We start from the raw sequence: 55,359 nt of genomic DNA, 5'->3' as shown, positions 1-55,359 counted from the left end.
GCCAACGCGAAGCTGTCCCCTTCGCCATCGATGTTCTCCGGATAGCGGTCGTAATCCGTCAGCGCAACGCGCTTATAGTCAGAGGAGGAGAAAATATTGATCGAGGGCCAGCCGATTTTCAGAAAGGTACCGTCACTAAAGATCTTATCGTGGACGTTGTTGTCGTTGCGTATCGGGCTGAGGCGGCGTCTGACTGCCAGGCTATGGTGGAAGATACGCGCCAAGCGAGTCTTAGAGTGTTCGCGGGCCTTTCCCTCCGTCATCTGCACCACCAGCATATCGCCCGGATCGCAGACAATACCGTAAACAATCCAGCCATCCAGTAACCCCAGCGTTTTCCCCGTTCGCGAGGGCCCGGCGAAGATCACCGCGTCAAACTCACGCAGGGATAGGCAATTCATTGGCTCCAGCATGTAAGGCGTCAGCTCTGCCTCCCACGGCAACGAGCTGCCCGCGCCTACCGGAACGCGGAGATAACGCTTTACCGCCTCCGCCACCGCCATCCGACGAGGGGGACGGAACAGCGCGGAGATATCCTGCCCAATCCGCCGAGCGGAAGCCTGTTCAGTTCCCCTCCTCCTCATCATCGTCATCGCCATCGTCAACCTCCTCCTCTTGTTCATAGAGCGCGCTACAGGATTGATAGGTTTGCTGCTCTAACTCATCACGCAGCGCATCGATGATCGTCTGAGCCTGCGCCACCGCGAGCGCTGGCAAGGCGGCATCACGCTCTAACCGATCCGGCAGGGTTTCCAGCATCTGCACCACCGCCTTTACCATGCCGGCATACACGCTGATCACCTCATGAGCCGGGATCAGGTTACGCAGCTCCTTCTCCAGCCAGACCCGCGACTTCTCGGAGTCATACCAGTCCTTACGCTCTCGAGGCGTCATCAATTTAGGGTTCTGTTCAGCGGGGACGGACGGGGTTGTTTTGATTAGCTCAGCGATCACATCGGTCAGGTAATACAGCTTGTTCTTAGCATGACTACCCGGTGCTAGCGGAACGTGATGAAGACGGGAGACGATGGTTTGACGATGAGTCTGAGAGATAGCCGCCAGCTGATTGATGTTGAGCTTGAGGTTCTTCAGCTCATTATCCACCGCGCCTCCTATTGTAAATTCGTGTAAATGCTCTCCTGAATGGAATAAGTAAAGGGACAAACCGACATCATTTGACGATCGGCCTATTAAAAATCAGTAGGTTAACCCTATGATGATGATGACTATGGGATCGAAAAAATGCGCCGTTTCCCGCGCCCCCCGCCCCGTGGGGAGCAATTTTGGGGGGAAAGGACCCATATACATAATATGAATGAGAACCTATTAATCATTCATTTCTTAAATATTTATATATAATTATCTATGGCTCAAATTAATTAAGAAAGGAATTCATTTTGATTCGACACCCTGTTTCATCATCAAACATTCAATCTATAGGCTATGACCAGCTCAATATGGTTCTTGAAGTAGCTTTTCATAGTGGTGGGATTTATCAATACATGAGGATTCCATCAATGGTATATCAAAATCTAATGCAATCCGGCTCAAAAGGGGAATACTTCCATCGGCACATAAAAGACAGATACCGCTGGAGTAAGATACGCTAAGTTAATAAATTAAATTTCAATATCAGGCAAATACATCTGTATCTCACTCACCATCTTATCCCGGGCCGTATTCAATAACTGTTTGCGGCCACCCGATCCCCATCTGGCCATTTTGCTGGCACAGCGGCTTATCTCCCGAGTCTCCGCTTGGATAGCATGATCGAGTCTATTCAAATGGGACATAGAGTGAATGCCAAAACGCAGCATTGCCCTGAACACCTCATAGACCTCAATCTCAAACTCTGGCTTAATCCACGCAGCATAGCGAATTGCCAGTAACTCAATACCCCATACGCCAGGCTCATCACCACCACTGATTACTCTAATTGGTTGATTTTGTTCCAGAGTGCTTTTTTGCACTCTGGCTTTAAGCGCTTTGACAAAGCGCTTGATCTGCGCACTACGTAAAAACTGACTTGGCCTTTGCTGTTCGGTTGCCTCGCCATTCACCACCGCGGCGGCATGAAGATCATTCAGCGAGTAGCGTCCCCCCTCATCCACACGGACGGCGATGCCATTGACTAAAACAGTTGGGTATCTCATGGTCAGCTCCTTGTCATCATGAGTCTAAGCAAAAGGGCCACACTCCCTTTCACGGCGCCCGCGACTGCGTCACGGCATCATAGAGCCGCTCACAGGCAAGACCGGCGGCTCTAGCCCGGTCAGCATAGGCTGCCAACGCTGCATTGCGTTGGAGAGATTCACCGAGCACGTCGGCAAACAGAAATCCGGCAGCGGCGCTTGCCGGGCTGGCTCCATCAGCGGTGGAAACTCGGCAGGGGGAACGGTCTGCCAACTGCTGCCGCAATTGAGAAAGCGTACGCCGCAGGCGCTCAGCATCAGCGGTAGAGCGAGCAGCATCGGCTTTAATCTGTTCCAGTTGTTGATCCGCATTCTGTTTCACCTTAATCATGGCCTGCCAGCGACGTTGCTCTTCAGCCCGTTCGCCCCGCTCCCGATTTGCCCTGGCGCTCTCCTCATCCCGGTTGCGCGTCTCCCACTTAATCTGCCACGCCTGCTCAGCCAGGCGCTTACCGGCGGCATAACCGGCCGCATAGCGCCAGGTCGAGACGCCCCATAAAAGCAAAGCCACCAGCGAGATGATCGCCAGTGGCTTCCAGATATTGCTTAACATAATGAACTATCTCGAATTTATACGAGATCTCCGTCAGGGAAGTCGCCCAAGTCAGGGATAGTCAACTGAGTCAATTTCAATGCCAGAGCAGTGGCCTCTTTGACTCGCTTGATATCCCGCTTACGCTGCGCCATCAAACCACTGCCCTTTTGTACGGGACATCATACCAATGAGATGAGTACCTCTTGGTGGAAAAAGCCGTAACCTGACATGCTCCAATTCGTTGTTTTTATTGCTAACCGTCACTTTGGACAACGTCATCATGCTACCTTTTAGCCATTTTTCGAATGGCGCCCTCGGATATAAAGTACTGAGATCCGATAGCACGCAGGGAGATCTCACCGCCCTGGAGCGCCACTGCAATCACCTCCCAGTCCGGTTTTGTCATGATAGTTACCCTTAAATACTGCTATGCTAACAACCTAATATGTTTGGAGGTGTTAAGGAGCAAAACAATGTCAATTGAAATATTTAACTCAAAGAACAATACAAATAGTGAACAAGAGTATTTAGATTGGCTAGAAAGAAATCCTGGTGGATACGTTGTTAACCTAGAACAATATAGTGGTAACTCTACTCAGGGGAATTCGTACAGCGGCATGTGTATTCACCATGCAAATGGTCACACAATTAATTCATCTGGTAGCAATGAAAACTTTACCGTTAACTCATACCAAAAAATCTGCACATCCTCACTGGTTGAAGCTGAAGAAGAGGCAAGAAAAATATCAGGACGTGATGAAATCAAACATTGCACAAAATGCATGACTGAGAAAAACATATCGACCAAAGAGAAACGTTCAGCCAAGAATGCCGGAGATGCTGGTGAATATTACATCGCCTATATGTTGTCACGCCTCGGGATCAGTGCAGCCTTAACAACTAGTGGAACTAGTGCTGTTGATATACTTGCTACAGTTAATGGCGTTAAAAGTATTAGTATTCAAGTAAAAAGCTCATGGGCAAGAAGTCAACCACGGCAATGGATGGTTGGGAGCAAGCGCCCTCATGTTTCAGACTCTTTAATTTATATTTTTTGCAATATGTTTGAAGATATCGATATCGATAAAGCACCTGAAGTATTCATCGTTCCCAGTACAGATGTAGATGCTTCATCCACATGGCATCACAAAGCTCCACTGTTCAAAATAACGCCCGACACAGCACCGGGTTACCTGAATAACTGGAAGTTAATTTTAAACAAACTAATATAATTATAAGCCTAGCTATTTCTATAGTTAGGCTAACGTCAAAAGCACTATCGAGAAATATTTAAACCTACCACTTTCCTTTATGGGCATGGGCATGATCAAGTCTTAATGGCATAGCATCAGCATGCCCAAATGCACGTTCAAAAGCAGAAAGGTGACATGGCGTACATAAATAAACCTTCCCATAATTACTATCCGCGTATGCTCTAATAGGACTAATATAACAACCACACTCTGCGCAGTAATGTTTTTCGCTCACTATTTTCCCACGACGGACCTTCAAAATCAAAGGCCCATACTTACCAGTCACAAGGTTGTCATACTCTCCTGTTATACTATTATAACGCAATGGAATTATTGACCTTTTCACTTTTGAATCAGTTTTTTTCTGATGTTCGCCTAATGCTCTAAGGATTTTTCTCTGTGAGTATGGAGATAAGACAAAACCTTGAGTATCAACTTTTTTCATCAAGAGTCACCTTTACGATAAAAATAGCATAATAAATAAATACAACACCACTTGCAAACTCACTAATTAAACATTGTTCACAAATAAATTAGAAAAATATCGGTATGATTGATAATATTTGACTATTATCACTATATATTTTTAAATTAATTATCATTCTACTGATGTTATAGGACTACCCGCTCCCGCACCCAGCCATACAGAAACGACTCGTTCTGCACCCGCTGCTCGGCCAACGCCAGATAACGCTCACCCTGGCTACAATTGAGCGCCCGTAACAGCACCTGCTCACCCTCTTCTCCTCGGGCATCCAGGTAGGCACGCAGCGCCGACAATGTCCGTGGCCCAATCACCCCATCGGCACTGATATCTGGATACAAGCGTTCGCCATCGTTAAAGGCGGTCAGCCAGCGCTGTAGCCACTTACTGGGCACCGACGGCCCCATGTTGACGCCGGTATCGCACAGTTCGGCAGCCACCCGCGCAGAGAGCTCCGCCACCTGGTCAAAACGGGGTCCCGACCAGTAGTCGCTTTCATAGATTTTCAGCGCCTGCGCCCGCGTTAAATTGCGCATATCGCCGATATAGCCGTGGGCCCGAGCGACTTTTTCCGTGATCCCCCACTTGGTCGGCCCACCCTTGTCGTGAGGGTGATCGACGTACCCCCCTTCACGCCCCAGTAAGGCATCAAAAATTTGATCCTTGGTGAGTGCCATAATTACCGCTCCTTGTCTGTCGCTAGTCCCAGCTTGCGGTGCAAGATGTACAAGGCAAAATGCTGTACCTGCTGCACACCGATAAAACCAATGGCACCGCCGATCGCCGGGGTCAGCGACTTGGGGAGGTTAAAATAGTCCAGCGTCGCCACCACGGTCAGCGTCAGGGCACCACATAACACTCCCTCTAACGCCGTTTGCTTCCAGCCGCCGCCCAGGTAGGTCACCCGGACAGCCGCCGTCAGAATGGCCAGTAATACGCCGCCTACCGGGGTCTCCCCTTGCCACCAGCCCCACAACAACTCCTTCCACTCCAACCAACTTCCTGGGTTATGGTGCATATGCCATCTCATTACCCCGCGCTGGGGAAATTTGGATAGAAAAAACCCCGGCATTTGCCAGGGGTCGCCAGGATTCGCAGTATTACATTACAATGCAAATAATATTCATGCTGTACATGTGGCCCAAATAGCCCAAAACTCGACAACAGGTATACAAGCACATAGCTGTCGGAGTGCTCCACCAGCCACCCACTTCACAGCAAGATTTCGTCAGCATGTTGGCGGAGCTTAAATCTCACGCTCTTTCCGCCGTTATCATCAGCCAACCCCGCTATCGTGCCAGTATCAACTGGCATCTTGCCTCAGTCATCCCCGTAATCCGCATCATCTCAAACAATGACATCCACCCCTCAGAACCCGTAAAAAGGCGGATTTCGATGATTAAGTGATGTGACGTAGCAACCACTCTTAACACACTACACAACAAAATGCGGCCCGCGTTAGTGATTTTTTTGTGCTTATCCGGTACGTTCTACATATTGGGAAAAGGAGATTCTATCAATGATTAAGGCCATCACTAAACGCGCCATTTCTGCAGGCCATATAAAAGTATCTGACCACCTTCGCTTCAGCCTGAAAGCTGATGCAGTCAACTGCTTCGGCCGTGAAATAAAATCGCTGCAATGTGGGGGAACATTTACCGGACGACATGATTTCTGGGTATGGTTTCCAGACACGGATAACCAAGAGTGGTCAAATGAAATTAGCAGATGTGGCACAAAAATATACGAGCGAAAAAAAGGTGATGCGGCGGAAGCTGAAGCTTATCTGAAAAAACAAATTTCAGACAATAAAAAGCATCATGTATTTTTAAGAAGTAAAGTAGGAAACTCAACATACTATACCTATCGAGGCACCTTCCAATTATCAATAGAATGCTCTCTCGCTGAAAAGCGCGCTGTATGGACTCGCTATGATACTCAAGCAGAAACGTACGCCGTATAACTGATAACCACAAGCCAGCCCCCCAGCCCAACGGGGGGCAGTTTTAAATATTTTATACCTTCCCCTCCATTTCTAAACAGATATCCAGCATAGACAAACACCCCTCAATGAATCCCTCTGCAAGCAACATTTCTACACGTATCTGCTTTTCGCATTTCTTCCGATGTTTGGCAATCTTCCGTTTTGAAATGCCATAGAGGTAATGAGCTACCAGCAGAGAGTGCTCATCTGGCTTTCGTTTCTTTAACTGGGCCAGACACCCCTCAATGATAAGGCCATCATCATCCGTACATGACAGCCTCATTTTACCCTTTTGGGGCAATAGTCCTTTGAATCCGGCGGCAATGTGAGAATAGTCTACCCCTGCGTGATCAGAAGCAGCCCATCCTCCCCAACACTCCAATACTTTCGAAATATCACGCATCCACACGCTCCACACATTACGCCTTCACTATGGCTCCTATCCCCAACGCCCTATTCAGAAATTGCACCAACAACACCAACTGGCTGCCGTTCCTCTGCTCCCAGCCACCCACATCACGATGTAACTCGTCATGGCACCGCCGGCACAGCGGGATCACGAACAAATCATGCGTCTTAGTTCCTATGCCCCCCAACCCCAATCCCGCATTGATGATGTGATGTGGGTCATCGGCAGGGTTTCCGCAGGCACTACATGGCTGTGTCTTCACCCAGCGCAAATATGTCGTACTCTCCCAACGCTGTAGCTTAGGACGTAACATAAACCCGGCAAGAGGCGCTTCGTCACCCACCAGCGTAATGATTCCCTTAACCATATTAACCTCGATAAATGTCACTTATGTTTTTTACACATAAGCCTTTCACCTCATATCAATAACATGTAATAATAAAGAATCATTCACCCAAACAAACCAATATAATGTTTTCAGAAAAATATAGCTTTTCAGCATGGCCAAATCGTGACATCCCTGATGTTGCCGCTGGTGTATATATCATTTGGGAAAAAGATGTCCTTATTTACTGTGGAATGTCAGGGCGAGAGATAGAGAAGAATCTACATAAGAAAAAATATGGGTTAATCACCAGGCTCAATAGCCATGCATCTGGACGGCTAAGTGGTGATCAATTTTGTGTCTATATCGCAAATCGCTTTGTCATACCCAGCCTAACACTGGAGGAGTTGAACCAGTTTTCTTCTGGAAAGATCACACTTGATATGAAAACAAAACAATATATACACACGCATCTTGATTATCAGTTCACGCTTACAAGCTCAAGCGCAGAGGCGTATGCTATAGAAATTGAGGCCCGTAGTGGCGCACTTCTAGGGGAAAAACCCTTTCTCAACCCACTCTAAACAAATGCTGAATTTAAAATACAACGTCGGGAGGTATCACTCAGAAGGATAAACTAAGATATCACTACGCATTAGCATCAGGAGGATATCGTACGATCCTTGCTTATCGTTATAGCCTAAATGATCTCCTAATTTTTTCGCATCACACTCAACATTCTCAAGCAAATATTTCGCACCATCAATCGCTCGATCATGCAAAACACCTACCCGCCACAAATATGGATGACTGGCTATCCCCTTCAAATATCCACCATAGACTAGTGCCAAAAATGTGACTCTCGGACAGCCTTTTCGCTGCACAGACACATTCTCTGTAACTTCCTCCATGGCACTTTGCCAAGCGGCTAAAGGCTCTATGCTGTATGAGCATAAGCTATCATATGCTATTAATGCTGCCTTGGCGTATAGCCCCATAATTAGTCACCAAATAATACGCTGTCATTTCAAACCGCTTATCAATCATGAACGACTTAGTTTAGGTATACATGCTACTGCCTAAATCATCTCGCTTACGTGCAATCGCTCAAGTTATGGGAAAAAGACTGAAGGTGTGGGCTTTCCCACGCCCACACCTTATCACTATCTCGTAAAGCCTCGTTCCCGAAAGCCACCAAACAGACGGCCCTTATTTGGCCCGGCAAAGCAGACATTCAAGCCACGCTCCTCACTGCGCCCTTTAAGCATATCGTTCAGCGTTGAGAGATAGCTGCGTACCGTAGCCAACTCTTTCTGCATCGCCACAAACTGTCCTGTGATGTCATACATGGCATGGATGCGGATCTTGGCGCCGGTAATGTCATGGCCATCCCGCTCCAGTGCCTCAAGCAGCTCTAGTTCCGGAGCTCGATTACGAATATCCAGAATAACGCGCGGCGTCATCCAAGCATTGGCCAAGCCACGATCATGTGGGTCGGCGCACTCCAGAGGGAAATGGTAGCGGGAGCGATTGGTGAGCGGCACCAGCGCCTCCCCATCCAACGTTAGTCGAGCAACCAGAGAGAGCGCATCGGTGAACTGATCAGCAGCGATCGCCTTGTAGCTTACACCGAAGTGCGACTTGAGCGCCGACCACAGACTGATGGCCGCCTTAGCGCGTTTACTCTGTGGCAAGGCATCGATCCGAGATTTGACCAACGCCTTGATCGCGCCCTGCTGCTCGATAGTCAGATGGACAGTAGGGAGCGAATGAGGCTGACGGAGCATCGCCTCCATGCGGTTGAACTCGGCGATGTACGCCTCTTTGAACGCGGCGGCACGCTTACCGGTAAAGCCCATGACCAGAAAGACGAAACCATCTTTGGTCATCTCGTAGTAGACCACTTGGCGCTCAGCACCACTGCCTATCGATTTATTTTTAACCATCCGCGAAAAGTTGCGGATGGTGAAATCTTTTGAGCAATCAAGGGATTCTACTTTTTGCACGACGTGATGAGCTTGCTTACCAAAATAGGCAGCGACGTCATCGGTAGTTGTCACCGCCTTGCCATCGTGGATCGACACTTTGGGAGGGCGGGTAATGTTTGAGGCGTGAGAGATGGTCATAGCTTGTATCCTTTTCTAGAGGATACCCGAATGGCTCGGGTGGCCGAGTGCTAGAAACTTGTACAAGCGGCAAGCGGGCTTATTCCCATTGCTGGTATTGTATTCGCCCACACTCGGCCATATCCGAAATATGACCATAAAAAATCCGCATGTCTGACAGGTGCGGGTTCCGGCTTGCAGGTGTTTCTAGCACCTGAACGGACTATACCCCCGACATCGCGGATAAAACTAATTCCAATTTATGATACTTTAATTACAAATCATATAATTGCAATACGCCCCCTCTATGCCTCATCCTGCAAAGGCTCGTCGCACCGGTTAGCCGCCACCATTCGTGGATCGATGCTTGCGCTCCTGAACGCCCCCATCTGTGCGCAGTAATTACGCTGCTGGACAGCGTGCTCCACCAGCACGTCATCGGTGCAATGCTCGATAACCTGCATCCACTCATGGCCAGCGCGACGCCATAAGCCTCGCTGCTCGCACCGTTCGGCATTGAGCATATGCTCCTGGATCTGGCGCAAGTTGTGGTGACGCCATACGGTGGACTTACCCCTCATGCTCACCTCCCCGTAACCGCTGGCGGATCTGCTCCAGAAACGCCACACCGACCTGATAAAATCCGGCCCCCCCGGTGGAATCAAGCTGATCGGCTATCGCGGGTGGACGCTGCACATGCACCAGCTGCTTCACCGGTGTCGGGATACGCTGGCCAGCACGGATATTCCGTTCCCAACGTTGCATCTGCGCCTTGATGGCCCGCAGTACCTCGGCCTCGGTGTAGTTGTAACGGTACATGCGCTGGCGCACATCCAGCACCACCCAGTACATCACCGGGTGTACCCAGTCGAACGCCTCCGGAGAGGCGAAGCGGGCCTTATCGCGAGCATAACGGTGGAACTCAGCCAGCACCTCATCGTCAGAGGGCAATCCACCTGCACCTCGCCCCCCCTCACGACACCACTCCATGAAGCGCCCGCAGGAGGGCCAGAAATCCCCACCGTGCTGGCGGGCCATGCTGACACCGGCCTTGACCTGCTCCAGCGTCGTAATCCCCCCTTCCGCGAACGCCGTGATCCACTGGCGCTTCATCGCCGCCACCTCATCCGGTGCGGCAAACACCGTATTACGCGACGCCGGGAACAGCAGCAGCAGATTTTCAAACAGCACATCCACCAGCTTTTCAGCGTTACCGTTCACCACCCGCTCCTGAAGGGGCTGACCCGCCAGGCGGGACAGTGCGACTGCATCCCGGCGCTGTACGGCAGAAACCAGATTTTTCATAGCACGTTCTCCCATCCCTGCTCCGTGTTCCAGTCTGCCCCCAGCAGGGTTTTCAGTGAGCGATCCTGCACACCCGCTCCCGGTGCCCCCAGGCGGATCACCAGCTCATCCCATTTTTCGCGCAGCTTCGCCGGGCTCAGTACGTTGCGACACCAGAACGGATCACGGTTTACTCGGCCAAACAGCTCGCAAATCTGGCGGTGAGTACGCCCATCCTGATGGCACATCAGGCGCACCTCGTTGGCCCAAACCGTCCAGTTGGGCGCCTTCGGCCTGACGACCTCCCCGTCATCCTCGGCGGCCAGCTCGTACAGCCGGACGATACGCCCCCAAATCCACTCGGCGCAGGTCAGATCCTCCTGCCGGCCCCACAGGCGCTTCTTGGCACTGAACACCACCGCCTCTGGATGACGAGACAAAAAATCATGATCGCTATCAGGCTCGTCCGGTTGCGCAGCGTCCGGACAAGAAGGTTTTTTATTCTCTTGTGTATTCTCTGTGTAATCTCCTGTATGAAAGTTTGCGGGATCCCCGCAGACTTGTTGGGGGGATTGCACCGATCTAGATTGTGGGGTTTCCAGATTGTGGGAATGCACCGATCTAGATTGCGGGGTTTCCACATTCTGGGATTGCACCATTCTGGATTGCTCGGAGTGTGCCTGGCCGGGTTGCGAGGGTTCGCTATTTTGAATATCCCTCGTTCTGGTTTTAGCTGTCGGCGCAGGCGTTGCCCCGGGTGTGGCCGCCTCCAATAGCAACGCCTCAAGGCGTGCTACATTGATACGGTAATGCAAGGTCGCAGGAACGCCACGGCGCGCTTCATCCAGCACACCTAGCGCAACTAAACGCTTGCGAGCGGTTTCCTGCTCATCGCGAGTTAACGCGGTTTCAGTCGTAATATCCGCCTGGGTCTTATACATCCATTCGCCACCCATACGGTTATGCCAGTAGATCATCTGGGAGAGAAATACGGCCGCAACCGGGCCCGCCTTGACCTTCCCTGCCCTCAGTTTCGCCAGCGCTGGGTTATAGGCGATGGGGCGATCCAATATCTGAATCAAGCTGCTCATCCCTGGTACCTCCTGAACTTGGCGTTAAACACCACCAGCGGTGATGCACAACCCCACTCATAGCCAGGACGACGGTAGAGAACCCGCTGGCTTTCCCTTTCATAACCTGTGATGCGAACCACCACGCCATTGCGATCTTGGTAATAGCTTCCCTGCTTAGGTATGCGCATCACATACCTCCCCACCCTTGACGGCAGTACTCTACCGTCCAGCGAGCTAACGTGTAGTTGCAGGGCCACCAGCACCCCAGTACATTCACTTCATAGCGGTAATCCTCGCGCTCGGGCAGAACGCGGCAACGTAGCCGGAGTAGTCCGGCAGTTGGTGTGTGCATGGCTAATCCTCCGTGACAGGATCGCCGCTGCTACTACGCCTTATGCAGGGCGATGATTGCGCGGACATATGCATCGCGTGCCGCCACGTACTGGCTGTGCAGCGCAAGGATGTCCCGCTCTTCAGATGAGTTGATAATGCCGTCGCTGATGGAGTGCTGAATCGCAAGATCAACCTGCCCCTTATGCGCCGCCGTCAGCGTCGCCAGAGTAAACAGTTCGACGGGATCTAACTCGTCGCGCGATTGCACGCGTACCGTGATGCGGCCGCGACGCGCCGCAAAGTAGTCCGCTAAATGGTGGGTGTTCGATAGATCCTCCATCGCCTCTAAGTCATGGCGATCGAAGAACTTGCAGCCGTTTTTCTCATATAGCCGATTGTTAAAGCTCGTTGGTGACATCCCCAGCGCGCCGGCCATCGCCGCTCGCCCGCCAGGCATCGATTCACACATCGCCTTTACGGCATCTTTGATGTCTCCCATGGGTTTTCCCCCGGGTGGTCACGCCAATAGGCTAAGTGCCCTGATGGCGCCTGTGTTTGATAGGCGTGGCAAAGCCACAGCCAATAGAGATTGGTTATTCGGTGTTGGTATCCGCGTTGTCGGCGGCTTCCATAGAGCCGGGTGGCTCGTTGGTTAAAGAGCGGTGATGCGGTGAATCAAGAAGACTTTTGGTAAAAACAAGGTGAATACTTCAGCTTCCCAGCTGTTATTCTGTGCAGCTTCAATGCCGCTCTCTCTGGAATCAATGTCTTCCACTGAGAGACAGCCGAGTCGCTCACTTGGAGCGCCTGGGCCACAGCACGCTGGCTACCGAAGTGCTTCACCACGGTCTGCTTCAGCATCTGTGAACCTCCATATTAAAGTCTTCTTCACTTATAAGCCATAAGGAATCTTCAGTCAATAACGTTTAAGATTGCTTAACATGACGATGACTACGATGGGTTCCCGCATCCTAAAGCGGAGGAAAGAGCTGAAGCTCAGCCAGGTTACGCTCAGCAAGGCTGTCGGCGTATCTAACGTTGCCATCTCCCAATGGGAACGGGATGAAACCACACCAAGAGGGGATGCGCTATTGGCGCTCGCTCGGGAGTTGTTATGCCCGGCAGAATACTTAGTCAATGGTACTCCTGCCGACACCCCTATCGCGATTCCCGTCGCGCTACAACCCAAGGGAAAGTATCCCCTACTCAGTTGGACGCTAGTCAATCACGGAAGCCTCGCCATTCGCTCCTATACACGCGAGAAGGCTGAGCATTGGTACTCCACGACAGTTGACTGCTCAGCCGCTTCATTCTGGTTAACGGTAGAAGGCGACAGCATGACAGCCACAGCGGGCCTTAGCATTCCCGAAGGTACCGCCATCCTCGTCGATCCAGATAGAAACCCAACGAATGGGAAACTTGTGGTCGCCGCTTCCCCCTCTGGCGATGAGGCTATCTTCAAACGGTATATCCTCGACGTTGGTAAGAAATACCTCAAACCTTTAAATACGATGTATTCCATGGTTGAGATAAACGATAATTATGAAATCATCGGTGTTGTCGTTGAAGCCCGAATCTCAATCCCCTGATTAATACAGGATACAAATAATTAAATCAAAATTAAATTATCTTAATAATCACTCATCACATCCACTAAATTTTCTTCAAAAAAGCTTGATTTTATTTTAAGCCGCCTTAAATTTATCCCATGCTCTTTAGCCAACGAGCCTCAGGCTCTACGGAAGGTGCCGACAACGCACCGCCCACTGACTCCGCTCCCGATGACTTCGGTGTGTGTGGAGCATGCCGTCTTCTCCACATCACCTAAGTCACCATCATCCACTGTCGTTAGCGTCATCTATCCAGGAGGGATTATGACCACGATCACCAGGGGAAACTCCGTCAATCCGGCACATCCAAACGCACGCCAACGCCGCCACGAACGCCGCAAAGCTCAGGCCATACAACGCGAGTTACTTGAATCCCGGATCTACCATGCGCTAGGTTTAAAATTAGCGCACTGCCCTGCCCTAAACCGGGCAGAAATCGCCAGCCAGCGCGAGTCGCATCGAGTAGATGTGATCGTACTGTGCGCCGGCAAGCGACAACCGCCACAACCCAGCTGGAATAACTGCTGTTTGGCACAGGTGGCGCTGTATAGGGTGTTGTGACAATGGCGAGTGCAATCTACTAACCAAACGTCCGCTAAGAGCGAAAAGCAGACGTTATGGTATGTCAATCAAACAAGAGGAAGTGACCTGCTCCCCGTTGTTGGTATGAGCCTCAGGGGGCATTCAACCTTTCAGTGCTTCAATCGTGTTATTAAGTCGACGCAACAGGTCGTCGTACGTCAGTATGTCTATCATGTTGGCGTACTTACGTTTGATTATCTCAAAATCAAGCAACTGGCCGTCGGTCATGTTACCGTTGGCTATCTGATCGCGCCCGACAATGATGATGGCTTTTGGGTTAGATATACGAATACACATTCCCGCTGGAAGAGAATTCTTGTAGGCATTCGTAAGTTCTTTTTCGCCCTTAACACCCCATTTAGATAAATGAAAAATATACTTTTCAGCCTGCATGATACCGCCGCTAAGTTCTGATGTAGGAATATAGTTGTCGCGGTAGGGTGTCTTGCGAAGAATTTTATCATCAAACGGCTTTTTGACTTCAATGATATCAAGGTTGCCGTTTGCATCCACCAGAGCAATGTCTATAAACCGATTTGTTTTATCCGGAGAATTAGAGTAGTAGTCGAAAATTTTAACATTCTCGAGGACCTTGATATATTTTGGAAAAAGTAATGTGATGAAGGGTATCATCAGGCTCTGCCAGTCAGCTTCAGACAAATTAGTTTTGTTATTCAATGCATCCTGGATGACGTCTCGTATAAGTATATATTTTTCAATTTCGAGCTTATTTAAAACATCTAAATCCAGTTTGTCTGTTTTTCTGATCACTGTTTTTCTGTTTAAGTAATTTTCATACCGTTCGCGAGCATCTTTCATACCATCAAGATAACCGGCGAGAATAGCGTGAACCCTTGCATTAGCATAGCGATCCAGTTCTCCTGTGTTGGGGAATTTACTTTGCAACTCCTGGAATACGCTTGTTGGTATAGCCTCCGACTTGTCTCCGCCGATGATGATGGAATTAGTGTGATCGAGTAGTTTTGAAAGCCGGCCAAAAATAGAGACGTTGCGTTCTGACGCAAATACTTTCCTTTCAAGCCTGATGGACTTATGTATAAGAATATCCCGATCAATGCTTAAAATCCGTCCCGGAACTGTTATGTATTCATTATTAAGCGTGCCAAAATTAAAGGAATATTCGTAATCATTAAAATCCTGAACGGTTGACGGTGGGTTTCTCAAGTCTTGGAGTTTGAAGTTAAAAATGCGTGAAATACATACTGTTTGATAATTTTTCAGATTATCCCAAACCCAAATTATTTGTTCTCCGTTATCACTGCTGTAAGTCATAACAACGTCATTTGATACAAAACTGAACTGTAGCATATTTCCTCTGATTGATAAAACGTCAAAATGTTTGCCTGATAATTGTATTAGAAGTAGATTATCCACTTTTGGCACTGTGATAAAGCATTTTTCTGATGAAATTTTCCTTGCGAATGAAAATCTACTCTGATTGTTGATATTGAATAATAATTGATGGCTATGTTTTTTCACCATGAAAATACCTGAAGACATGTCCGCTCCTGGCACAAAGCTGACTATCAGTCATAATCACGCAATGCAATCAACCATTAAGTAACATACAATAATCAGGATTATAATTCTCAATTAAAATCACCATACCCACCTGCGGTCTGCACTGTCATAACGGGCGTCATGGCGGTGAGTCACAGACCGCAGCTGAATATGCCCCCAGTTCAAACAAGCCCCCTCTTTATCACCAGATACTCCATAAGGAGAGCAGAATGAATAATCGACAAAGCTAAATATGTATCACGCAATAATTAGACAAGGTAAAGATGTTGTGACCATCTCTACAAGTAGAGGTACTACCATGGATAACCAGACAACCAAAGCATATATTTGCAAAGAATGTGGCAACGCCATCAGTGCTCATGTGTTCTGCCGCCCCGCAGATAAAAACTGGAGTCAGGAGCAACTGGCCGAGTGGGAAAATTTTCAGAATAAGGAGAAAGATGAAGCCAAAGCATACCTCCTTAAAACACGCGCTGGACTCGTCAATTTAATTGATGGGTTACGTCGGATTGAAGAAAAAGTAGCTGAAAGCCCAGAGACTGGATACGCAGAGGTATATATCAAGAAGTATTTGCGGTCTGAGGTAAAAGAGGCCGTAAAGAAACTACTAGACCTCATCTAATAAAGAGAGATCTCTCACCCTCCACTCGTTAATTTTCAATAATTGGCTCGCGCAACGGCGTTGTCTCGGACAAATAGTGGAGATCTCCACGCTCCAAGTGGAGTTCGTGCGCCGGACACGGGTAAGAATCCGGCAACACCACCATACACCGGTGAAAGAGGCGATCCTTTAACCGACCCCACACTTACATCCATAGGATGGGCAAGCTCCCACGCCTATGAGCCTGCGCCAACGCGCTGCCATCCGTAATGGAGCAGATGGATACCCTACCCTCGTCCCGTGCCGAGCGAACCCACGCAGCGGCCTCGAGTACCACAGCGCTTTAACATTGGCTTACGCCGCAGCTACTCCTACGCCATCGTCAGCGCCATTTACCAGCTGCATCTGCATCAATGCGCATGCCGGGAGATCGCCACCCTACTCGGCATCCCCACCAGCAAGATCGATGTCTTACTCCAGCATAAAACCAAGACCCAGCGCCGCGCCTGGCAACAGGTTCACCAAAGCAACCGCCTACCAAGTAGACGGGAGATCCTGGCGCAGCTGGCAAGGGAGTTGCCGGTGTGAGGGTTACACGCTTGGTCACAATAATAAGAGTGGATGAGGTTTTATAATAGATCGAAACATTACAAATGTTGTAATAATATCGCACTAATAAATAGTCATAAATTATAGATTTTAAAACACATCACTCATGACATACATCAGAGACTGAGATACAAATAACTTTTTCCCAAGAGAGTTACTAATAACAAGAGCAAACCGACACTAATAATACAAAAATAATAACAAAGCAAATCGCTTAATAATAAAAAACACCCAAGACTCAAGATAAAAACAAATACAACAATTCTCATTTTATTTTTCATGGAAACTAAGTATAATACATCAGTAATTGACATATAGATCAAAAAATAAAGGAGAGGATAAGTGATAACATTAGAAAGCGCTATTGATCTCGCTAGACCTTGGGCAATAAAAATATTTGAAGAGAAAATACTCCCTTTCATCCTCAATAAAAGTGGTGAGGTTTATCACAAAAACAGAGATATAATAAAACTCAGATATCAAATGTCTGACTTCTTAGCAAAAACAAAAGCACAATGCTCAATAATAAATTCGTTAGCATTTCCCAACATATTAAAAGAGATCAATGATATTTATGTCCCATTAACTTTATCAACACTAGACTCAATAGATGAACGCGAGTACGTTGTTTCTAGAGGAGATCTATTCCTTAATTATTTTAAAAACATTTTAATAATCGACAATGCAGGAATGGGTAAGTCTACCCTAATGAAAAAAATAGTCATTGATACGATTGAACACTCTTCGTACATTCCTATATATATAGAACTAAGGACATTAACAAATGATACAATTATTAAACAAATTAGCGAGCTAATAGGACTAGATAGCTTAAATTGTCATAATACACTAAAAAAAATACCATTCATATATTTTTTCGATGGTGTTGATGAAATCCCCTTTGATATAAAAAATGATTTAATAAAAAGAATAAGATCATTTAGTGAAGAAATGATTGGTTCTAAGATAGTCATTACCTCTAGACCAGACCAATCTCTTCTTGAATTACACTCTTTTAATAGATTCAAAATAAAGCCATTAAATATAGAACAATCATACAGCTTAATCCAGTTGTATGATGTTAACTCATCAAAACCTAACAGGAATCTTATTCTTTCAAAAAAATTAATTTCAGAAATTAAAATGATGAGAGAAAAAGATAATAATGCGATTCTAGAGTTTCTAACTACACCTTTATATGCTTCCCTTTTGTTTTGCTCATATAAATACAAACCAGTAATACCAAGACGAAAAGATTTATTTTACAGTCAAGTTTTTGAAGCTCTTTTTGAAACACATGATCTTAGCAAAGAAACTGGCTATGTTAGAAGAAAAGCATCTGGCTTAGATATAACAGATTTTAGCATTATACTACGTCGATTAGCGTTTTGGTGCTTAAAAAACAATGGCCGATTAGAATTTAGTAGGGCAGAACTTGAGGATGCCATAGTAAATATAACTAAAAGATTAAGAGGCATTAATGTAAAACCAATGGCTTTTATCAATGATCTAATAGACTCTGTACCCTTATTCATTAAAGAAGGTTCTCTTTACCGATGGTCTCATAAGTCACTTATGGAGTATTTTTGCGCAGAGTTTATTTGTATAGAGGTCAAAGATAAGAGAGATGAGTTACTATCAAAACTATACGAAAGTAATAGTGTAGCAAAATTTAAAAATATAATTGAACTATGTTCAGATATTGATTACGCATCATTCAGAAAAACAATCTTACGTAAATGCCTCATTGAATACCTTAATCACATGGAAAAATTAAAGGATTTCACATCATTAAATGAGTGCGATAAGGAAATATGGGCAAGCATTAGTTTCTTCTCTGATATCCAACTATTGTTAACACCTTACAGCAATGCAAATCTTGGTGATTTAGATATTTTTGATAACAGCACTCAATTATTTAACAATAGGGGAAAAACCTATAATCACTTCGAAAATAACTTTATAGGATTTCGTGACTTCATCACACACATAACATACCCAATATCATTAAGAAATACTGTTTTTGATATTCTTAGATTAAAAAACCCAGAATATTTTTTTAAAGAAAAGGATTATTTTAATAGAATGTTTGTTGAATCACTAAGAATACCAGAAAACTCAATAATATCGACATGTAATGGTAATGTTAATGGTGAAATGAATGATATCATCCCTGACATCATTAACATATTACTGCATTTTAGGCATACTTTAACGATTCCGGTAATATACCAACTAGCGGCAAAAGATGTACTAAATGACATTAGCCTAGATACATCAAATGGTGTAAATGAACTACTTGATGGTTTTGATTGACTACAATAAAAACACGCGTAAATTATACCCCTATGGGATTAATAAGACCATAAAGCAAATCATCTTTATTAATCCCTATCTCCGATAGAGCAAGGACTTAGCATCCTCAAGGATCCATTATTATCACGCGCCGCTTTTATCCCCCTTGGAGAGCCTCGCCATGCCTGAATACTTCGCCTTCTTTATTAAAGCCAAAAAACAGTCCGGTCAGCAGGACATGCTATTTTGCTGCCAGGCCGACAGTGTGCGTGTCGCCTACTCTCAACTCTACCGCGCGCTAACGGCCAGCGCCCTGCATCTGGATGATTACTTCACCCCGCGCCGAACGCCGGTGCCTATCGGTATCAAACTGCCCGCCGAAGGGAAACTCGACCGGGCGTTTTGCCGCCGCTATCACCTGGTCGGCGACCGTTGGTTAAAGCGTCCTCCTTCTGACTGATTCGAACTGTACTCAGCTTTTTTGTAAAACCCACTCGACATCATCTATCACCTCACCTAGCGAAGATAATGTCACCATGTAGTAACGCAAAATATCATCGCAAGGTACTCCCCGCCCCCACTCACCTATAATGATGGAAAACTTGGAGTTGGTTGGATATGCCTCACTATATTTTTTAATTATTGATGACCATATTGGCAACCATCTTTCACGCTCTGTATCAAACCAGGAGCATGAAATCACCAGGACTTTCAATGGAGCATGAAGACAGCAGAGTTGTTCTACTTCAGTAACCGCGGTAGAGTGATTATTCTCCGACTCGATAAAAACCAAAGGGATGCCATCTTCATCAAGCAGCGTCATATCACAACGAAACTTTTCATACTCAATGAATAGTGACATATCTGAAGCTAATGAAGAAAATAATTTTTCAACAAATCGAGTCTTATTAGATAAACCATTCCCCCAAGCCGATTCAAAATCAGAAATATCTATAGAAAACAGTTTATTATATAATGCATTTTTAAAGCTAAGATATACTGCATCTGATGTATACATACAGCCTCTCACTAACCGTCAAATACCATCAAGAATAAAATATGGTATACCGCCTTATATCCTGTACCTAAAAAAAACATGCGTAAAGTGATAATACGCTATAAAAAATAAAATCGCGCATCCCCCAGACTCTCGGAGCCGGCTATGACAACCTACCTCACTATCCAGACGTGGGTGCAGCAGCACTATGGCGATAAACCGCCCTGTGTGGACACCGTCCGGCGCTGGATCCGGCGCGGCTATATTTATCCGCAACCCTATCGCCACGGCGGCGCCTACCGTATCCAGAGCGATGCCCGCTACCTGCCCCCCTGGCAGCAGAAAGCCGCCAAAACCACGGCGGCCTCCCCCCACACCTTGCTGGAGCGACTAAAACATGGCGAAAAATAGTCGAGGCAACGACGCTAGGCAAAATCTGCCGGATAACCTGGATAACCGGCACGGATTTTTCGTCTGGCGCCATCCCCTCACCGGCAGTGAACTGCCCTTAGGCTACATCACCCGGCGTGAGGCTATCCGCCAAGCCCGGGAGGCCAATCACTATCTCGCCGCGCTCACACCCAGCCCCCTACCCGAACCACATGAGATCCCCACCGTTAGCCAATGGATCACCGAATACCTCCAACGTCTCGAACAGCGCGGCGTGGCGGCCAATACCTTGCGTGCCCGCCGCTCACAGAGCAAAACGGTACACGCGATGATCGGGCCGCGTTATCTGACGCAGATCAGCACGCGGGATATCGCCATCTTATTGCACCCCTACATACTCGATGGCCGCCTCACCGCCGCCAGCCTGATGCGCTCCTTCCTCAACGCCCTATTTCGTGAAGCGGTCGCGGCAGGCTTTATCGATCACAATCCGGTGGCCCAGACCCGCACGCCCCCCATCCGCGTCAAGCGTCGTCGCCTGAGTGAAGAGACATTGTTAGCCGTCTACCGTCTGGCATTACAAGGCGAGGCCAAAAAACCGTGGCTGGCCCGTGGCATCGAGCTGGCGCTGCTCACCGGTCAGCGGCGGGAAGATCTCTGTACCTTGCGCTGGCAAGATGTCCGGGAGGATAAGCTGTGGCTGATCCAGGGCAAGACCGGTGCCCGCCTGGCCATCACCACCCGCTTGCATCTTCAGTTGGGGCCATACGCGCTACGTCTGAGCGAGGTACTAGATCGTTGCCGGGCTCAAGGGCCGAGCGACTATCTGCTCAACTCCCGCCGCCCGCGCCTCCACCGCGCACCAGGCGGCCCGCTGGTGCCGGACACGTTGAGCAAGGGCTTTTCCCGCTTGCTCGATCAGAGCGGGCTGGTACACGCGCCTCATCCCCCCTCCTTCCACGAGATCCGCAGTCTCGCCTCACGGATGTACCAAGTACAGTACGGAACGGAGTTCTGCCAGCACTTGCTCGGCCACAAGAGCCGGCTGATGACGGAGAAGTACCTCGATCTGCGGGAGAGCATGTGGAATGTGATCGACATACCGGACGAGGAGGATAATAAGAGTGAAGGAAATGAAGGTTAGGCGGGCAATCCGTCGCGAAACCGGGCGCAGCGGATCGGGTTGCATGGTTATGCAGTGGGGGAGAAATGGGACGGTGCGATCGGTAGGAAAAGCGAGGGAGAAAACGACGATTTTTGGCGTACTGGGGGGAGAAATCATCACGCAGAGTGATGAGCGGTACGCCGATCAGGTGTTATGGTAAATCCAGAACAGTAGTGAGAGAAAAAAGCCCCGCGGGGCTTTAAACCACTCTCGAACCAAGCTAAATGACTGGCGCGCCTAAACCATCGCTGAGAGTTTATGTACAGCCCTACGTCGCATATATAGTCTCTGGTAATAAAATACGTAACATCCACGATGACAAGTCGCTTCATCCTATGTCAAAAACAATCAACAACGATCATATCACCATATGATTATTTATTAATAATCACAATAAGCACAAACCACTTATTCAAGTCATTTGCTCGTATTAATGCCTTTAAGTTTTTCCTTCATATCATCAATAAGTTTAGGCAATTGTGTTTGCCCATAATTAGTATTATAAAACTCATCATCGGGTTGAACAAAATACTTCCTATTGACACCGCAGGCGACAACTTCCTTAAAGGCCTTAACTACATCAGGAGTTAATTCGAAAGGTGGCTCCGGTTTTTGGAGATCTTTTCGCTGAATAGCTACTTTAGTATAACCATATCCCGGTGTCACGATACCATTTTCAAATAACTCATGAATATAAAGCCAATTTAGCGCTACGCGCTTATGTGGCTTTCCGTCATTCGTTTTTTTCCATGTTAACACCCAACGGTTTTTCTCGATATTATCACTAGGAAGAAAGTGAATGTTATCATCTATATAATCCTCAACACCCTGAAGTTCCGCAGAGTACTCACAGTCGGAAATTTGATACCAACTGATATAGAAGTGATTATTAGATAGTAATTCAAAATCCTTAAATTGAGTTGCATGATGAGTATCATTAAGTAGCTTTTGAGAAACAGCCGCTCCCCAAACCTGAAACAATTCATCCAATTTATGCTTCTTCTGCTCAACGGTAGGATAGCTATCTTTAGCTTTAGACCTAATATGGTCAAAAAAAATCTTGAATGATTTTAGATGTTGTGGATTATGAGTTACCGTACATAATTCATGTAAAATATTTCCAGATAGACCATTTTTAGTTAAATTTGCACTACCACTGATAGCACTGTTCTCTCCCAGATATAATTTAGCATGAAGATTATCAAGAAACTCTACTTTCTCCCAACCCAATTCTTTTACAATCTCATGTATAGCTTTTGGGTTTGACCCCAACGTTGGTGAAACCACTATTGATTTTATTTTCTTCCAATCAGGAATAAACTCTCGCCAATCAACCCCGACAAAAGCCACAGCAATATATTCAGGGGAACAATTTTTTATATACTCTGCAATTTTTTCAGCAAAAACTATTCTCATTATATCCTCTAACCAATAGATTACCTGATAAAATAACACACTTACTATAATATAATCGACAGTCAACCTGATAGGAAATACTCTATTGCATTAGTTAATGCGTCAGCGTTCTCCTTCAGCAAGATAGGGATGAAACCATATACTTGTTAAAAAGACACACTCTTAATATATCATCTCATTCTGATTAACGACCGCGCAATGAAAGTCTGATATAATTAAGGAGAATAGTATAGACCCACAGCAAAGACAGATCATAAATACATCACACAAATATAATTATACGAAAATAATAAAAAATAGACTTGGCTGTAAATATAAAAAACATGATTCTAATCATAGCAATAGCTATTGTTTTAAAAAACCGACACATCAGCGAATAATAAACGAACAATTGTATTATTGTAGATGGTTTATTGTTTTGTCTGTAATAATGCTGAATAGGGAAGAACCGTGAGACATAGAAGAATTATGAAATAGTCTAGAAAACCAATAACCAATTATCTATCTGATAACATAAGATCCGCGTAAGGATCTATGTCAGGAGGCTAAAAAACACGATAGCGAATGAATTTAACGAATAATCAAATGGATAGACTTAATAAAATCAGACCTACTCAAACCACCGATTCATCCGCTTCACCGCCTGCTGGACGATGTGGTTGCGGCGCGCCAGTAGCTTGTCGATGCGCTGGCGTTTCTCCTCGGCGCTGAGGCGGATGTGCTGCTGCGTCCGATTGAGCCGTGGCCGGCTGGCTAAGATACAGACTCAGCTGCCGGAGGTCATGCTGGATATGGTTCAATACCGGGCGGAGTTCGCCACGGTTACGCACCACCTGCTGTAGTACCTGCTTTTCCAGCTGCTGGAGCAGGCTGCGGGTTTCATGGCCGATTTCCATGATGCGTTAAAGCTCCCTTACCAGTGCGGGCAAATCGGCGACGGTAAAGGGATATGGGGATGGCACACCGGTGGCCTGACGCAGCGCGTACCAGACGCCCTGATTCCAGGCGGCACGGAACCGGAACTGGTTGACGATGGAGTCGATCAGCCATTTCAGGTTTTTTATCTCCCCGTCGGAGAGCTGCTGTGGCTTAGGGGCTGAGTACGCGCCCCGCTGGCGGGTGAGTAGTTGCCTCTCCATGCGGTTGAACTCGGCGATATAGGCCTCTTTGAACGCGGCGGCCTTTTTGCCTGTAAAGCCCATGACCAGGAAGACGAAGCCATCTTTGGTCATTTCGTAGTAGACCACTTGGCGCATTGCCCCTTTAGCCAGAGTTACGTTTTTTATCATCCGCGAAAAGTTGCGAATGATAAAATCTTTTGAGCAATCAAGGGATTCTACTTTTTGCACAACGTGATGAGCTTGCTTGCCAAAATAGGCAGCGACGTCATCAGTAGTTGTCACCACCCTACCATCATGGATAGACACTTTGGGAGGGTTGGCAACGTTTGATACGCGAGAGGTAGCCATTTGTTGATCCTTTTCTAGAGGATACCCGAACGGCTCGGGTGGCCGAGTGCTAGAAACTTGTCAACGTCAAGCGGGCTTATTCCCATCACTGGTATTGTATTCGCCCACACTCGGCCATATCCAAAAAATGACCACAAAAAAACGCAAGTCTATCGGGTACGGAGGCCGCGTTGAGGTGTTTCTAGCACCTGAGCGGACTATACCCCCGACATCGCGGGTAAAACCAATTCCGATTTATGATACTTTACTTACAAATCATAGGGGTGTAATGAGTCGTTCTGGCCTGACCATACAGAGCCCATCTGGCTATTCGGCCAATCTTCCTCTCGCCGGTGGGGGGGTTAATAGGAAACTGGCCGAGTCACATATCAAGGCCAATAAAACCAGGCTACTGGCTATGTGGCAGATGGCGGTTAATGGGATGCATCCTGGGAAACTGTAAGAGGCAGCTATGTTGAAAATTATTGATGTGGATGTGGTCGGCGACCATGTTATCGAGGTCGAGTTTAGCGACGGCTTCCGTGGTAGGGCTGATTTAACCGCGCTGTTCAGCAAACCGCCCTTCTCTGCGATCGCCGACTTTAACCGCTTTTCCCTGACGGCTAGCGGCGTGCTGAACTGGGGAGATGCCGAGCTTTCTGCCGATACGGTTAAGCGCATGAGCAAAGGCGCAGTGGTATCGGCATCCTCACGCTCACTCACGCCAGAAAATGTAGAAGCGATCCTCCGCCAGGCCACCTGGGAATCCATGAGCGAGGGGCGCCCGGATATTTTGCAGGCCGCGTTAAGGGGATACGCGGAGCAGCTGGGCCACGCGGACGTCATCAAAAGGGCCGGGATTGCCAGCCGCAGCAGTGCATACAAAACGCTATCGCCATCAACGAACCCCAGCTTTAAATCGCTGGCAAAGATCAGCGGCGCGATTTTGGCTATCGTGCGTGAAAATAACGCGCAACACGGCTAATTTCAGGATTGATTCATACAATCCTTACACCACAACGTCAGACCATCTTTCCGCTTACTGTTTTTGTAAAAACTGGTTTTCCTACGGCGACGCTTACATCATATGCTTAGTATTACGTGGTGCAGCGAGGCTGGTATAGCCGTCAGGATGCTTGCTAGCACGCCTAAAGGTAGCTCTGACCATGAGCAAACACCGAAAACGAATATTATACATTATTTTCAACAGATTAGCTGCATCACCCCAAATGTGATAAATATCACTGTTCCATCATGCCAAAGAGTATATTTTTCAACTAGTTCTATGATTTACATACCATTTAAATCTATCAGGAGGTAGTGTAAACGAAGCTATAGTTCATCAAACGCTAGAGTCATCTCTTGTAATAATGGAGTCATTGGTAGAATGATTGCAGATTACTCGTAGGACTTCCTAGCTTTTTTACCGAGATAGATAGAATAGCAGTGATAATTGTAAAAGTGGTAAATTTCACTGTAATGCTAAAGGTTTTGAAAGGACTTATAATCGTTAAAATAGTTCACCTTATTAAAGGGTAATCATGCAAAGAACAATACAATTACTATCCATATTTTTAGGAATATTCATATCAAGCACACTAATTAGTGGTGCGGGTGTAGAATTTCCTGATTGGTATAAGGCACCTGAGTCAATCTCAAGGCCACTAATTGTCATTATCTGTTTTGTGGGAGTTACGAGGTTCTTTCTTTTTACCATTAACTATATTTTTAAAATTAAAAAAATATAATTACCAAGAGTAATCACCAAGTATACGCACCCAACCTCCCCTCTCTGCGTCCGTTTCATGTCGATGTTCATATCTGCAACTCGTCTGGCGGTCCTTAGGCTTCCGCCCCCGCATGTCCAACCATGATTTGCTAAGACGTGCTATGATGGATGTAAACTACCTGCTATTGGTGGTAAAAAAGCTATTCGCCCAGTAACCCAAACACAATCTGTAGCTGGTTTAGTATCTTCTTTAAGAAGATAATGGGATCTTACCCATGCCTGTGGGGGTGTTTCCTTATCGGCGATCATCCAAAGTGCTTTATTCAAGCCCTCCCCATGCCCGTGGAGATGTTTAATAGGAACCTGGCCGAATCACATATCAAGGCTAATAAAGCCAGGCTGCCGACTATATGGCAGATAGCTGTTAATGGGATGAATCCTGGGAAACCGTAAGAGGTAGCTATGTTGTAACTTATTGATGTGAATGTGGTCGTCGACCATGTTATCGAGGTAGAATTTAGCGACGGCTTCCGTGATAGGACTGATTTAGCCGCACTGTTCAGTAAACCGCCCTTCTCTGCGATCGCCGACTTTAACCATTTTTCCCTGACTGCTAGCGACGTTCTAAACTGGGGAATCACGGGTAATATCGGGACAACCCATAAAAAAAACTGTATAACACTTCTCTTCATCGACAATTAAGAGGAACTTTTAATGGTTGCGATTGATAAAATAACAATGAAGTATCCAGGCGTAGATGCCTGGCAAATGGGTGACAGCCCGGAACTGGCTAGCGAGCTTGCAGACCTGATCAAAAGGGGAATCAAAACGGCCTCCTGCGGATCTTTTTTCTCCTACCAGCGGGAAGAGTCTGCCCCGAGGATCGGGGGGTATAACATTATCCTTGATGGCCAGAATGTTCCGGTCTGCGTGATCAGACTGGTTTCAATGCGACTGATGCGTTTTTGTGATGTGACTGAGGCGTTTGCCCGCAAAGAGGGTGAAGGCGATTTAAGTCTTGAATACTGGCGGAAAGAGCACCAGCGATTTTTCACCCGCGAAGGTCATTTTTCTGAAGAGATGGAGTTGATCGCAGAAGAATTTGAACTGGTTGAACTGCTGTAAGGTGAGATAAGCGGGCTGACATCTTATCCATAGTCATTTATGACAATGTCCACTCCTGGCACAGGACAGACCAGCATAATAAACGAGTCAACATCATTAATAATGACAAGCGTAACAATATGCGCGTGATAATATCCAGCCACGCGCCATCTTGCCTTTGCAATATATCAGCGACCTACTCCTCTATCCCTGTATCGCCTCCACCCGCGCCTCGGGCGGCAGCGACCAGCCCTCCATCTCCAGGGCCAGCGCTAAACGAATATCCTCATGAGACATCACCCGACTCTGCGCAATCGACCAATGATACTTATTGCACAAGTACAAGTAGATCGCCTCAAAGCCCGCGACTGCCGATGGATAGCCGTGCATCCTGGCCAGATAGTCGCCAAAACAGTCGAGGGTATAAGCGAGTTCGGCGCGGGCTTGATAATGCTGCCAACGGTCGGCGTAGTACGTATGGCTCATAAAGAAACTCCTAACGAATTTAGTTTAGTAAGGTAGCACTGCTATTTAACGCAATAACGCGACCGGGCGCACATCCCCTAGGCACCATGTGATCGAGCGCCGTTTTTATCACCGCTCGGATCGCCTCGTCATGCCTGAATACTGTGCCTTCTTCATTAAAGCGGTCTTGTTGAATAAATCGAACGTTTAGGTGACTGGCGGATCTGATCGCTATTGTCGTTTCAGCATCGGCAGCCCATGGCAAAGTTAACGTTTAAAATGACCAACGGGTCAGTCTACCTCAAGGCGCTCAGGCAACGCGGTTTGCTGACGATCTGGTTTGATGGGTCTGCCATTGCTGCATGGTCTGAGCCTGTACAGCCTGACGCTGAAGGTCGTGGTCGACCGCCTCATTACAGCGACATGGCCGTCAGCATGCGGTTGATGATGAAACGCCTGTTCAATCTTTCGCGCCGGGCTTTGCAAGGCTTCGTTGAGTCCATTTTTAAGCTAATGGCTCCACCGCTGCGCTACCCGGGCTACCGCGGCATCAGTAAGCGTGCCACGCCGGTTAACGTCAGCTTTAAAACGCCCTGTTGGGGTGAAATCGCTCATCGAGTGATAGACTCCAGAAGTCTGAAGGTCTTGGGCGAAGACGAATGGCGGGTCCGACAACATGGGCTGACAAACACTGGGTGCGGCACTAGCTTCACCTGGCAATAAACAGTGTGACGCATGAGATTATCTGTGCAATTTACCGCTCCATGATACGACATGCACAGGCACTGCCGAGATGACTTAGCCTGGCCCACCGAAAAATCAGAGAGGCCTCAGCAAAAGGCATTCATGGTACGCGGGACGTTCATCATGCATTACAGCGGGAAAAGATCAGGCAATTTATCCCACCACGGAGTGATACGCGATACTGGCCTGATACATACCATGTGTCACCACGCGGTGGCGGATCCGTATCTGAGCGGTAGCAATGGCATCTGGAAAAAGAAAGTGAGCTATTAGCAGTGTTCGATAGACGAAACGGCTACGATGCTCCACATCAAAACCTTGCTAGGTGGTCATCTGAGCCTGCGTGACGATGACGCGCAGGTGGGGCAATGGTCAACGCGTTGAACCGCATGACGTTGCCAGGTATGCCGCACAGCGTCCAGATCGTATAACAAGCGCACCAGTGGGAACCATCTTGCCGCTTAACGCTAATTTACTCAATACAGCCCGCATATCCAGCCATATTTTTGGGCCATTTGTCGAATGACGACTTCGGATACGCACTATTGAGCGTCGATGGCTCGATGGCTCGATGGCTCGATGGCTCGATGGCTCGCAAGGAGAGCTCACCGTTCTAGAATGCCACACCAATCGCCGCCCAGTTCGATTTTGTCATGATGGTTATCCTAGTTAGGATCGCACTATCGCCGTTTTTCATGAAAATTTATCGATGTGAAAAACGATCTCAACAGCACGATTTGTCATACTCACTGCGGTCATCACAACCTTATGGTGATAAATTAAAAGGCTAACTTTCATACATCCGGGATGAAAATATGAAAATTGTGTTCTCCTTACTGGTAACCCTCACCTTAACCGCCTGTACCGGCCCCTTTAACGCCAACTGGGGCGTTCTACCGGCCAGCAGCCAAGTCTGCCCTAATGGCACAAATAGCGCAGGTCAGTGCCATTGACTTTCTCCCCCGCGCTAAAAGGTGGGATTTTACGGCGCACTGGATAAAGTCATCGTAAGTGTCACATACAGAACTGCCCGGTAGGACCTGACATCCCTGAGAGGATAATGGGCATTAAATATGGTGGATCCCCTCCACCAAATCACGCTCCTTTATTCGTAACAAAAACCGAATTACCCCGTTGAATTCAAGATTAAAATCGTACGTACAGTACGTGAGGATTATTCGCTTCGCTCACCCTTCTGGCCGCCCTGAAGGGCGTTCAAAACTTTGTTAAGTTTTTTGTGAACCCTACCCAGAATCCAAATAGAAAATAAAATAGCCTAATGGGAGGCTCTCAGATACGCAATAAGACTAACGGGGTATTCAGCAAACGGCACTTAGCCACTTGGCACAGCCAACCCCGTCTCCCCGGCATGAGCGGGGAGACAGAGGGAAACACGATTCAGAGAGCAAAAAATAAAGCATGAATGTCACATATGGCGCTGCTTGTTGAAATTAATCAGACTACCCGCCTTGATGATTTCACGCTCCTCTGCGGTCAGGCTCTCCAGATAGAGAGCGATTTCTGTTATCGCTGCTGTTTGATGAATAACATAAGCAGTAATTTCTGAGTCTTGATTGTCCAGTGCCGTTTTAATTCCCGGGATATAGATATAATCCCCAACCTCAAAGGTCGGTGCGTCAGCCATCAGTAATGGTAACATTCCCCAATTGATCATATTGGAGCGATAGCGTTTAGTAGCATACTCCTGGGCAATATTTGCCAAGCCCCCAATCACTCGTTGGCAGCTAGCCGCTTGCTCACGCGCGGAGCCATCTCCAGGCTTAATGGCGTAGATCACACTACCAACCTCGGTCTGCAACGGATCGACATGCTCTTGCCCGGCAATTTGCCGAATACGCTCAAAGAGTATGCTCAGTTCACTAACGTTACCCGCCTGCCTTTGTGCCTCCAGCATGGCACTCGCCTTGCTACGCGCCACATAGCCCGGATCACGACGAGACAGGGTAAACTCCGCCAGTCCCAATGGATTCGAGCGATAGGAGGAGGTTTCACCAGACGGGATTAATTCATCCGTGGTGGTCACCTCGTCGAGAATTTTCGCACACACCTGCAGAACGATATTCTCGGTTAGCGCGCCTAACTCTGGCCAATCTTTAATATTAGGACCATAAATCAGCGCTTGCGGTGTGACACCTTTAACGAACCCCTGATACACACGATTTTTATACGGCGTTTGATCAAAGACATAATCCGGCACGTTATCCCAACACGCCAGTTCGCTCGCTGCGGTTAGGTATCCACCATTCGCAGCGGTCGCGGCAATGGAGCGAGCATCCATCAGCGCAACCGCCGACATCTGTCCGTTACCCGGCTTAGAACCTTCGCGATTTGGGAAATTACGCGTCGTATGGCGAATACTCAAACCGTTGTTAATCGGCGTATCCCCCGCTCCGAAGCAGGGTCCACAAAATGCCGTTCTAATAATTGCCCCAGCACTAATCAGGTCAGCGACTATACCCTTTTTCGCTAAATCGAGTAGTACCGGTTGCGAAGAGGGATAAACCGCCAGAGAGAATGCATCATTACCACAAGCGTGTCCACGTAGGGCATTCGCGGCCGCAATAATGTTTTCGTAGCTACCGCCGGAACAGCCGGCGATAATCCCCTGTTGAATTCTTAGACGCCCCTTCTCCACCTTATCGACAAGCGAGAGTTTCGCTTTACCTTGGGCGATACGCTCAGACTCAATTTCGACCTCACGCAAAATATCACACAGATTTTGATTGAGTGTATCAATCTCGTAGACATTGCTTGGATGAAATGGCAAGGCAATCATCGGTTTAATTGCACTTAAATCAACGTGGATACAGCCATCGTAATAAGCTAATGGCTGTGGATGCAATGGGCGATAATCCTGCTCACGACCATGCAATCGTAGCCAGCGCTCAACCGTCTCATCCGTTTGCCAGACTGAACTTAAACAGGTTGTTTCGGTTGTCATCACATCGACACTATTACGAAAATCCATCGATAGTGAACTAATCCCCGGGCCGACAAATTCCATGACCTTATTCTTAACGTAGCCATTTTTAAATACTGCAGCAATAATCGCCAACGCCACATCCTGTGGCCCTATCCCGGGAGCAGGTTTACCCGTCAGGTAGACAGCGACGACGTCGGGATAGTCAATATCCCAGGTATCACTAAGCAGTTGTTTTACCAATTCACCGCCGCCTTCACCGACAGCCATGGTTCCCAAGGCACCATAGCGGGTATGACTGTCTGATCCTAGGATCATCTTCCCGCCACCGGCCATCATTTCACGCATATATTGATGGATCACTGCAATATGAGGCGGGACGAAAATTCCCCCATAACGCTGTGCCGCCGATAGGCCAAAGAGATGATCATCACCATTAATCGTACCCCCAACAGCACAGAGTGAATTATGGCAATTTGTTAATACATAAGGTAACGGGAAACGCTCCACACCCGAGGCCTTGGCAGTCTGAATGATACCAACAAAAGTAATATCATGAGAGGCTAAGGCATCAAATTTTATTCTAAGTTTAGCCATATTGCCCGAGGTGTTATGAGCAGATAGGATAGACCATGCTATCGTTCCTTGCTTAGCACGATCTTTATCCCTCTCATTGACATAGCACTCTTCAGTTATCAGCTCTTCATTATTAACGAGATATACACCATTTTCAGATAACGTGATCATCAGCGACTCCAACCATCCATATGCCAATAGCACACAGATCTATACAAATATATATTCAGATAAGAGATTAACCGTTTGTGAATAATTACAGCATATTCCAGCCGATCAACAGATTCCACCACCAGACCCCGAGAGTCATATGTACCAAGAAGGTTAATAATGTCAGCACGGCACCGACTGACCACCATGACTTAATATCGTTATAACCCACACCAAAAATAATGGGGCCCGCTGCACCACCGTAGTGAGTCACCATGCCACCATAGGAGTTGGAGAAGAGTAAAGCCAATGCTGTTAACATGAGTGGCGCCCCAGAGACATCCGCCAACATGGCAAAGACGGGTAGCATTGCAACAATATAAGCACTACCCGAAGCAAAGAAATAGCGAACGATAATACTCATAAAGATAATAATAAAAAATGCAACATTACCATGATCGCCAAAAGCCAGGTTATTTTTAAAGAGTTCAGCCAACCAATCGAAGAAGTGAACCTTGGAGAGCATCGAACTTAAGCCAATAATGCCGCCGTACCAAATTAATGTGTTCCATCCCCCCTTGTTTTTCACCACATCATCCCAGGTAACGATCCCTAACAACAGCATGGCCGCCATAACCACCAGGGCGACGGTAGATTGATCGACACCGAGGCTCTTACTGAAGATCCAACCTAACAATGCTAGGATAAATACCCCAAGCAACATTTTTTCGCGGCACTTTATCGCGCCTAGCTCCGCCAGACCAGCCTTAGCAATCGCTTTGTTATCCACTTTTTTGATTTCAGGTGGATATAAGATATAAATAATCAACGGCACCAACAACAGCATCAGTAGACCGGGTAAACAGGCAGCCAATGCCCACCCCCCCCAACTAATTTGCAGATGCAAAATGTCATTAATCATTTTCAGCGCCAGAATATTTCCCGCCATCGCCGTAAAAAACATATAACTGGTGGTTTTGGTGACCATATAGATCGACATCATCAAATAGTGGCCAATACGACGTGGGCTTTTCTCCGGATCGGAGCCCAAGGCTACCGCCACACTATTAATGATCGGTAATACAATACCACCGGCACGGGCGGTATTAGACGGTGTCGCCGGTGCGAGGACTAAATCGAGGAAGACGGTAACGTACCCCAACCCCAGTGTGGTATGACCGATTTTACCAATCAGATGGTAGGCAATTCGTTTACCTAATCCGGTGGTAACAAAAGCCGCACTTAAGGTAAATGCGGAAAAGACTAACCAGGTAGTCCCGGAGGTATAGCCACTCAATACCGCAGTCGTTTTAAATGCTCCTGCGGATAAATTTCCTACTACCACCATCGATGCAGCCAGTGCCACTAATAATACAACGGGTTCCGGGAATGGTTTAAGCACCAATCCGACAATCGCCGCCAGATAAATACCAAACAGTACCCAAGCCAGCGTGCTTAATCCTGCCGGGGCGGGAATTATCCCAATAACACATGGAACCGCTAACATTAAAATTAGCTTCCATAAAGATTTCTTATTCATGGTGAATCCTTATTTATGCATTGTGGATTTAACAGTCCTTGCTCTGCTCTCCTTATCACAACCAAAGCGCATCACTCATCAGGGAAGATAAACCTCTCCGGAAAAAATTTTCCGCGCAGTGCGAATCACTGAAGCGCGTAATGTTGAAATTTCCTGCCCTGAGTTACTCAAATAAACATCGAGTGAGCCGCTGGGATGCTCAATATTAATATTTCCATAAGTCACCGCAGAAGATACTTGACGCGTCACCGTTTCCCCCAACACACAACTCGTCGAGATGGCAATAGCCCCGGTAATCGCTAATGCACGATGACAGGCATGCGGCATAAAATAACGCACATTAATCGCACCACCTCGTTGTGCCGGTGATATCAGCACAGGTTTCGGTATCACCTTATTACTGACATCCCCTAAGCCCATGGCCTTACCCGCTTGTAGACGAATAGATTCGATTCGCGCTAATAACTCTTTATCGGCATCCAACTCGGCTGGTGATTCATAACCCGTTTTATCCAGACATGCGGCCTTAATAATGACCAGTGGCATTGCCATATCAATACAGGTTACTGGTACACCATCGAAATAGTCGATCGGTTTATCCGTCGGAAAGAGCTTCCCGGTTTTTGCTCCTGCGGCATTCAGAAAGGTTAACGCCACTGGCGCCGCAGTACCCGGCACGCCATCGATTCTTGCGTTACCGTCATACTGCACAACACCATCGGGCGTCTGTACATCGGCCTCAATATAAGTGCCCGTATTGACATTGCGAATACGTACACGGGTGAGTGGCTGTGTAGCCTTAATCAAATTCTGTTCAATCGCAAAGGCACCCACGGCAGAGAGCATATTTCCGCAATTTGGGGTGGTATCAACGCGCCGCTCATGGACTAATACCTGGGCAAAGAGATAATCGACATCCGCACAAGGGTCATCGGAACGACTAATAATAGCGACTTTGCTAGTAAGTGGATTACCGCCACCAATACCATCTATCTCCAGTTCGTTACCAGACCCCATTATTGTTATTAGTATGTTATCTCGCCGTATGGGATCTGTCGGCAGATGCTCCGCTAACAGGAATGCCCCCCGTGACGTTCCTCCTCGCATCATAACGCAAGGTATTCTTTTCATAACCACGCCCTCTACTTAGGATGACTCACGCTATGGTTGCATCAAGAGAAAAGCAGAGCTAATGACTTTAGCTCGGCGATTGATAAGTTTTTTTTATTAATTTACTCTCTCTGTATTCCACCACACTACTCAAACCCCGTGATATGGGCTATGGCAAAGCCAGGCACTTTAGTTTCTTGGAGTGATAATGAAGCATGATTTATCAAGCATGAAGGCATTTGTGATGCTGGCAGAGTCGGGATCGTTTAACAACACCGCCAAGATGCTTAACATTACCCAGCCGGCGTTAACGCGTCGTATACAAAAGATGGAGGATGACTTACATGTTCAGCTCTTCGAGAGAACCACACGTCATGTTACGTTGACCAACGTAGGAGAGATGCTACTGCCAGAAGCGAAAGAACTAATAAAAAAATTCGATGAAACGCTATTTAACATTAGCAACATGAGCGCCTACCACCGCGGCATGGTTACCTTGTCCTGTATCCCAACCGCCGTGTTCTATTTTTTACCCTTGGCGATCGGCAAATTTAATGAGCTGTATCCCAACATTAAAGTACGGATTCTTGAGCAAGGTACAAATGACTGCATGGAATCTGTCTTGTGCAACGAGGTTGACTTTGGGATAAACATGAACAACATCACAAATTCATCCATTGACTTTACCCCACTGGTCAATGAACCGTTTGTGCTCGCCTGCCGGCGCGATCATCCGTTAGCGAAGAAACAATTGGTCGAATGGCAGGAGTTGATCGACTACAAGCTGATCGGGGTACGCTCCTCCAGTGGCAATCGATTATTGATAGAACAAAAGTTGGCGGATAAGCCCTGGAAACTGGACTGGTTTTACGAGGTGCGCCATTTATCGACATCTCTCGGTCTGGTTGAGGCGGGTCTGGGTATCTCGGCGCTCCCCGGGCTGGCGATGCCACAAACAGCACATGCCACGATCATGGGTATCCCCCTGGTCGAACCGGTTATCCGCCGCACGCTGGGCATTATTCGCCGCAAGGAGTCGGTACTCTCCCCTGCTGCCGAGCACTTTTTTACGCTACTGCTTAATTTATGGACCGACGATAAAGATAATCTGTGGACCAATATCGTCGAAAAATAATGAGCGGATATCTTTCCATCGTGTCCGCAACGCGTTACCTCGTCTCTTACAGGGAATCGATGCCACTCACCAATGACGCATCTGGACGCGTGATGTGGATCTCCTTTTCCCCAGATATCCACCATGAACTCAATATAAGAATATAACGCTACGCGTCCCCACGAGGGATCGCTCTCCGGGTAGATGTGATGGCCCCTTGTCTTTGATGACCATCAGCGAGCCGTTGCCCTCAATCAAACGCATGACGAATAATCTCGGCAACAATGGCCGTGCCGGTGATCACCGAGACCAAATCATTTCCCACGATGTTCCATTCGCGTCCCGGATAGCGCGGTAACAAGCGGGCAAGACTCGCTGGCAGAGCCTGTTTGGCGATCCCCGGGGGAAGCGGTTTTCCTTTAGCCAGGTTCTTGGCGATCCCTGGTGGTAAGGGCTTATAACCCGCGATCCCCAGTAGCCGACTCTGGCGACGAAAGTCGTGCCAATCGAAGGTTTCCTCCCGCCCTCGGGCGTTACCTTTCTCCCACTTCTCCGCGCGTTGCCACTCCTCTGAATCGCGCCATGCGCCATGGCGCTCTGCATTATGAGCACCATGTCCATGGCCGTTTCCGTTGCCATGCCCATTCCCAGCACAGGCCGCCATCGGCAGCAATGCGCCACTCCCCCATATTGCTAGCAGTGCGATCAAGCTCATTCTTCTCATCGGTGACGCTTCCCTATTAGAGACGTTATATGTCTGAACTAATTTTATCAGTGAATAACTCACTCACCTGCCATCTACATAGCCGCGGAGCTAGCAAATCGGAAACATCTGAGCTAGAGGGGGTCGCCTTCGCATCCTGTCGATTACGGCAATCCTCGTCATGGATCGCTCCGTTCCATCGCTTATCCGCTCACTCTGCTCACTGGCGATAACGAGGTGTATGCGTCACGCATTGTTCGCTATTGAGCGAATCACTCAAATCGCATGCTACAGTGAATACGCATCAACGTGCTCGGCGCGCCACCCAGCACTAAACCAGCACTCAGCACTCAGCACTCAGCACTCAGCACTCAGCACTCAGCACTCAGCACTCAGCACTCAGCACTCAGCACTCAGCACACCATAAGAAAAAAGAAGCAAGAAACAGAGTATTAGTGTGGTCGTTTCACCGCACGCCACCCTGGGCGTCAGGCGTAGTATTGGGGTACTACGTGATAACTGATGGCTATGTTATAGTGAGTGTGTTTAATGATAGGGTATATCTTATGTGTACGGTTTTTTCTGGACAAAATCCTTTTAATTACACCAGCAGCGCTCGCTCTGTGCGTATCTGTGGCCACGTCACCAGCATACGCCTGGAAAATAAATTTTGGCAAATATTGGAAAGCCTCGCGATCTCTCAAAATAAAACCTTAGGGCAGTTTATCTCTAAGCTGTATATGGAAGCCTTAGATAATAATATCGATATGAAAAACTTTTCTTCGCTACTCAGATGTTCATGCCTCATTCACCTCGAAAATCGTGTCGATCAAGTTAACGCGGCGTAAGGTTGATACACCTAACGTGCTACGCTGGCATCCCCATATGACTCACTCACGCGCGCACATAGCCTCGATATTAGTGACGGCAAACGCTATTATTCTGTTATTCCCCCCTGCCCTCTACCAATAAAGTCCCCCGCGTAGTAAATAACTACTACCTTACGTCTACGATAACACTTTATCTTATATTCATTGATGACTAGTGGAGTAACCCATTATGGCTAAAATGATACACTCAATGATTCGAGTGTTTGACTTGGATCGTTCAATTAAATTCTACGCTCAAGCATTACAACTCAAAGTCAAACAACGATGTGATTTTGATGGTTTTTCTCTCGTCTATCTCGCCAATGAGGAGAGCAGTTTCGAGTTGGAGTTAACCTATAACGCGGATAGATGCACACCCTATTCCCATGGCTCTGGCTATGGGCATCTTGCCGTCACGGTTGATGATATCAACGCCACGCATAATGCGTTACTGACTGCGCAATTAATGCCGGGTGAGGTTAAAGTATTCCATCAACAAGATCAGGTATTGGCAAAATTTTTCTTTATCACCGATCCGGATGGCTACCAAATTGAGTTTATCGAGAGAGCGGGCAGATATCAATAAGCTTTAAGCCGCGACAACGGCAATATAAAAAAGGAGTAACGATGATAAACCTAACCGCGACCTTCACTGCGAAGAAGGGGAAAGAGGCTATTCTGCGTGATATTTTGTTAAAGATGGTCAAGGTCAGCAGACAAGAGCCTGGCTGTATCCGCTATTTCTTATATGAGGATGCGATGAAATCTCATGTCTTAGTATTCCAAGAGCAATTTATCGATCAAATCGCCTTCGATCAACACTGTAAGATGCCCTACTTTATCTCACTACTCAACGAGATAAAGGGAATTGTAGAAAAAGATCCTGATATTCAATTTTTCAAACAAGTTGATCCGGCAGCATAAGCGCCACATGACTGTCAATTTTTAAGTGTGCGCATGAATATCCCCCTGTCATGCGACTCCTTTTGATTATCGGCACTACGGACTAGCGTTTAAATATCGAGTAACGATCTCTTTCGGGGTAGCGCGACTACCCCGCCTATGCGTCGCTTTCCCTACATGACTCGGGGACACATACCAACCTTGCTCCACCATACTCAGGCCACTACGCCCTCAAGCAGCACGATAGGCTCAAGAGAGCCAGATAACCCCCCCAGGGCCGACAGGCAGATCGAAGGTCATCCAAACGATCACCTGAAGAATAAACACGCCAAGAAAGGTCAATGAATACGGCAGCATCGCGGCAAAAAGTGTCCCCATTCCAGTATGTTTATCATAGCGTTGTGCCGTCGTCAGCAAAATAGCGAAATAGGCAAATAACGGGGTAAGATGGTTAGTAGAACAGTCACCTAATCTATATATCGCCTGAGTGAATGCCGGATGTATGTTGAGTTGCATCAGCATCGGAATAAAGATAGGCCCCATCAATAACCATTTCGTACCACCGCTGCCAATAAACAGATTGATCAAGGCAGTCAGTAACAGAAAACACACCACGATAATCTGGCTAGGGATGGGAAGAAAGGCCAGGAATCCTCCCCCCTTGATCGCTAAAATCTGCGCCAAATGAGATTTATCGAAGAGGAAGAGAAACTGTCCAATCACGACGGCTAAGGCGATAAACCCCGCCAACGAGGCGATCGATTCAGACATCATCGTATAAGCATCGCTAATATTTTTTATCTTCTTAACACTGATTGCATAGCTCAAGCCAGCAATGGAAAAAATAATAATGATGATAAATTGTAGACATTGCATCAAGGGGGCGCCAAAAATCAACGAATGTGTATTGGGATTACGCAGAAAGCTATTCTGTGGTATACAACTAAGGACTAATATAATTAAAAATATCAATACATTTCGCCCAGCCTTTCTGACGCCTCGCCGCTCCTCCTCACTCACGCTCATCTCTGCGTTACCCTGCTCGGCGAAATGATACGTGCCAAGCATCGGTTCAATTACTTTTATCGTAATGATTGAGGCAGAGAGGATCACCAACAGGGCCGAGACGAAGAGAAAGAAATAGCCATTTAATAGCGGCATGTCAAAGTCAGGACGAATACTGGCTGCAGATTGGATGGAGATCGGCGTGAGGATGATATCCCATCCTCCGGGGATCAAGGCGGTACTAAACCCGCCACCGACGGCGGCGTATCCTAAAAATACACCCGCGAGCGGATGCCTACGGATCCCATAGAATATGGCTCCCGCGATCGCAGGAATGAGGATGAAGGCAGCATCACCAGCCTGATTACTCAGCACGCCGATCGTCGCGATGACATAGATGGCGATATTCCCTTTCCGACCGGATAAACCCATCTTAATCGCCGCAGAGAAAAAACCGCTCCTATCGCAAAATCCGGTGGCAATGCCTAGGATAATCACCACACCCAGTACAGGGAAGCGTTGAAAGTTCTCCACGAAGCTCGTTGCAAATAGCATCAGCCCCTGCAGGCTGACTAAATTAACCACGGCAATCGTCTCACCGGAGGTCGGATGTAAGGCAGATACCTGCAAAGAACTTAAGATAAGCGAGAGAGCTAAAACTATCGCGATAATATAGAGAAAAAGGGCCATAGGGTGCGGCATCCTATTCCCCACCTGCTCTATCCAACTAAAAAATCCACCAGCCTGTTTCATCACTCAGTCACTCCCCCAACCGTTGAGAAAAGCGTCAGCAAATTTCACTGTCGCGATAACGCCGTTCAAAAAGGCTCGCTCATCCAGGTCAAAATGGCTGCTATGATGCTCGGCTTGCGATCCGGCTGCCTCATCACCCGCACCGAGAAAGACAAAGAGGGCTGGGCAGAGTGAAGCGTAACGATTGAATGATTCCGAGGCATACCAACGAGGTTGATGAACCAGCGTACCGTCAGGAAAGATGTCTGTTAACTGCCGCTGCGCAAAGGCGGATAAACGCGCATCGTTGATCGTCGGACCCACCAGCAGTTTCATCTCTGCGGCAAACTCAATTTGACAGGCTTGCGACGCCGCAGCATGAGCCGCAACCGTCTTGATCAGGTTAAACGCCCTTTCCCCCTCGCTAACGTTGAAATATCGGATAGTCCCTGAAATAGAAACGCGATCGGGTATCACATTCGCCGCGGTTCCGCCATGGATCGTTGCCAGCCCTAAGGTAACCGTTTCATTCACATCGATACGATTAACCCAGGCCGAAGCGAGCGCCATCACCACATTCGCGGCGCCAAATAACGGATTGATGGAGAGATCGGGACGCGAACCATGCCCGCCTCGTCCGATCACATCCATATTGATCAACGCGGCGCCGGCCATTCTCGGGCCGGGATCGACACAGATCGTGCCCGACCGCATAAAAGAGACGATATGCATCCCCCAGACCGCATCCGGTGCCTTACGCGAGAGCGCGTGTAACATCTTCTCGATGCCGCAGCCCGTCTCCTCGCCCTCCTCAAAGCAAAAAAGCAGTGTGCCAGCCAGTGTATGCCGATACTTCACCAGAACTTTCATTGCGCCCAGCAACATCGCCATGTGGCTATCATGGCCGCAGGCATGGCAAGCGCCGGCGCGCTGTGAAACGTATCGCTTCTTCCCGGCCAGATTCATTTCGCTCTCATCCATCGCCAGCGCATCGATATCACAGCGTAAGGCTAAGGTTTTACCCGGCCGCTCACAGGATAAGATGGCAATGAAACCGGTATGCTCAACGTCTTCGATAGGCAAGCCTAACGCCCCCACCTCTTGCTTGAGAAAGGCGCTGGTTGCAAACTCTCTCCCCGATATCTCGGGATTCTGGTGCAGATAGCCACGCGTCGATCTGACATAGCCGTCCACCTCCTGTGCCGCCGCGATAATCGCTTCATGGGATAACATACCCTTGCCTCCAGAGACCGATTGATGATCAGCTATAATATATATTTATCATTACGGTATTTATTTATCTTATTTATGCTCTCTACTGAGTGATATTTCACCCATCTCAATCGTGTACTAACGCCATCGACAAATACTGCTAGTGCATCAGCTTGTCAAAGCTATAAAGTAAAAATGAGAGGCCGAAAGAGGAAAAGCGTAAAACGAAGCGAATTTACCATTATTAAAGGAGCCATTATCAGCGCCAGACTGACCCTTTATCACCATGACGAGTCATCTCCCCATTCCATCTCCCTCAGTGATTTTTTCTTCATCTTTATTAGCAAGATATGATGTTATAAATTCCATAGCAAAATGCATGCATCAAGATATATTTAACATTCTGAAAATATTAATATATATCAATTAGATAGAAATATACAACGATGTAACCTAAAACGAACAACTAGAATGCAAACCAAGCATCTTATTCAGGCTCGGGTGTCCTCACCATCTGCTCATCGCTATGCGATCTTACCCCTTCCCTAACTCGCGACATCACATGGATAATCGTAAAGATTACGCCTCCCTCAGTATCGGCTCTCCGATTATTTCGATTAATCATTATCTGCTAATTAGATAATTATGATTTGGGAAATTTCGTCATCTTCGACAAGACTCGCCCACATTAAGAGCAAACCCCATATTTTTTACGCGCGCTCTCACACCACGCCACACGCGCAAAATCACTCGAGATCACATAATACGAAATCTAATTTGCATTTATTTTATAAATATAATTTTATTTAATAGTGTGAGATAGATTAGGAATTCATTTCAATAGGGCTTTATTGAATAAATCGAACTTTTATTGAATTGAAGGATCAGAGCACGCATCCTCTGATAACGCAAGCAATCCCGTGGCAAAATAGAAGTCCAGGATCACCAACTGGCGCACTGACAACAAGCCCTTATCCATCGAGGTTCCATCACTTTCTGGCTGGATGACGAGTCGATTCAGGCCTGGTATGAGTCAGCAATACCTTCATCACGGGGGAGACCTCTGCGCTATTCTGATCTTGCCATCACGCCTGTCCTCGTGATTAAACGCCTATTCCGACAGATCCACCGAAAAATCAGGTCAGCAGCAGCCGATGGGGCTTACGATACCCGGTTATGTCACGATGAGCTACGCCGCAGGAAAATCAGCCTCCTCACTCCTCCCTCGAAAGGGAACAGCATCGTCTTTAGAGTAGTTTCTTTGTGAGTTACAGTACGCCTGACTTAAGCTAGAAGCGAGTCAGTATTCCCAAACGAGTTAAACTTCGATTGATTACTTCAATAACTCTTGTATCATTGAAGTATGAATAAAGAAACTGCGACACACGTATTTGAATCCCTGGCCTCCGGCGTACGGCTGGATATCTACCGCTTGCTGGTGAAGGCCGGGCTGGAGGGCATGGTGGCGGGGAAAATTGCTTCGACTCTAGCCATTGCGCCTAACAACCTCTCCTTTCATCTCAAGGCAATGACCCATGCGGGTCTACTGTCGGTGGTGCAAGAGGGGCGTTTCCAGCGCTATCGAGCCAATATTCCCTTGATGTTGGAGCTCATTGCCTTTCTGACCGAGGAGTGTTGCTCCGGTCATCCGGAACAATGCGCGTCGCTACGCAGCGCCTCCAGTTGTTCACCTGCGTTGTTGCCCACGCTTGACTTACCAACTCCTTGTGACTGTAAGGACTAATCCGATGAACGTACTATTCCTGTGTACCGGTAACTCGTGTCGCTCCATCCTTGGTGAAGCTACATTTAACCATCTGGCACCAGAAGGATGGCAGGCCATGAGTGCCGGGAGTAACCCCACCGGTCAGGTGCATCCGCGCTCACTGGCGCTATTGTCCCGTGAGGGCATCAATACCGATGGCTACTTCAGCAAGTCATGGGAAGATCTGTCCCAAGTGCCGGATATTGTCATTAGCGTGTGTGGCAATGCCGCCAATGAGCCCTGTCCAGTCTATCTGGGCCCTGTACTGCGGACCCATTGGGGGGTTGAAGACCCGGCTCATGCCACCGGCACCGATGAAGAGATCGACGCCGCTTTTATGACCGCCTACCGTATTCTGCGCGACCGCATCGAGGCATTTTTCGCCCTGCCACTGGCCGAACTGCAACAGGACAAGGCTAAACTCAAGGTCGAAATGGACCGCATTGCCGACCAGATTTCTTAAGGAAATCTATCTATGACCCAGCCTTATCATGAACTGATTGCCGGATATAGTGCCCAAGATATCCAGCTGATAGCCAACAGTGCGAATCGACTGGCTGCGCGGCCTGCCAGCCCGAACTGCAATGGGTACAGATCTCCCTGGGTAATCATGCTGGGCAACCCGAAGATGAGCTATTCCTTGATGCCATTCACGCTGTAGTTGAGGTCTATCAGCATGGCCAGAAGGCGGCCTTCCATTGTGGTGGTAAAGGTCGTACCGATACCTTCGCCTCAGGCGTGCTGCCGGCGTTAGGCGTATGCAAGACTCTGGTTAAGGCGGCAATCATGGCCAAGGTGACTCGTCAAGATATCAACATCAAGTCGGATCAATACTCGATATTGAGTCGCCTCTATCTGGATAGCCAACTGATGAGAGTGTCCTGATGCCCCCGCTTCCCAATTTTGAACCCGCGCAATGCTACTACACCGGGAGTGTACGAAGTGAGAGCGGATCAGTCATTGGTCATCTTTGCCGAACCAGCAACATCCGAGGGAAGTGAAGCGCAGCAATTGCATGAGTTCTGCCGTATTTACAACGAAATCGGTAACTGGAGCCGCATTTTCATGAGCCTGCCTCAGAACAAACTGGATCGGTTGTCCCCCCTACGGGAGCTAAACAGTATTGGCTTGATGCAAACCGCCGTTATCACAATACAAGGAGAACAATGATGTCGGCACAAAGTAAAATCACCGCTAAACAGGCGGCAGGTGCTCCCATGAGCTTTTTCGAACGCTACCTGACGGCTTGGGTTGCGCTGTGTATCGTTATCGGTATCGCCTTAGGGCAAGGCATGCCTAGCTTGTTCAAGGTCATCGGAGCCATGGAGATCGCCCAGGTCAACCTGCCTGTCGGTATACTCATCTGGGTGATGATCATCCCCATGCTGCTTAAAATCGACTTCGCAGCGTTGCATCAGGTCAAGGAGCATGTACGCGGCATCGGTGTCACTCTGTTCATCAACTGGTTAGTGAAGCCTTTCTCCATGGCGTTTCTTGGCTGGTTGTTCATCCGGGTGTTGTTTGCCGACTGGTTGCCTGCAGAGCAGCTCGATAGCTATATTGCTGGCCTCATTCTGCTGGCCGCTGCACCTTGCACTGCCATGGTGTTTGTCTGGAGTCGACTGACCAATGGTGATCCCTACTTCACCCTATCTCAGGTGGCGGTGAATGATCTCATCATGGTGTTTGTTTTTGCCCCCTTGGTTGGCTTGCTGTTAGGGGTGTCCAGCATCACAGTACCCTGGGATACCCTGCTGACTTCGGTAGTGCTCTATATCGTCATTCCGGTGATCATGGCACAGCTCATTCGTCGCGCGTTATTGCGCCAAGGAGCAGACGCCTTCGATAGCACCATGCATCGCATCCAGCCTTGGTCCATCGCGGCTCTGCTGCTGACTCTGGTGCTGCTGTTTGCCTTTCAAGGTGATGCCATCATCCAGCAACCGTTGGTGATCGCCCTCTTGGCGGTGCCTATTCTGATCCAGGTATTTTTCAACTCCAGCTTAGCTTACTGGCTAAATCGCAAGGTCGGCGAGAAGCACTCGGTGGCTTGTCCGTCAGCATTGATTGGCGCTTCCAACTTTTTCGAGCTAGCAGTGGCAACAGCCATCAGCCTGTTTGGCTTCCACTCCGGTGCCGCATTGGCGACTGTCGTAGGGGTGCTGATTGAAGTCCCTGTTATGCTGTTGGTGGTGAAGGTTGTCAATCGTAGCAAGCGTTGGTACGAACAGGGGCTTCCTCGATAATGAAAACAGTTGCCCCGATCCCGGCTTGCTTGTTGCGGGCCTGGCAACAGCATAAAAGAGAATTACGCAGTTGGTTATTTCAGCAACTACGAGAGCCGGATCGTGTTGATGATGCATTGCAGGAAATCTTTATCAAAGCAATGAAACAGGGAACAGCGTTCTGCGCCATTGCCCAACCCCGCGCCTGGTTATTTGAAGTGGCGCGACATCACTTGATTGATGAATACCGCAAGCGGCGTGAGATGTTGCCCTTGTCCGATGAGCTCCCCCAGGATGAGCCAGAGCAAGCGGTGGTTGACCAACTGACCGCTTGCCTACCACGGGTTTTAGCAGAGCTCGAGAGCGCAGATCGTGACATTCTGATCCGCTGTGACATCGAAGGGATGACTCAGCAAGCGTATGCTAACCAGCAGGGGTTAAGCCTCTCTGCCGTCAAGTCTCGCCTACTACGAGCTCGAGTCCGCCTGAAAAACCGGCTCCACACCACCTGCGCTGTTCAACTCGACGACCAAGGTCAGGTCTGCTGCTACATTCCGCGCGCTCCGATGTCAGAACAGAAATGACCACTAAAGACAGATCAAGCCTTGGATAGTTTTTCGGTTAGTGGACAACAGCGCTTGGTTCCCCTCCAAAACGACTCACGGACAAGCAATCACGCGGTAACCGTACTTTTGGGAAACACTCGGTATCCTGAGCCAACCAATGGCGTCTTCTTGAATAAGATAGAACATTCGCTCATCAACCGACGATGGGTAGCAGCGCCTCTCGTTAGAAAAACAACAATGCGATATATCCCATGAGGATGGCCATACCCAATATGATGGATACGAACGCGACAATCATAGGCATTCTGAACATGGATTTGAGCAAAATTACTTCGGTAATACTGGCACCAGCACTGCCAATAATCAGTGCCATAACGGCACCGATGCTCATCCCTTTACCCAGTAATACTGATGCCAGAGGGATAACTGCTTCGGCTCGGATATAGAGCGGGATGCCAATCACGGCACTCAGAATGATAGCAAATGGATTATTTGAGCCAGCATGATTTGAAATCCATTCTGCGGGTACAAAGCCATAAATGATAGAACCAATAAGAATCCCGATGATGAGATAAGGAGCCACTTTTTTGAATTGTTGCCATGCTTCAGCAAATGAGCTCTTTAAAACAGACGATGACCACTGTGTTCTTCTCACAGAATTCTGCTTGGGACTGCAACAGATTGTGTTGATCATCCTCTTTTGTGATGGGCTCTTAATCGCCGAATTGGAACGGCAAGAGGTTGTCGTTGGCGAGAACAACTGGATCTGCAATTTCATGTTACCACTCACCTCTTGAGCCTCCTGCGGCTTAGATAGAGATGCTGATGGGCAGCTAATGGCATCGCGTTGCGCGTTGTCCCTCATCGGAATCACAAACCGACTGAACTCCAGCTTGTTTAGGGCCCAACCCGCTACTACGGAAACACTCAATGCGATCAGCGAATACAGGGTCGTAATTTTCCAGCCAAATGTAGCCCACATTAAGCCGATAATAATCGGATTCAGCAATGGGGAGACAAAAAGAAACGTCAATGTTGGCCCAAAACCCGCTCTGGCTTGCAGCATTCCTCTGAGCATGGGAATGGTGGAGCAACTGCAAAACGGTGTAATAGCACCGAGTAAAGAAGCGATAAGATAGCCTTTACCCTGTCGACTTCCCATGATCGTTTGGATCTTGTTGTTAGGTACTTTACAACGCAACCAATTGACTCCCGTACTGATTAACAAAAATAGCAATGATAATTCTATTGCCAGTACAAGTAGCATTTGGGCAGCATTTTGAACCATAAGTAACCAGTCAGTCATTTTCATCTCCTTCATTTCCTTATTTCTAGAATACTCGAAATATGTGCCATGGCAATATATTTCTGTTATTGTCGAAATATCAAGATTCGTTGGAGAGTATATGCAGTTAGATGAAGTCGCCAAGGCATTGAAGGAGTTGGGGCATCCAACTCGTTTGTTCATATACAAGCACCTAGTGAAGGCTGGTAGCGAGGGGCTCGCCGTCGGTGAGTTGCAACAACAACTGGCCATCCCCGGATCTACTCTAAGCCATCACATAGCAGCACTCGTTTCCGCTGGTCTTATCCGACAAAACCGGGAGGGTAGAACATTATTGTGCATTTCTCGATACGAGGTACTGGATGAGATCATTCGTTTTCTGCAAGAAGAGTGTTGTACCAATAGCAATGCCAAGGAGTAATTAACCGGAACAACAACTTTTCTTGCATCCTTTTGTGCACTCATGCGTCTTCATAAGCAGAATCACATTGTTTATGGGTAACCATCATGAGAGCGCTTGTTTCCATTAAAAAACTTCCCGAGCGGAGGCCGTCCTTATTTTTGTTCCTTAGTGCTGTTATCTGGTTGGGATTGTACCAATTGATTCTGCCGACTTCGGAGTTGCTGGTCGGTTGGCTACCGCTGGATCCCACAAGTCATCTAGGGGAAGCCTTACAATTCTTCCTCTACGACACACCTAAGGTACTGTTGCTGCTAACCGGCATCGTCTTCGTCATGGGGATGATCAACTCCTGGTTCACTCCAGAGCGGACTCGTGCCCTACTGGCTAAACGTGGCGAGGGGGACGCTAATGTATTAGCTGCCCTGCTCGGCATCGTTACCCCCTTTTGCTCTTGCTCGGCGGTGCCGCTGTTTATCGGCTTTGTCCAAGCTGGAGTGCCACTCGGCGTCACCTTCTCGTTTCTAATCTCGGCACCGATGGTCAATGAGGTCGCCTTGACTTTACTGTTCGGCCTATTTGGCTGGAAGATTGCTTTGCTCTATCTGGGATTAGGGCTCAGCGTCGCCATAGTGGCGGGTTGGATTATCGGTCGGATTAAAATGGAGGTGCAGCTTGAGGAATGGGTGCAACAGATGCCCCGCATCCATACGAATGATCCGTTGCAATCGATGACGCTGGCGGATCGGATACAGAGTGGCTTCAGTGCCGTGCGGCAGATCGTGGGGAAGGTGTGGCCTTACATATTGGTGGGGATCGCCATCGGTGCTGGTATTCACGGTTATGTGCCGGAATCCTTCATGGCCTCATTTATGGGTAAAGAGGCCTGGTGGTCGGTACCGCTGGCCGTGATCATGGGCGTACCCATGTATACCAACGCCGCCGGTATCATCCCCATCGTCCAGGCACTGCTAGCCAAAGGGGCGGCGTTGGGAACTGTATTGGCGTTTATGATGGCCGTCATTGCCTTGTCTTTTCCCGAGATGGTCATATTACGTAAGGTGCTAAAACCCAAGTTGATTGCCACCTTTGTGGCCGTGGTTGCTAGCGGCATCTTGTTGGTGGGTTATATCTTCAATGCGGTGTTATAGCCGCTATTCTTAAACCAGAGATAACATGATGAAAAACATTAAAGTACTGGGATCAGGCTGTGCCAACTGTAAAGCCGTTGCCAAACTAATCGCTGCCGTGGCAGAGGATAAAGGCATCGCCATCGAACTGGAAAAGATCGAGGAAATCCGCGAGATTATGAGCTTCGGTATCCTCTCTACACCAGGAGTAGTGGTAGATGGCCAAGTCGTGCACTCCGGTGGTATTCCCTCACGCGACAAAATTGAACAATGGCTTACCGCCTGATTCTTAAACAATGGAAATACACAACTTGTCATTCATAGGGACAAAATTACTATGATTGCAGAGGAGAAACATTTGAACGCAGTATCATTAATGTCTTCAGATCCCTGAGTTGGGGCTATCGCACCCACCGCCCGTATTACTTTGAGGAGAAGATTATCGTGAATACGCTGGTCAGAATGGCCAGTGAGGATTTCACTTCAGACCGGGCGCTCGTGCTCATCAATTGATCGGTCTGGAACACAGGCGACATCCACTGGACGGCAAACCTGTACCGGATAATCGAGCCAATATTGCATCACGTTTTGATGCGCACGCGAGCCGTCACAGAAAAAGTGCCGGGGACTACAGCGATGTAGTATCTCTTGATCCGCTACGTTCCAGAAACAGTCAGCATACATCACCTTAGGCAACTTAAGCTGGTAGAAAAATAGCATCGACGCAAAGCACTATCTGTAGATGATGGCAGCAAGATAGGGGGAGAAAACACGCCATACCGTCCGAGGAGAAACCATCGTGTCTCATACAAACCAAGCACTGATAGCATACTGGATGGCATACTGAAAAATACAGAAATGAAAAAACCCCAAGTTAATCAATAACTTGGGGTTAAAATTTGGCGGAAGGACAGAGATTCGAACTCTGGGAGCTGTTACACTCGACGGTTTTCAAGACCGTTGCCTTAAACCACTCGGCCATCCTTCCAATGGCTGAGGATATTAATCGGCTCGGCGTTTCTTGTCCAGTCCTAAAATCATCTTTTCACTCAAGCGGCTAGCAAATGAACGACATGTTCTCTTTCTATACGCCGCCTCAGCGCCGTGGTCCCATCTGGAGGCCGATGAGGGAGGCTTTGAGCATCTTCATCGCAATATTCCAACGGCTAGCGCTATGACTAGCCAAGGCGTATTTCGCGACACAACGGGCTACGTGTACTCTTCTGCTATTCATCAGCACCTCCTCATCAACATATTTCAGATAAAGCCTATACCCGTCGGCTTCAGTATATGTATGACTAATGTAAAGTTGCCGGAGGATTTGCCGTTTGCTGTAAAGCGCAGAGGTGGTCGACCGCACGGCTACCCCGCTAAGATAGCCGCTGACAATTGCGATTAAGGTGCCTGGATGATAATGGCGACGCGCCGGTTCTCCGCTCGCCCTTGCCGTGTCGCATTATCGGCAATCGGATCACGTTTGCCCATGCCACGCGTGGTGAGGTTCGCGCGAGGCATACCGCCGCTGGCCAGGGCATCCGCGACCTTATCGGCCCGCTTCAGGGACAACTGTTGATTATAGGCATCCGTCCCATAGTTATCGGTATAACCGTCCAAACGAGCATGCAGGATGGCGACCTTCGATAACGCTCGGCCAATCTCGGCGACATGCGCCTGGCTCTCTGGACGTAGAACAAATTGGTTATTACCGAATAGCACCTTCTCTGACATGCCAAAACTCCACCCATCATTACCTTGAATGAAGCCTTGTTGTTGTAACACCGCCACCTGCTGCGCCGAGAAGGTCTCTTTTCGCTGACAACCACTCAGCGCCATACCACCGATCAGCACGCCCATCAACCAGGCAATATGCTTCGTTCTGACCATATCTATTCCTTATTATTAGTAGCTAACCAATACTCCAACCACCGCCCCGCTGTTTACTCTGGTACATGGCGCTATCTGCCCTCTCCAACAAGTCACTCAGCTGACTATCAGGCACAGAGAAGGTCAACCCAATACTGAACGTCATGCTAACGTGTACCCCATTAGCCAGCGTGATCGGTTGTGGCACTGCCTGTAATATCCCCTGGGCAACGCGCTCAGCTTCGTCGGCATGCTCGATATTGCGCAATAAAATGGCAAACTCATCCCCGCCCAAACGTGCCACCATATCCGTTTTTCGAATCTGTTTGCTCAGGCGACTGGCCACCTCGATTAATACGTGGTCCCCTGCCGCATGACCCCAGCCGTCGTTAATACTCTTAAAACCATCCCCATCCAGAAACATCACGCATATCTGCTCCTGTTGCGGATTCAAGCTCTCCAACATATTCATAAAGCAGGTACGATTCGGCAAACCGGTCAACGGATCGTGTAACGCCTTATAGCTTAAGACCCCATTCTCATTCACTAATGAGTCATGTTGTGACTCCACTTCGATCAACAAGCTGTTAAACCCTCGGCTTAACTCTTCGATCTCCGCGATCTGCGAATGCGGTACGCGCAGCGAATAGCTGCGCCGCTCACGAACCTGACGCGCCACCTTCGCGATGGCATATAACTCATCCACAATACCGGTATGCATCCGCTGCACGAGATAGAGCGAAAGTAAGGCAATCAAGATCAAGCAACACAACATACCTAAGAGGAAATAGCCCAAGAAATGCATCAGCATCGAGCCATCCGCCTTCAAGGAAACATAACCGATCAATTGGCCATTGTGTTCGATCGGCCCGCTCACGGCGCTGGGTAGTAGCCAACCACGCAGCAGGCGGTTCACCCGCTCATCGGTCGGCGTCGGCGAGTACCAACGAACCCAGACTTGATGTTGTGCATTACTAATCGTCGCCTCGGCGATCTGCTCGCGCTTAGCGATCATATTCAGGGCATCTAACGCAGCGGGTTTATCATTAAATACCACCGCCGCCTCACTGGTATAACTGATGGTCATCGCCACCAATTGCAGATTATGTTCTGCATAACTACGTAGCGTGAATAGCGATAATAATGATAGCGGTATCCCCGCCAGTAATAACGTCACGGCAATGATCATCAGGTGAATACGCTGAAACATGCGCCGTAATGTCGGGCGAGTTTGACGTGAGCTGACTCCCTTGGAAAATAAGCGTTTCACCCTGTTACCCTTTTCTCTTTGCCAAGAGCAGCACATTGGGGTTGACCTGTATGTTGCTGCGCGCCAGCGTATCCAAATTTAACTCGAAGTTGACGCTTTGTTTCCCCAATTGCAGGCAAAACGCACTGCCTTTACTGCATTCACGGTTATCTTCCGCGATGGTTAACAAACTTTTCCCCTGTAGCAAACTGATCACTGACTGTTGCTGTTCGGGCGTAACATCACCGTAATAGACGGCATCGCACTGCTGCAGAATAGTCTGCGGCGCAAAAGCAACCTCGCGCACACTGAGCTGAGCTGTCGCCGGCATAGACACTAACTGATGGGCAAAGCGTGTCGGTGGAATGATGCATAGGCGGATCGGCTGCGATGGCGGGCGCCAGCGAGTAAAGCTGATCATTCCAGTCACGATGCGGGCGACGTCTCGCTCCCGCTGCTGTTGTAGGTCATCCCGCTGCTCACCGCTAAGCGCATGCGCCGGCGAACAAAGGATCCCGAGCAAGAGACAACAGGCCAGCACACACATGACCCCGTATTTAAGCGGATGATACATTGTGAAATTCATGCAGCAGACTCAATCACTCCCCATTTTATCTCTGTGAAAACTGGGGCTATTATCCCCACAACTATTTCATCCGCTCGAGGATGAAACCATTAAGTCTAAAAAAAGTACACAATTAAAGAATAGGATTTTTCTTTAGTCTGGATGCATGATAGCGCCAAACCAAATAAATGTGAGGCGAACCAGCACGGCAGAGGAAGAACGTATAGATAGCTGACGCTTCCCTCCGCTTAGGATCTATCGGACGCGATACGCTATTCTTTAATCGCTGTAGATAAGCGAGAGAAAATAGGTGACAACAGTGCGACTACAACCTCACGCAGACGCTATCCTCTTAACAATTTAGCGTAACTACCGTTATTATAGACAAGTTTGGTTAAACGGTACTGACCGCCCGGTCCGCATAGGGTCATCACATGCCATCGGCAACTGGCGCCAGCGGCGTCCCACAAGGGGTTAATGATGGGAAAACGGTTACAACGAGAGAAACTCACCATCCAGCGTATGATCGCGCTGTATCAATCGAGCGCCCCGGCAGCATTGGCCGATCCGGCACACTACCAGCAGCTCTATCAGTACGCCTGCAATCGCCTAGACCGTTGCCCCTTTGGTGAGGAGAAGCCCGCCTGTAAACAATGCCCCATCCATTGTTACCAGCCGGCTAAACGGGAGGAGATGAAAAGCATCATGCGTTGGGCAGGGCCTCGCATGCTATGGCGCCACCCGATCCTCGCGCTACGCCATCTGCACGATGATCGCCGCCCGGTGCCGCCTATCCCTGAACGAAAACGGCGTGAGCGCAACTAATGTGGCTCACGCCGTCTGGCTGATGATGCCGCGTGGCGCGACTCAACGCACCACCAAGACGCTGGTCGCCGCATGGCGGACGATCTTGGTCGCGTTAGAACCGAGCAAATAGGTGGACATGCTCGGCCGGCGTGAACCAATCACGATCAGATCGGCGTCGATCTCTTGGGCCTGTTTCAGCACCTCATCGTAGATCGACCCCTTGCGGATCTGACAGCTAATACGACTTGGCTCCGTCAACGGAATCGACTCGGCGAGCGTCTGCATCTTCGCCAGGCACTCGTCCGCCAAGATATCTTCGAAGCGCTGCGTCTCTTTATTTAAGCGACTCAAGGAGCAATCCGGAACCTGCATCACATAGAGCAAACTGATCTGCACGACATCCTGCGCCGCTAGCGCTCTCACCTCGGTCAGGGCGGCCTCGGTCAACGTCATCTCATCCAGATCGACAGGAACCAAAATCGTCTTATACATCATAAACCTCCTGTTATGTTTGCCTATTAGCGATGTTAGCACCGCCAAAATCAAAAAGGGCGCTATGTCGCTGGTTTATCGAGCCAGTTAACATTTTTCCCACAGGCAAACGTTTTAACAGGATGATCACGCGAATAAAGGCTGGGGCCGCCCATCATCATCCACCGCCACGAAGTTGAACTGACCATTGATCACTTCTTCGCACCCTTCGTGATACATATCCTCAAGAAAAATGGTCACACTCACCGTTAGGCTGGTACGGCCTACGCGAGTGACTCGCCCCACTAACTCGACGATAGATCCCGAAGGGATCGGGTGCTGAAAATTAATACGCTCCGTGGAGACCGTCACCAGGCGTTTACGACAGAAACGGGTGGCGGTAATAAAGGCGACCTCATCCATCCAGGCCAGGGCGGTGCCGCCAAACAGTGTGGAGTGATGATTAATCGTGGTGGGAAAAACGACTTTTGCCACCCGAGTGGCCGACTGGGCGATCTTTTGTTCGATAGCAGGTGAATTCATAATAATGATGTACAGCAAGCATAACTTATAGGAGCAATGATTTTACCATGCTGACGCTGCTAGCTAGGCCACATATTTTCCCCTTGCCAGCAATAATAGATTGAATTTCTGCATAGTAAGCACCATATACATAACAGCAGGTCGGACGAAGCCGCTATGCTAGCTAGCCATATGCTGGCAATAGACTCGATAACACGCTAGGCACATTACGCGGGTAGCATGAGGAATGGGATAGATAGATGGTCGATGTTTTAGTCGGATTTGTTCTGCTGGTCAGCCCATGTGGCCATGATGCCTGTGATGCTCTGCCCGTCACAGAAGATATATACCCCACACACCGCGAGTGCCAGCAGATGATCGACAAACTGCATCAGCGTCGTCCCAACGCGGTTCTCTTCTGCGGGGAAGTCTACCGCGACGAGCATGAAAAACCGCCACAGCCCTAGTACAACGCAATACACAACAGATGGGGCGCCGCCTCACGCCGCGCCCCATCACTCATCGTTCCTCATACCGCCTCAGAGCCATAAAACTGCGGGGCCGCGTCTCTACGCGACTCACCCCGGCCTTCACCTTACTTCCCCTGGCCTTACAGCTTCTCCGGCGTAATCGGTGACGGCGCATCATTGGGGCCAAAGGCAATCAATGCCAGGAGACTCAACAGGTAGCTGACATAGCAGCTACGCAGGATTTGCCTGACCAGCTTCATAAGAAACTCCTTCGCAAGGATATCCTGTCTTACTCTACCCTTTCGCCCATAAAGCGCCAGCCCGCCACATGATGGCGCTCACACTCCCATCATCTTTTATCGTACTCACGCTGAACGCAAGGATCTTTGAAGGGCCGCATGGGCGGGAGGGAGAGCAGGATCGGCGGTGGGCAGTTGGGCAGTTGGGCAGTTGGGCAGTTGGGCAGTTGGGCAGTTGGGCAGTTGGGCAGTTGGGCAGTTGGGCAGTTGGGC

64 protein-coding genes, 1 tRNA gene and 4 pseudogenes (1 of these 69 only partly in view) are annotated in these 55,359 nt (G+C 48.3%); 31 read left to right on the top strand and 38 right to left on the bottom strand.

Features of this window, described 5'->3' with window-relative positions; all coding sequences use genetic code 11:
- Positions 1-599 carry the 5' portion of a phage terminase large subunit family protein gene (locus ACEQFP_RS14065; RefSeq protein WP_370547473.1) on the bottom strand. Its footprint begins 1,501 nt before the window's first position, so 599 of the gene's 2,100 nt are visible here — the first part of the coding sequence; the start codon lies at positions 597-599; the stop codon falls past the left edge of the window.
- Positions 565-1,104 carry a DUF1441 family protein gene (locus ACEQFP_RS14060; protein WP_370547472.1) on the bottom strand — a complete coding sequence of 180 codons (540 nt, stop codon included), beginning with the start codon at positions 1,102-1,104 and terminating at the stop codon, positions 565-567. Before ACEQFP_RS14060 ends, ACEQFP_RS14065 begins: the two co-directional genes overlap by 35 nt.
- Positions 1,105-1,397: 293 nt before the next feature.
- Here ACEQFP_RS14060 and ACEQFP_RS14055 point away from each other — a divergent pair, with 293 nt between their 5' ends.
- Positions 1,398-1,610 (top strand): KTSC domain-containing protein, encoded by a 213-nt coding sequence (locus tag ACEQFP_RS14055; protein WP_071842144.1) that lies wholly within the window; start codon positions 1,398-1,400, stop codon positions 1,608-1,610.
- Positions 1,611-1,619: 9 nt separating this feature from the next.
- Here ACEQFP_RS14055 and ACEQFP_RS14050 read toward each other — a convergent pair whose 3' ends face one another.
- Positions 1,620-2,153, bottom strand: coding sequence for a KilA-N domain-containing protein (locus ACEQFP_RS14050; protein WP_047059834.1), 534 nt, complete (start codon positions 2,151-2,153; stop codon positions 1,620-1,622).
- Between the two features lie 49 nt (positions 2,154-2,202).
- On the bottom strand, positions 2,203-2,745 hold the full coding sequence (locus ACEQFP_RS14045; RefSeq protein WP_370547470.1) for a DUF2514 family protein: 543 nt from the start codon (positions 2,743-2,745) through the stop codon (positions 2,203-2,205).
- A 455-nt stretch (positions 2,746-3,200) separates the two neighbouring features.
- Between ACEQFP_RS14045 and ACEQFP_RS14040 the strand changes: the two genes are divergently transcribed.
- Positions 3,201-3,959: a hypothetical protein gene (locus tag ACEQFP_RS14040; protein ID WP_370547469.1), complete on the top strand. Its 759-nt coding sequence runs from the start codon at positions 3,201-3,203 to the stop codon at positions 3,957-3,959.
- A 64-nt stretch (positions 3,960-4,023) separates the two neighbouring features.
- Here the strand turns inward: ACEQFP_RS14040 and ACEQFP_RS14035 are convergent, their stop codons facing one another.
- The 3 genes from ACEQFP_RS14035 to ACEQFP_RS14025 form a co-directional block, all read right to left on the bottom strand.
- On the bottom strand, positions 4,024-4,425 hold the full coding sequence (locus tag ACEQFP_RS14035; RefSeq protein WP_370547467.1) for a hypothetical protein: 402 nt from the start codon (positions 4,423-4,425) through the stop codon (positions 4,024-4,026).
- 167 nt (positions 4,426-4,592) lie between these two features.
- On the bottom strand, positions 4,593-5,141 hold the full coding sequence (locus ACEQFP_RS14030; RefSeq protein ID WP_370547466.1) for a glycoside hydrolase family 108 protein: 549 nt from the start codon (positions 5,139-5,141) through the stop codon (positions 4,593-4,595).
- Between the two features lie 2 nt (positions 5,142-5,143).
- Complete coding sequence (locus tag ACEQFP_RS14025) at positions 5,144-5,482, bottom strand: phage holin, lambda family (protein ID WP_370547465.1); 339 nt, start codon at positions 5,480-5,482, stop codon at positions 5,144-5,146.
- Positions 5,483-5,983: 501 nt separating this feature from the next.
- Here ACEQFP_RS14025 and ACEQFP_RS14020 point away from each other — a divergent pair.
- A complete protein-coding gene (locus ACEQFP_RS14020; protein WP_370547463.1) occupies positions 5,984-6,427 on the top strand; it encodes a hypothetical protein in 444 nt (147 codons plus the stop codon).
- A 52-nt stretch (positions 6,428-6,479) separates the two neighbouring features.
- Here ACEQFP_RS14020 and ACEQFP_RS14015 read toward each other — a convergent pair whose 3' ends face one another.
- Both ACEQFP_RS14015 and ACEQFP_RS14010 read right to left on the bottom strand, forming a co-directional pair.
- Entirely contained in the window at positions 6,480-6,851 is a 372-nt protein-coding gene (locus ACEQFP_RS14015; protein ID WP_370547461.1) for an antiterminator Q family protein, read from the bottom strand.
- 16 nt (positions 6,852-6,867) lie between these two features.
- Positions 6,868-7,203: pseudogene (locus tag ACEQFP_RS14010) on the bottom strand (DUF968 domain-containing protein); the annotation flags it as partial.
- A gap of 125 nt (positions 7,204-7,328) precedes the next feature.
- Here ACEQFP_RS14010 and ACEQFP_RS14005 point away from each other — a divergent pair.
- Complete coding sequence (locus ACEQFP_RS14005; protein ID WP_098142616.1) at positions 7,329-7,766, top strand: hypothetical protein; 438 nt, start codon at positions 7,329-7,331, stop codon at positions 7,764-7,766.
- 36 nt (positions 7,767-7,802) lie between these two features.
- On the opposite strand, the gene ACEQFP_RS14000 is transcribed toward ACEQFP_RS14005, so the two are convergent.
- From ACEQFP_RS14000 to ACEQFP_RS13960, 9 genes are all read right to left on the bottom strand, one after another.
- A complete protein-coding gene (locus tag ACEQFP_RS14000; protein ID WP_127519431.1) occupies positions 7,803-8,180 on the bottom strand; it encodes a DUF6979 family protein in 378 nt (125 codons plus the stop codon).
- A 165-nt stretch (positions 8,181-8,345) separates the two neighbouring features.
- Entirely contained in the window at positions 8,346-9,308 is a 963-nt protein-coding gene (locus tag ACEQFP_RS13995; protein ID WP_370547459.1) for a Rha family transcriptional regulator, read from the bottom strand.
- 284 nt (positions 9,309-9,592) lie between these two features.
- On the bottom strand, positions 9,593-9,868 hold the full coding sequence (locus ACEQFP_RS13990) for a PerC family transcriptional regulator (RefSeq protein ID WP_370547457.1): 276 nt from the start codon (positions 9,866-9,868) through the stop codon (positions 9,593-9,595).
- Complete coding sequence (locus ACEQFP_RS13985; RefSeq protein WP_370547456.1) at positions 9,858-10,592, bottom strand: replication protein P; 735 nt, start codon at positions 10,590-10,592, stop codon at positions 9,858-9,860. The genes ACEQFP_RS13990 and ACEQFP_RS13985 overlap by 11 nt, the downstream gene beginning before the upstream one ends.
- Positions 10,589-11,662, bottom strand: a complete 1,074-nt coding sequence (locus ACEQFP_RS13980; RefSeq protein WP_370547455.1) for a primosomal protein I — start codon at positions 11,660-11,662, stop codon at positions 10,589-10,591. Before ACEQFP_RS13980 ends, ACEQFP_RS13985 begins: the two co-directional genes overlap by 4 nt.
- A complete protein-coding gene (locus tag ACEQFP_RS13975; protein WP_083275005.1) occupies positions 11,659-11,832 on the bottom strand; it encodes a DUF4222 domain-containing protein in 174 nt (57 codons plus the stop codon). Before ACEQFP_RS13975 ends, ACEQFP_RS13980 begins: the two co-directional genes overlap by 4 nt.
- Positions 11,832-11,996 carry a hypothetical protein gene (locus tag ACEQFP_RS13970; RefSeq protein ID WP_370547454.1) on the bottom strand — a complete coding sequence of 55 codons (165 nt, stop codon included), beginning with the start codon at positions 11,994-11,996 and terminating at the stop codon, positions 11,832-11,834. Before ACEQFP_RS13970 ends, ACEQFP_RS13975 begins: the two co-directional genes overlap by 1 nt.
- A gap of 33 nt (positions 11,997-12,029) precedes the next feature.
- Positions 12,030-12,476: a YmfL family putative regulatory protein gene (locus ACEQFP_RS13965; protein ID WP_109728208.1), complete on the bottom strand. Its 447-nt coding sequence runs from the start codon at positions 12,474-12,476 to the stop codon at positions 12,030-12,032.
- A gap of 176 nt (positions 12,477-12,652) precedes the next feature.
- Positions 12,653-12,838: a Cro/CI family transcriptional regulator gene (locus tag ACEQFP_RS13960; protein WP_070245634.1), complete on the bottom strand. Its 186-nt coding sequence runs from the start codon at positions 12,836-12,838 to the stop codon at positions 12,653-12,655.
- 80 nt (positions 12,839-12,918) lie between these two features.
- On the opposite strand from ACEQFP_RS13960, the gene ACEQFP_RS13955 reads away from it, so the two are divergent.
- Together ACEQFP_RS13955 and ACEQFP_RS13950 are read left to right on the top strand one after the other, a co-directional pair.
- Complete coding sequence (locus tag ACEQFP_RS13955; protein WP_370547452.1) at positions 12,919-13,566, top strand: LexA family protein; 648 nt, start codon at positions 12,919-12,921, stop codon at positions 13,564-13,566.
- A 285-nt stretch (positions 13,567-13,851) separates the two neighbouring features.
- Positions 13,852-14,148, top strand: coding sequence for a hypothetical protein (locus ACEQFP_RS13950; protein ID WP_370547450.1), 297 nt, complete (start codon positions 13,852-13,854; stop codon positions 14,146-14,148).
- 123 nt (positions 14,149-14,271) lie between these two features.
- Here ACEQFP_RS13950 and ACEQFP_RS13945 read toward each other — a convergent pair whose 3' ends face one another.
- Positions 14,272-15,690: a Shedu immune nuclease family protein gene (locus ACEQFP_RS13945; RefSeq protein WP_370547448.1), complete on the bottom strand. Its 1,419-nt coding sequence runs from the start codon at positions 15,688-15,690 to the stop codon at positions 14,272-14,274.
- Between the two features lie 319 nt (positions 15,691-16,009).
- Between ACEQFP_RS13945 and ACEQFP_RS13940 the strand changes: the two genes are divergently transcribed.
- From ACEQFP_RS13940 to ACEQFP_RS13925, 4 genes are all read left to right on the top strand, one after another.
- Positions 16,010-16,333 carry a hypothetical protein gene (locus ACEQFP_RS13940; protein WP_370547446.1) on the top strand — a complete coding sequence of 108 codons (324 nt, stop codon included), beginning with the start codon at positions 16,010-16,012 and terminating at the stop codon, positions 16,331-16,333.
- Positions 16,334-16,612: 279 nt separating this feature from the next.
- A complete protein-coding gene (locus ACEQFP_RS13935; RefSeq protein WP_370547445.1) occupies positions 16,613-16,900 on the top strand; it encodes a hypothetical protein in 288 nt (95 codons plus the stop codon).
- A gap of 363 nt (positions 16,901-17,263) precedes the next feature.
- Entirely contained in the window at positions 17,264-19,237 is a 1,974-nt protein-coding gene (locus ACEQFP_RS13930; protein ID WP_370547443.1) for an NACHT domain-containing NTPase, read from the top strand.
- Positions 19,238-19,397: 160 nt separating this feature from the next.
- Positions 19,398-19,676: a RecE family exodeoxyribonuclease gene (locus tag ACEQFP_RS13925; RefSeq protein WP_370547442.1), complete on the top strand. Its 279-nt coding sequence runs from the start codon at positions 19,398-19,400 to the stop codon at positions 19,674-19,676.
- Positions 19,677-19,688: 12 nt separating this feature from the next.
- On the opposite strand, the gene ACEQFP_RS13920 is transcribed toward ACEQFP_RS13925, so the two are convergent.
- A complete protein-coding gene (locus ACEQFP_RS13920) occupies positions 19,689-20,234 on the bottom strand; it encodes a hypothetical protein (protein WP_370547441.1) in 546 nt (181 codons plus the stop codon).
- Positions 20,235-20,378: 144 nt separating this feature from the next.
- Between ACEQFP_RS13920 and ACEQFP_RS13915 the strand changes: the two genes are divergently transcribed.
- Together ACEQFP_RS13915 and ACEQFP_RS13910 are read left to right on the top strand one after the other, a co-directional pair.
- Entirely contained in the window at positions 20,379-20,624 is a 246-nt protein-coding gene (locus ACEQFP_RS13915; RefSeq protein WP_097364599.1) for an excisionase, read from the top strand.
- Positions 20,611-21,747, top strand: coding sequence for a site-specific integrase (locus tag ACEQFP_RS13910; RefSeq protein WP_370547439.1), 1,137 nt, complete (start codon positions 20,611-20,613; stop codon positions 21,745-21,747). The genes ACEQFP_RS13915 and ACEQFP_RS13910 overlap by 14 nt, the downstream gene beginning before the upstream one ends.
- Positions 21,748-22,185: 438 nt before the next feature.
- Here the strand turns inward: ACEQFP_RS13910 and ACEQFP_RS13905 are convergent, their stop codons facing one another.
- From ACEQFP_RS13905 to ACEQFP_RS13895, 3 genes are all read right to left on the bottom strand, one after another.
- Positions 22,186-23,184: a phospholipase D family protein gene (locus ACEQFP_RS13905; RefSeq protein ID WP_370547438.1), complete on the bottom strand. Its 999-nt coding sequence runs from the start codon at positions 23,182-23,184 to the stop codon at positions 22,186-22,188.
- A gap of 614 nt (positions 23,185-23,798) precedes the next feature.
- Entirely contained in the window at positions 23,799-24,080 is a 282-nt protein-coding gene (locus tag ACEQFP_RS13900; protein WP_109610022.1) for a hypothetical protein, read from the bottom strand.
- 6 nt (positions 24,081-24,086) lie between these two features.
- Positions 24,087-24,653 carry a Rha family transcriptional regulator gene (locus ACEQFP_RS13895; RefSeq protein ID WP_109610020.1) on the bottom strand — a complete coding sequence of 189 codons (567 nt, stop codon included), beginning with the start codon at positions 24,651-24,653 and terminating at the stop codon, positions 24,087-24,089.
- 451 nt (positions 24,654-25,104) lie between these two features.
- On the opposite strand from ACEQFP_RS13895, the gene ACEQFP_RS13890 reads away from it, so the two are divergent.
- Positions 25,105-25,617, top strand: coding sequence for a DUF2442 domain-containing protein (locus ACEQFP_RS13890; RefSeq protein WP_097364594.1), 513 nt, complete (start codon positions 25,105-25,107; stop codon positions 25,615-25,617).
- A 1,458-nt stretch (positions 25,618-27,075) separates the two neighbouring features.
- Positions 27,076-27,486, top strand: coding sequence for an ASCH domain-containing protein (locus ACEQFP_RS13885; RefSeq protein WP_005286515.1), 411 nt, complete (start codon positions 27,076-27,078; stop codon positions 27,484-27,486).
- A 183-nt stretch (positions 27,487-27,669) separates the two neighbouring features.
- On the opposite strand, the gene ACEQFP_RS13880 is transcribed toward ACEQFP_RS13885, so the two are convergent.
- Complete coding sequence (locus ACEQFP_RS13880) at positions 27,670-27,951, bottom strand: hypothetical protein (RefSeq protein ID WP_005286518.1); 282 nt, start codon at positions 27,949-27,951, stop codon at positions 27,670-27,672.
- Positions 27,952-28,188: 237 nt separating this feature from the next.
- Between ACEQFP_RS13880 and ACEQFP_RS13875 the strand changes: the two are divergent.
- Together ACEQFP_RS13875 and ACEQFP_RS13870 are read left to right on the top strand one after the other, a co-directional pair.
- A pseudogene (locus tag ACEQFP_RS13875) lies at positions 28,189-29,105 on the top strand (IS5 family transposase).
- A 384-nt stretch (positions 29,106-29,489) separates the two neighbouring features.
- Positions 29,490-29,627: a hypothetical protein gene (locus tag ACEQFP_RS13870; RefSeq protein WP_158409446.1), complete on the top strand. Its 138-nt coding sequence runs from the start codon at positions 29,490-29,492 to the stop codon at positions 29,625-29,627.
- A gap of 473 nt (positions 29,628-30,100) precedes the next feature.
- Here the strand turns inward: ACEQFP_RS13870 and ACEQFP_RS13865 are convergent, their stop codons facing one another.
- From ACEQFP_RS13865 to ACEQFP_RS13855, 3 genes are all read right to left on the bottom strand, one after another.
- A complete protein-coding gene (locus ACEQFP_RS13865) occupies positions 30,101-32,362 on the bottom strand; it encodes a hydratase (RefSeq protein ID WP_370547436.1) in 2,262 nt (753 codons plus the stop codon).
- Between the two features lie 85 nt (positions 32,363-32,447).
- Positions 32,448-33,881 carry an anion permease gene (locus ACEQFP_RS13860; RefSeq protein ID WP_005294187.1) on the bottom strand — a complete coding sequence of 478 codons (1,434 nt, stop codon included), beginning with the start codon at positions 33,879-33,881 and terminating at the stop codon, positions 32,448-32,450.
- 78 nt (positions 33,882-33,959) lie between these two features.
- Positions 33,960-35,012, bottom strand: coding sequence for a 4-oxalomesaconate tautomerase (locus ACEQFP_RS13855; protein WP_035600378.1), 1,053 nt, complete (start codon positions 35,010-35,012; stop codon positions 33,960-33,962).
- A gap of 187 nt (positions 35,013-35,199) precedes the next feature.
- Between ACEQFP_RS13855 and ACEQFP_RS13850 the strand changes: the two genes are divergently transcribed.
- Entirely contained in the window at positions 35,200-36,126 is a 927-nt protein-coding gene (locus ACEQFP_RS13850; RefSeq protein WP_005286543.1) for a LysR family transcriptional regulator, read from the top strand.
- A 229-nt stretch (positions 36,127-36,355) separates the two neighbouring features.
- On the opposite strand, the gene ACEQFP_RS13845 is transcribed toward ACEQFP_RS13850, so the two are convergent.
- Positions 36,356-36,829, bottom strand: coding sequence for an anti-virulence regulator CigR family protein (locus ACEQFP_RS13845; protein WP_223931129.1), 474 nt, complete (start codon positions 36,827-36,829; stop codon positions 36,356-36,358).
- 545 nt (positions 36,830-37,374) lie between these two features.
- Between ACEQFP_RS13845 and ACEQFP_RS13840 the strand changes: the two genes are divergently transcribed.
- The 3 genes from ACEQFP_RS13840 (at position 37,375) to ACEQFP_RS13830 (ending at position 38,601) form a co-directional block, all read left to right on the top strand.
- The gene (locus ACEQFP_RS13840) at positions 37,375-37,656 is read left to right on the top strand and encodes a ribbon-helix-helix domain-containing protein (protein ID WP_035594579.1); all 282 of its coding nucleotides are present in this window, start codon (positions 37,375-37,377) and stop codon (positions 37,654-37,656) included.
- Positions 37,657-37,867: 211 nt separating this feature from the next.
- Complete coding sequence (locus ACEQFP_RS13835; RefSeq protein ID WP_047059775.1) at positions 37,868-38,263, top strand: VOC family protein; 396 nt, start codon at positions 37,868-37,870, stop codon at positions 38,261-38,263.
- Between the two features lie 41 nt (positions 38,264-38,304).
- On the top strand, positions 38,305-38,601 hold the full coding sequence (locus ACEQFP_RS13830; RefSeq protein ID WP_035599900.1) for a putative quinol monooxygenase: 297 nt from the start codon (positions 38,305-38,307) through the stop codon (positions 38,599-38,601).
- A 228-nt stretch (positions 38,602-38,829) separates the two neighbouring features.
- Here ACEQFP_RS13830 and ACEQFP_RS13825 read toward each other — a convergent pair whose 3' ends face one another.
- The gene (locus ACEQFP_RS13825) at positions 38,830-40,338 is read right to left on the bottom strand and encodes an AbgT family transporter (RefSeq protein WP_035606312.1); all 1,509 of its coding nucleotides are present in this window, start codon (positions 40,336-40,338) and stop codon (positions 38,830-38,832) included.
- A 3-nt stretch (positions 40,339-40,341) separates the two neighbouring features.
- Positions 40,342-41,550 carry an amidohydrolase gene (locus ACEQFP_RS13820; protein ID WP_035599906.1) on the bottom strand — a complete coding sequence of 403 codons (1,209 nt, stop codon included), beginning with the start codon at positions 41,548-41,550 and terminating at the stop codon, positions 40,342-40,344.
- Positions 41,551-42,405: 855 nt separating this feature from the next.
- On the opposite strand from ACEQFP_RS13820, the pseudogene ACEQFP_RS13815 reads away from it, so the two are divergent.
- The 5 genes and pseudogenes from ACEQFP_RS13815 to ACEQFP_RS13795 form a co-directional block, all read left to right on the top strand.
- A pseudogene (locus ACEQFP_RS13815) lies at positions 42,406-42,763 on the top strand (transposase); the annotation flags it as partial.
- A 129-nt stretch (positions 42,764-42,892) separates the two neighbouring features.
- Positions 42,893-43,273 (top strand): helix-turn-helix transcriptional regulator, encoded by a 381-nt coding sequence (locus ACEQFP_RS13810; RefSeq protein WP_005286570.1) that lies wholly within the window; start codon positions 42,893-42,895, stop codon positions 43,271-43,273.
- Between the two features lie 4 nt (positions 43,274-43,277).
- A complete protein-coding gene (locus ACEQFP_RS13805; protein WP_005294177.1) occupies positions 43,278-43,757 on the top strand; it encodes an arsenate reductase ArsC in 480 nt (159 codons plus the stop codon).
- A gap of 754 nt (positions 43,758-44,511) precedes the next feature.
- Entirely contained in the window at positions 44,512-45,540 is a 1,029-nt protein-coding gene (gene arsB / locus ACEQFP_RS13800) for an ACR3 family arsenite efflux transporter (RefSeq protein WP_395839857.1), read from the top strand.
- The gene (locus ACEQFP_RS13795; protein WP_005286587.1) at positions 45,540-46,103 is read left to right on the top strand and encodes a sigma-70 family RNA polymerase sigma factor; all 564 of its coding nucleotides are present in this window, start codon (positions 45,540-45,542) and stop codon (positions 46,101-46,103) included. The genes arsB and ACEQFP_RS13795 overlap by 1 nt, the downstream gene beginning before the upstream one ends.
- 205 nt (positions 46,104-46,308) lie before the next feature.
- Here the strand turns inward: ACEQFP_RS13795 and ACEQFP_RS13790 are convergent, their stop codons facing one another.
- Positions 46,309-47,391 carry a permease gene (locus tag ACEQFP_RS13790; RefSeq protein WP_035594585.1) on the bottom strand — a complete coding sequence of 361 codons (1,083 nt, stop codon included), beginning with the start codon at positions 47,389-47,391 and terminating at the stop codon, positions 46,309-46,311.
- 100 nt (positions 47,392-47,491) lie between these two features.
- Between ACEQFP_RS13790 and ACEQFP_RS13785 the strand changes: the two genes are divergently transcribed.
- The 4 genes and pseudogenes from ACEQFP_RS13785 to ACEQFP_RS13770 all read left to right on the top strand — a co-directional run.
- Positions 47,492-47,791, top strand: a complete 300-nt coding sequence (locus tag ACEQFP_RS13785; RefSeq protein WP_005286594.1) for a helix-turn-helix transcriptional regulator — start codon at positions 47,492-47,494, stop codon at positions 47,789-47,791.
- A gap of 179 nt (positions 47,792-47,970) precedes the next feature.
- On the top strand, positions 47,971-48,921 hold the full coding sequence (locus tag ACEQFP_RS13780) for a permease (protein WP_200900972.1): 951 nt from the start codon (positions 47,971-47,973) through the stop codon (positions 48,919-48,921).
- A 25-nt stretch (positions 48,922-48,946) separates the two neighbouring features.
- Entirely contained in the window at positions 48,947-49,186 is a 240-nt protein-coding gene (locus ACEQFP_RS13775; protein ID WP_005286599.1) for a thioredoxin family protein, read from the top strand.
- A gap of 56 nt (positions 49,187-49,242) precedes the next feature.
- Positions 49,243-49,413, top strand: a pseudogene (locus ACEQFP_RS13770) (DUF4942 domain-containing protein); the annotation flags it as partial.
- A gap of 387 nt (positions 49,414-49,800) precedes the next feature.
- On the opposite strand, the gene ACEQFP_RS13765 reads toward ACEQFP_RS13770, so the two are convergent.
- The 5 genes from ACEQFP_RS13765 to ACEQFP_RS13745 form a co-directional block, all read right to left on the bottom strand.
- Positions 49,801-49,888: transfer RNA gene (locus ACEQFP_RS13765), tRNA-Ser, on the bottom strand.
- Positions 49,889-49,996: 108 nt separating this feature from the next.
- Positions 49,997-50,134, bottom strand: coding sequence for a hypothetical protein (locus ACEQFP_RS13760; protein ID WP_165798010.1), 138 nt, complete (start codon positions 50,132-50,134; stop codon positions 49,997-49,999).
- A 161-nt stretch (positions 50,135-50,295) separates the two neighbouring features.
- Positions 50,296-50,784 carry an OmpA family protein gene (locus tag ACEQFP_RS13755; RefSeq protein ID WP_005286605.1) on the bottom strand — a complete coding sequence of 163 codons (489 nt, stop codon included), beginning with the start codon at positions 50,782-50,784 and terminating at the stop codon, positions 50,296-50,298.
- A 22-nt stretch (positions 50,785-50,806) separates the two neighbouring features.
- Entirely contained in the window at positions 50,807-52,033 is a 1,227-nt protein-coding gene (locus tag ACEQFP_RS13750) for a diguanylate cyclase domain-containing protein (RefSeq protein WP_226086035.1), read from the bottom strand.
- Positions 52,034-52,037: 4 nt separating this feature from the next.
- Positions 52,038-52,586 (bottom strand): YfiR family protein, encoded by a 549-nt coding sequence (locus tag ACEQFP_RS13745; protein ID WP_396464350.1) that lies wholly within the window; start codon positions 52,584-52,586, stop codon positions 52,038-52,040.
- Between the two features lie 471 nt (positions 52,587-53,057).
- Here ACEQFP_RS13745 and ACEQFP_RS13740 point away from each other — a divergent pair, with 471 nt between their 5' ends.
- A complete protein-coding gene (locus ACEQFP_RS13740; protein WP_005294162.1) occupies positions 53,058-53,402 on the top strand; it encodes a nitrous oxide-stimulated promoter family protein in 345 nt (114 codons plus the stop codon).
- Positions 53,403-53,444: 42 nt separating this feature from the next.
- Here the strand turns inward: ACEQFP_RS13740 and ACEQFP_RS13735 are convergent, their stop codons facing one another.
- Together ACEQFP_RS13735 and ACEQFP_RS13730 are read right to left on the bottom strand one after the other, a co-directional pair.
- Positions 53,445-53,876: a universal stress protein gene (locus ACEQFP_RS13735; RefSeq protein WP_005294158.1), complete on the bottom strand. Its 432-nt coding sequence runs from the start codon at positions 53,874-53,876 to the stop codon at positions 53,445-53,447.
- 126 nt (positions 53,877-54,002) lie between these two features.
- Positions 54,003-54,398: an acyl-CoA thioesterase gene (locus ACEQFP_RS13730; protein ID WP_035594588.1), complete on the bottom strand. Its 396-nt coding sequence runs from the start codon at positions 54,396-54,398 to the stop codon at positions 54,003-54,005.
- A 239-nt stretch (positions 54,399-54,637) separates the two neighbouring features.
- On the opposite strand from ACEQFP_RS13730, the gene ACEQFP_RS13725 reads away from it, so the two are divergent.
- Positions 54,638-54,844, top strand: coding sequence for a hypothetical protein (locus ACEQFP_RS13725; RefSeq protein ID WP_071523961.1), 207 nt, complete (start codon positions 54,638-54,640; stop codon positions 54,842-54,844).
- Positions 54,845-55,359: the final 515 nt, after the last annotated feature.

This window comes from Edwardsiella sp. A.80236, assembly GCF_044540725.1.
GTDB classification, from domain to species: Bacteria; Pseudomonadota; Gammaproteobacteria; order Enterobacterales; family Enterobacteriaceae; genus Edwardsiella; species Edwardsiella tarda.
This window is presented reverse-complemented; position numbering and strand designations above follow the sequence as displayed.

Coding starts and splice junctions, on each gene's coding strand:
- ACEQFP_RS14050 (WP_047059834.1), bottom strand. CDS start 2,153: ATGAGATACCCAACTGTTTTAGTCAATGGCATCGCCGTCCGTGTGGAT.
- ACEQFP_RS14045 (WP_370547470.1), bottom strand. CDS start 2,745: ATGTTAAGCAATATCTGGAAGCCACTGGCGATCATCTCGCTGGTGGCT.
- ACEQFP_RS14040 (WP_370547469.1), top strand. CDS start 3,201: ATGTCAATTGAAATATTTAACTCAAAGAACAATACAAATAGTGAACAA.
- ACEQFP_RS14035 (WP_370547467.1), bottom strand. CDS start 4,425: ATGAAAAAAGTTGATACTCAAGGTTTTGTCTTATCTCCATACTCACAG.
- ACEQFP_RS14030 (WP_370547466.1), bottom strand. CDS start 5,141: ATGGCACTCACCAAGGATCAAATTTTTGATGCCTTACTGGGGCGTGAA.
- ACEQFP_RS14025 (WP_370547465.1), bottom strand. CDS start 5,482: ATGCACCATAACCCAGGAAGTTGGTTGGAGTGGAAGGAGTTGTTGTGG.
- ACEQFP_RS14020 (WP_370547463.1), top strand. CDS start 5,984: ATGATTAAGGCCATCACTAAACGCGCCATTTCTGCAGGCCATATAAAA.
- ACEQFP_RS14015 (WP_370547461.1), bottom strand. CDS start 6,851: ATGCGTGATATTTCGAAAGTATTGGAGTGTTGGGGAGGATGGGCTGCT.
- ACEQFP_RS14005 (WP_098142616.1), top strand. CDS start 7,329: ATGTTTTCAGAAAAATATAGCTTTTCAGCATGGCCAAATCGTGACATC.
- ACEQFP_RS14000 (WP_127519431.1), bottom strand. CDS start 8,180: ATGGGGCTATACGCCAAGGCAGCATTAATAGCATATGATAGCTTATGC.
- ACEQFP_RS13995 (WP_370547459.1), bottom strand. CDS start 9,308: ATGACCATCTCTCACGCCTCAAACATTACCCGCCCTCCCAAAGTGTCG.
- ACEQFP_RS13990 (WP_370547457.1), bottom strand. CDS start 9,868: ATGAGGGGTAAGTCCACCGTATGGCGTCACCACAACTTGCGCCAGATC.
- ACEQFP_RS13985 (WP_370547456.1), bottom strand. CDS start 10,592: ATGAAAAATCTGGTTTCTGCCGTACAGCGCCGGGATGCAGTCGCACTG.
- ACEQFP_RS13980 (WP_370547455.1), bottom strand. CDS start 11,662: ATGAGCAGCTTGATTCAGATATTGGATCGCCCCATCGCCTATAACCCA.
- ACEQFP_RS13975 (WP_083275005.1), bottom strand. CDS start 11,832: ATGCGCATACCTAAGCAGGGAAGCTATTACCAAGATCGCAATGGCGTG.
- ACEQFP_RS13970 (WP_370547454.1), bottom strand. CDS start 11,996: ATGCACACACCAACTGCCGGACTACTCCGGCTACGTTGCCGCGTTCTG.
- ACEQFP_RS13965 (WP_109728208.1), bottom strand. CDS start 12,476: ATGGGAGACATCAAAGATGCCGTAAAGGCGATGTGTGAATCGATGCCT.
- ACEQFP_RS13960 (WP_070245634.1), bottom strand. CDS start 12,838: ATGCTGAAGCAGACCGTGGTGAAGCACTTCGGTAGCCAGCGTGCTGTG.
- ACEQFP_RS13955 (WP_370547452.1), top strand. CDS start 12,919: ATGACGATGACTACGATGGGTTCCCGCATCCTAAAGCGGAGGAAAGAG.
- ACEQFP_RS13950 (WP_370547450.1), top strand. CDS start 13,852: ATGACCACGATCACCAGGGGAAACTCCGTCAATCCGGCACATCCAAAC.
- ACEQFP_RS13945 (WP_370547448.1), bottom strand. CDS start 15,690: ATGTCTTCAGGTATTTTCATGGTGAAAAAACATAGCCATCAATTATTA.
- ACEQFP_RS13940 (WP_370547446.1), top strand. CDS start 16,010: ATGGATAACCAGACAACCAAAGCATATATTTGCAAAGAATGTGGCAAC.
- ACEQFP_RS13925 (WP_370547442.1), top strand. CDS start 19,398: ATGCCTGAATACTTCGCCTTCTTTATTAAAGCCAAAAAACAGTCCGGT.
- ACEQFP_RS13920 (WP_370547441.1), bottom strand. CDS start 20,234: ATGTATACATCAGATGCAGTATATCTTAGCTTTAAAAATGCATTATAT.
- ACEQFP_RS13915 (WP_097364599.1), top strand. CDS start 20,379: ATGACAACCTACCTCACTATCCAGACGTGGGTGCAGCAGCACTATGGC.
- ACEQFP_RS13910 (WP_370547439.1), top strand. CDS start 20,611: ATGGCGAAAAATAGTCGAGGCAACGACGCTAGGCAAAATCTGCCGGAT.
- ACEQFP_RS13905 (WP_370547438.1), bottom strand. CDS start 23,184: ATGAGAATAGTTTTTGCTGAAAAAATTGCAGAGTATATAAAAAATTGT.
- ACEQFP_RS13900 (WP_109610022.1), bottom strand. CDS start 24,080: ATGGAAATCGGCCATGAAACCCGCAGCCTGCTCCAGCAGCTGGAAAAG.
- ACEQFP_RS13895 (WP_109610020.1), bottom strand. CDS start 24,653: ATGGCTACCTCTCGCGTATCAAACGTTGCCAACCCTCCCAAAGTGTCT.
- ACEQFP_RS13890 (WP_097364594.1), top strand. CDS start 25,105: ATGTTGAAAATTATTGATGTGGATGTGGTCGGCGACCATGTTATCGAG.
- ACEQFP_RS13885 (WP_005286515.1), top strand. CDS start 27,076: ATGGTTGCGATTGATAAAATAACAATGAAGTATCCAGGCGTAGATGCC.
- ACEQFP_RS13880 (WP_005286518.1), bottom strand. CDS start 27,951: ATGAGCCATACGTACTACGCCGACCGTTGGCAGCATTATCAAGCCCGC.
- ACEQFP_RS13870 (WP_158409446.1), top strand. CDS start 29,490: ATGAAAATTGTGTTCTCCTTACTGGTAACCCTCACCTTAACCGCCTGT.
- ACEQFP_RS13865 (WP_370547436.1), bottom strand. CDS start 32,362: ATGATCACGTTATCTGAAAATGGTGTATATCTCGTTAATAATGAAGAG.
- ACEQFP_RS13860 (WP_005294187.1), bottom strand. CDS start 33,881: ATGAATAAGAAATCTTTATGGAAGCTAATTTTAATGTTAGCGGTTCCA.
- ACEQFP_RS13855 (WP_035600378.1), bottom strand. CDS start 35,012: ATGAAAAGAATACCTTGCGTTATGATGCGAGGAGGAACGTCACGGGGG.
- ACEQFP_RS13850 (WP_005286543.1), top strand. CDS start 35,200: ATGAAGCATGATTTATCAAGCATGAAGGCATTTGTGATGCTGGCAGAG.
- ACEQFP_RS13845 (WP_223931129.1), bottom strand. CDS start 36,829: ATGAGAAGAATGAGCTTGATCGCACTGCTAGCAATATGGGGGAGTGGC.
- ACEQFP_RS13840 (WP_035594579.1), top strand. CDS start 37,375: ATGTGTACGGTTTTTTCTGGACAAAATCCTTTTAATTACACCAGCAGC.
- ACEQFP_RS13835 (WP_047059775.1), top strand. CDS start 37,868: ATGGCTAAAATGATACACTCAATGATTCGAGTGTTTGACTTGGATCGT.
- ACEQFP_RS13830 (WP_035599900.1), top strand. CDS start 38,305: ATGATAAACCTAACCGCGACCTTCACTGCGAAGAAGGGGAAAGAGGCT.
- ACEQFP_RS13825 (WP_035606312.1), bottom strand. CDS start 40,338: ATGAAACAGGCTGGTGGATTTTTTAGTTGGATAGAGCAGGTGGGGAAT.
- ACEQFP_RS13820 (WP_035599906.1), bottom strand. CDS start 41,550: ATGTTATCCCATGAAGCGATTATCGCGGCGGCACAGGAGGTGGACGGC.
- ACEQFP_RS13810 (WP_005286570.1), top strand. CDS start 42,893: ATGAATAAAGAAACTGCGACACACGTATTTGAATCCCTGGCCTCCGGC.
- ACEQFP_RS13805 (WP_005294177.1), top strand. CDS start 43,278: ATGAACGTACTATTCCTGTGTACCGGTAACTCGTGTCGCTCCATCCTT.
- arsB (WP_395839857.1), top strand. CDS start 44,512: ATGAGCTTTTTCGAACGCTACCTGACGGCTTGGGTTGCGCTGTGTATC.
- ACEQFP_RS13795 (WP_005286587.1), top strand. CDS start 45,540: ATGAAAACAGTTGCCCCGATCCCGGCTTGCTTGTTGCGGGCCTGGCAA.
- ACEQFP_RS13790 (WP_035594585.1), bottom strand. CDS start 47,391: ATGACTGACTGGTTACTTATGGTTCAAAATGCTGCCCAAATGCTACTT.
- ACEQFP_RS13785 (WP_005286594.1), top strand. CDS start 47,492: ATGCAGTTAGATGAAGTCGCCAAGGCATTGAAGGAGTTGGGGCATCCA.
- ACEQFP_RS13775 (WP_005286599.1), top strand. CDS start 48,947: ATGATGAAAAACATTAAAGTACTGGGATCAGGCTGTGCCAACTGTAAA.
- ACEQFP_RS13760 (WP_165798010.1), bottom strand. CDS start 50,134: ATGAATAGCAGAAGAGTACACGTAGCCCGTTGTGTCGCGAAATACGCC.
- ACEQFP_RS13755 (WP_005286605.1), bottom strand. CDS start 50,784: ATGGTCAGAACGAAGCATATTGCCTGGTTGATGGGCGTGCTGATCGGT.
- ACEQFP_RS13745 (WP_396464350.1), bottom strand. CDS start 52,586: ATGTATCATCCGCTTAAATACGGGGTCATGTGTGTGCTGGCCTGTTGT.
- ACEQFP_RS13740 (WP_005294162.1), top strand. CDS start 53,058: ATGGGAAAACGGTTACAACGAGAGAAACTCACCATCCAGCGTATGATC.
- ACEQFP_RS13735 (WP_005294158.1), bottom strand. CDS start 53,876: ATGTATAAGACGATTTTGGTTCCTGTCGATCTGGATGAGATGACGTTG.
- ACEQFP_RS13730 (WP_035594588.1), bottom strand. CDS start 54,398: ATGAATTCACCTGCTATCGAACAAAAGATCGCCCAGTCGGCCACTCGG.
- ACEQFP_RS13725 (WP_071523961.1), top strand. CDS start 54,638: ATGGTCGATGTTTTAGTCGGATTTGTTCTGCTGGTCAGCCCATGTGGC.